Annotated in this window: 50 protein-coding genes, 4 tRNA genes and 1 pseudogene (2 of these 55 only partly in view); 27 read left to right on the plus strand and 28 right to left on the minus strand. The window is 66.5% G+C overall.

All coding sequences use genetic code 11. The features are described from left to right. Both Q1A87_RS11695 and queA read left to right on the plus strand, forming a co-directional pair. Positions 1–901: the 3' end of an AsmA-like C-terminal region-containing protein gene (locus Q1A87_RS11695; RefSeq protein WP_299651503.1), read on the plus strand. 2,411 nt of this gene lie to the left of the window's left edge; 901 of the gene's 3,312 nt are visible here — the last part of the coding sequence; the start codon falls outside the window, past its left edge; it ends in the stop codon at positions 899–901. A 12-nt stretch (positions 902–913) separates the two neighbouring features. Further along, entirely contained in the window at positions 914–1,966 is a 1,053-nt protein-coding gene (gene queA, locus Q1A87_RS11700) for a tRNA preQ1(34) S-adenosylmethionine ribosyltransferase-isomerase QueA (RefSeq protein ID WP_299651505.1), read from the plus strand. Positions 1,967–2,064: 98 nt separating this feature from the next. Here the strand turns inward: queA and Q1A87_RS11705 are convergent, their stop codons facing one another. Together Q1A87_RS11705 and Q1A87_RS11710 are read right to left on the minus strand one after the other, a co-directional pair. Further along, positions 2,065–2,688 (minus strand): glutathione S-transferase N-terminal domain-containing protein, encoded by a 624-nt coding sequence (locus Q1A87_RS11705; protein ID WP_299651507.1) that lies wholly within the window; start codon positions 2,686–2,688, stop codon positions 2,065–2,067. An 884-nt stretch (positions 2,689–3,572) separates the two neighbouring features. After that, complete coding sequence (locus tag Q1A87_RS11710; RefSeq protein WP_299651509.1) at positions 3,573–3,947, minus strand: hypothetical protein; 375 nt, start codon at positions 3,945–3,947, stop codon at positions 3,573–3,575. 743 nt (positions 3,948–4,690) lie between these two features. Here Q1A87_RS11710 and Q1A87_RS11715 point away from each other — a divergent pair. The 6 genes from Q1A87_RS11715 to uvrA all read left to right on the plus strand — a co-directional run bounded on the left by Q1A87_RS11715 (position 4,691) and on the right by uvrA (position 13,161). Beyond that, positions 4,691–5,968 carry an MFS transporter gene (locus Q1A87_RS11715; RefSeq protein WP_299651511.1) on the plus strand — a complete coding sequence of 426 codons (1,278 nt, stop codon included), beginning with the start codon at positions 4,691–4,693 and terminating at the stop codon, positions 5,966–5,968. Continuing rightward, positions 5,965–6,609: a DUF924 family protein gene (locus Q1A87_RS11720; RefSeq protein WP_299651514.1), complete on the plus strand. Its 645-nt coding sequence runs from the start codon at positions 5,965–5,967 to the stop codon at positions 6,607–6,609. The genes Q1A87_RS11715 and Q1A87_RS11720 overlap by 4 nt, the downstream gene beginning before the upstream one ends. 38 nt (positions 6,610–6,647) lie before the next feature. Then, a complete protein-coding gene (gene lpdA, locus Q1A87_RS11725; protein ID WP_299651516.1) occupies positions 6,648–8,042 on the plus strand; it encodes a dihydrolipoyl dehydrogenase in 1,395 nt (464 codons plus the stop codon). A gap of 188 nt (positions 8,043–8,230) precedes the next feature. Next, complete coding sequence (locus Q1A87_RS11730) at positions 8,231–9,235, plus strand: DUF4394 domain-containing protein (RefSeq protein ID WP_299651518.1); 1,005 nt, start codon at positions 8,231–8,233, stop codon at positions 9,233–9,235. Positions 9,236–9,394: 159 nt separating this feature from the next. Then, entirely contained in the window at positions 9,395–10,096 is a 702-nt protein-coding gene (locus tag Q1A87_RS11735; protein ID WP_299651520.1) for an outer membrane beta-barrel protein, read from the plus strand. Positions 10,097–10,302: 206 nt separating this feature from the next. Then, complete coding sequence (uvrA, locus tag Q1A87_RS11740) at positions 10,303–13,161, plus strand: excinuclease ABC subunit UvrA (protein ID WP_299651522.1); 2,859 nt, start codon at positions 10,303–10,305, stop codon at positions 13,159–13,161. Between the two features lie 1,765 nt (positions 13,162–14,926). Here the strand turns inward: uvrA and tpiA are convergent. The 6 genes from tpiA to Q1A87_RS11770 form a co-directional block, all read right to left on the minus strand. Next, complete coding sequence (tpiA, locus tag Q1A87_RS11745) at positions 14,927–15,634, minus strand: triose-phosphate isomerase (RefSeq protein WP_299651524.1); 708 nt, start codon at positions 15,632–15,634, stop codon at positions 14,927–14,929. 36 nt (positions 15,635–15,670) lie between these two features. Continuing rightward, positions 15,671–16,036: an iron-sulfur cluster assembly accessory protein gene (locus Q1A87_RS11750; RefSeq protein ID WP_299651526.1), complete on the minus strand. Its 366-nt coding sequence runs from the start codon at positions 16,034–16,036 to the stop codon at positions 15,671–15,673. Between the two features lie 188 nt (positions 16,037–16,224). Then, complete coding sequence (locus Q1A87_RS11755; RefSeq protein WP_299651614.1) at positions 16,225–17,427, minus strand: glycerophosphodiester phosphodiesterase family protein; 1,203 nt, start codon at positions 17,425–17,427, stop codon at positions 16,225–16,227. 148 nt (positions 17,428–17,575) lie between these two features. Continuing rightward, a complete protein-coding gene (locus tag Q1A87_RS11760; RefSeq protein WP_299651528.1) occupies positions 17,576–19,261 on the minus strand; it encodes a mechanosensitive ion channel domain-containing protein in 1,686 nt (561 codons plus the stop codon). A 10-nt stretch (positions 19,262–19,271) separates the two neighbouring features. Next, positions 19,272–19,637: an SUF system Fe-S cluster assembly protein gene (locus Q1A87_RS11765; RefSeq protein WP_299651530.1), complete on the minus strand. Its 366-nt coding sequence runs from the start codon at positions 19,635–19,637 to the stop codon at positions 19,272–19,274. Positions 19,638–19,755: 118 nt separating this feature from the next. After that, on the minus strand, positions 19,756–20,337 hold the full coding sequence (locus Q1A87_RS11770) for an outer membrane beta-barrel protein (protein WP_299651532.1): 582 nt from the start codon (positions 20,335–20,337) through the stop codon (positions 19,756–19,758). 217 nt (positions 20,338–20,554) lie between these two features. Between Q1A87_RS11770 and tgt the strand changes: the two genes are divergently transcribed. Both tgt and lon read left to right on the plus strand, forming a co-directional pair. After that, positions 20,555–21,685, plus strand: a complete 1,131-nt coding sequence (gene tgt, locus Q1A87_RS11775; RefSeq protein WP_299651534.1) for a tRNA guanosine(34) transglycosylase Tgt — start codon at positions 20,555–20,557, stop codon at positions 21,683–21,685. Between the two features lie 204 nt (positions 21,686–21,889). Beyond that, complete coding sequence (gene lon, locus Q1A87_RS11780; protein WP_299651536.1) at positions 21,890–24,289, plus strand: endopeptidase La; 2,400 nt, start codon at positions 21,890–21,892, stop codon at positions 24,287–24,289. Between the two features lie 69 nt (positions 24,290–24,358). Here the strand turns inward: lon and Q1A87_RS11785 are convergent, their stop codons facing one another. Continuing rightward, positions 24,359–25,237, minus strand: coding sequence for a 5'-methylthioadenosine/S-adenosylhomocysteine nucleosidase (locus Q1A87_RS11785; RefSeq protein ID WP_299651538.1), 879 nt, complete (start codon positions 25,235–25,237; stop codon positions 24,359–24,361). A gap of 115 nt (positions 25,238–25,352) precedes the next feature. Between Q1A87_RS11785 and Q1A87_RS11790 the strand changes: the two genes are divergently transcribed. The 4 genes from Q1A87_RS11790 to Q1A87_RS11805 all read left to right on the plus strand — a co-directional run bounded on the left by Q1A87_RS11790 (position 25,353) and on the right by Q1A87_RS11805 (position 26,302). Next, positions 25,353–25,427, plus strand: a tRNA-Val gene (locus Q1A87_RS11790). Positions 25,428–25,449: 22 nt separating this feature from the next. Then, a complete protein-coding gene (locus Q1A87_RS11795; protein ID WP_299651540.1) occupies positions 25,450–25,974 on the plus strand; it encodes a histidine phosphatase family protein in 525 nt (174 codons plus the stop codon). A gap of 39 nt (positions 25,975–26,013) precedes the next feature. Further along, positions 26,014–26,089, plus strand: a tRNA-Val gene (locus Q1A87_RS11800). A gap of 136 nt (positions 26,090–26,225) precedes the next feature. Next, positions 26,226–26,302 (plus strand) — tRNA-Asp (locus Q1A87_RS11805). Positions 26,303–26,690: 388 nt separating this feature from the next. On the opposite strand, the gene Q1A87_RS11810 is transcribed toward Q1A87_RS11805, so the two are convergent. The 3 genes from Q1A87_RS11810 to Q1A87_RS11820 form a co-directional block, all read right to left on the minus strand. Beyond that, complete coding sequence (locus Q1A87_RS11810; protein ID WP_299651542.1) at positions 26,691–27,140, minus strand: ferritin-like domain-containing protein; 450 nt, start codon at positions 27,138–27,140, stop codon at positions 26,691–26,693. Positions 27,141–27,343: 203 nt separating this feature from the next. Continuing rightward, positions 27,344–29,068 carry a catalase gene (locus Q1A87_RS11815; RefSeq protein ID WP_299651544.1) on the minus strand — a complete coding sequence of 575 codons (1,725 nt, stop codon included), beginning with the start codon at positions 29,066–29,068 and terminating at the stop codon, positions 27,344–27,346. Between the two features lie 160 nt (positions 29,069–29,228). Further along, positions 29,229–29,501 carry a metal-sensitive transcriptional regulator gene (locus Q1A87_RS11820; protein WP_299651616.1) on the minus strand — a complete coding sequence of 91 codons (273 nt, stop codon included), beginning with the start codon at positions 29,499–29,501 and terminating at the stop codon, positions 29,229–29,231. A gap of 116 nt (positions 29,502–29,617) precedes the next feature. Here Q1A87_RS11820 and Q1A87_RS11825 point away from each other — a divergent pair, with 116 nt between their 5' ends. The 3 genes from Q1A87_RS11825 to Q1A87_RS11835 all read left to right on the plus strand — a co-directional run bounded on the left by Q1A87_RS11825 (position 29,618) and on the right by Q1A87_RS11835 (position 31,670). Next, the gene (locus Q1A87_RS11825; protein ID WP_299651546.1) at positions 29,618–30,502 is read left to right on the plus strand and encodes a DUF305 domain-containing protein; all 885 of its coding nucleotides are present in this window, start codon (positions 29,618–29,620) and stop codon (positions 30,500–30,502) included. A 30-nt stretch (positions 30,503–30,532) separates the two neighbouring features. Further along, positions 30,533–31,294 carry a MauE/DoxX family redox-associated membrane protein gene (locus tag Q1A87_RS11830; RefSeq protein WP_299651548.1) on the plus strand — a complete coding sequence of 254 codons (762 nt, stop codon included), beginning with the start codon at positions 30,533–30,535 and terminating at the stop codon, positions 31,292–31,294. 299 nt (positions 31,295–31,593) lie between these two features. Further along, positions 31,594–31,670: transfer RNA gene (locus Q1A87_RS11835), tRNA-Asp, on the plus strand. 176 nt (positions 31,671–31,846) lie between these two features. Here Q1A87_RS11835 and Q1A87_RS11840 read toward each other — a convergent pair. The 3 genes and pseudogenes from Q1A87_RS11840 to infC all read right to left on the minus strand — a co-directional run bounded on the left by Q1A87_RS11840 (position 31,847) and on the right by infC (position 34,113). After that, entirely contained in the window at positions 31,847–32,284 is a 438-nt protein-coding gene (locus Q1A87_RS11840; protein ID WP_299651550.1) for a transposase, read from the minus strand. Between the two features lie 524 nt (positions 32,285–32,808). Beyond that, positions 32,809–32,925 (minus strand): annotated as a pseudogene (locus tag Q1A87_RS11845) (IS630 transposase-related protein); the annotation flags it as partial. Positions 32,926–33,567: 642 nt separating this feature from the next. Then, positions 33,568–34,113: a translation initiation factor IF-3 gene (gene infC, locus Q1A87_RS11850; RefSeq protein WP_299651618.1), complete on the minus strand. Its 546-nt coding sequence runs from the start codon at positions 34,111–34,113 to the stop codon at positions 33,568–33,570. 182 nt (positions 34,114–34,295) lie between these two features. Here infC and Q1A87_RS11855 point away from each other — a divergent pair, with 182 nt between their 5' ends. Next, positions 34,296–35,174: a hypothetical protein gene (locus Q1A87_RS11855; protein WP_299651552.1), complete on the plus strand. Its 879-nt coding sequence runs from the start codon at positions 34,296–34,298 to the stop codon at positions 35,172–35,174. Between the two features lie 75 nt (positions 35,175–35,249). Here Q1A87_RS11855 and Q1A87_RS11860 read toward each other — a convergent pair whose 3' ends face one another. Genes Q1A87_RS11860 through cysG form a run of 6 tightly spaced genes read right to left on the minus strand, consistent with a single transcriptional unit; the run spans position 35,250 to position 40,625 of the window. Further along, positions 35,250–36,077, minus strand: a complete 828-nt coding sequence (locus tag Q1A87_RS11860; RefSeq protein ID WP_299651554.1) for a ferredoxin--NADP reductase — start codon at positions 36,075–36,077, stop codon at positions 35,250–35,252. A gap of 51 nt (positions 36,078–36,128) precedes the next feature. Continuing rightward, entirely contained in the window at positions 36,129–36,560 is a 432-nt protein-coding gene (locus Q1A87_RS11865) for a DUF934 domain-containing protein (protein WP_299651620.1), read from the minus strand. 7 nt (positions 36,561–36,567) lie between these two features. After that, positions 36,568–37,299, minus strand: a complete 732-nt coding sequence (locus Q1A87_RS11870) for a phosphoadenylyl-sulfate reductase (protein WP_299651556.1) — start codon at positions 37,297–37,299, stop codon at positions 36,568–36,570. Further along, positions 37,289–38,941, minus strand: coding sequence for a nitrite/sulfite reductase (locus tag Q1A87_RS11875; protein ID WP_299651558.1), 1,653 nt, complete (start codon positions 38,939–38,941; stop codon positions 37,289–37,291). The genes Q1A87_RS11870 and Q1A87_RS11875 overlap by 11 nt, the downstream gene beginning before the upstream one ends. Positions 38,942–38,943: 2 nt before the next feature. After that, positions 38,944–39,246, minus strand: a complete 303-nt coding sequence (locus Q1A87_RS11880) for a DUF2849 domain-containing protein (protein WP_299651560.1) — start codon at positions 39,244–39,246, stop codon at positions 38,944–38,946. After that, positions 39,243–40,625, minus strand: coding sequence for a siroheme synthase CysG (gene cysG, locus Q1A87_RS11885; RefSeq protein ID WP_299651562.1), 1,383 nt, complete (start codon positions 40,623–40,625; stop codon positions 39,243–39,245). The genes Q1A87_RS11880 and cysG overlap by 4 nt, the downstream gene beginning before the upstream one ends. Positions 40,626–40,763: 138 nt before the next feature. Here cysG and Q1A87_RS11890 point away from each other — a divergent pair, with 138 nt between their 5' ends. Next, positions 40,764–41,225, plus strand: a complete 462-nt coding sequence (locus Q1A87_RS11890) for an Lrp/AsnC family transcriptional regulator (RefSeq protein ID WP_299651564.1) — start codon at positions 40,764–40,766, stop codon at positions 41,223–41,225. Here Q1A87_RS11890 and Q1A87_RS11895 read toward each other — a convergent pair. Next, positions 41,222–41,686 (minus strand): histidine phosphatase family protein, encoded by a 465-nt coding sequence (locus Q1A87_RS11895; protein WP_299651566.1) that lies wholly within the window; start codon positions 41,684–41,686, stop codon positions 41,222–41,224. The two genes, Q1A87_RS11890 and Q1A87_RS11895, sit on opposite strands and share 4 nt — an antisense overlap. A gap of 96 nt (positions 41,687–41,782) precedes the next feature. After that, a complete protein-coding gene (gene moaA / locus Q1A87_RS11900) occupies positions 41,783–42,784 on the minus strand; it encodes a GTP 3',8-cyclase MoaA (RefSeq protein ID WP_299651568.1) in 1,002 nt (333 codons plus the stop codon). Positions 42,785–42,887: 103 nt separating this feature from the next. On the opposite strand from moaA, the gene Q1A87_RS11905 reads away from it, so the two are divergent. After that, complete coding sequence (locus tag Q1A87_RS11905) at positions 42,888–43,355, plus strand: hypothetical protein (protein ID WP_299651570.1); 468 nt, start codon at positions 42,888–42,890, stop codon at positions 43,353–43,355. 138 nt (positions 43,356–43,493) lie between these two features. On the opposite strand, the gene Q1A87_RS11910 is transcribed toward Q1A87_RS11905, so the two are convergent. From Q1A87_RS11910 to argE, 4 genes are all read right to left on the minus strand, one after another. Next, the gene (locus Q1A87_RS11910) at positions 43,494–43,916 is read right to left on the minus strand and encodes a hypothetical protein (protein WP_299651572.1); all 423 of its coding nucleotides are present in this window, start codon (positions 43,914–43,916) and stop codon (positions 43,494–43,496) included. Positions 43,917–44,032: 116 nt separating this feature from the next. Beyond that, positions 44,033–45,193, minus strand: a complete 1,161-nt coding sequence (locus Q1A87_RS11915; RefSeq protein WP_299651574.1) for a M20 aminoacylase family protein — start codon at positions 45,191–45,193, stop codon at positions 44,033–44,035. A gap of 46 nt (positions 45,194–45,239) precedes the next feature. After that, positions 45,240–46,175 (minus strand): mechanosensitive ion channel family protein, encoded by a 936-nt coding sequence (locus Q1A87_RS11920; protein WP_299651576.1) that lies wholly within the window; start codon positions 46,173–46,175, stop codon positions 45,240–45,242. Positions 46,176–46,193: 18 nt separating this feature from the next. Further along, on the minus strand, positions 46,194–47,357 hold the full coding sequence (argE, locus tag Q1A87_RS11925; RefSeq protein WP_299651578.1) for an acetylornithine deacetylase: 1,164 nt from the start codon (positions 47,355–47,357) through the stop codon (positions 46,194–46,196). Positions 47,358–47,546: 189 nt separating this feature from the next. Here argE and Q1A87_RS11930 point away from each other — a divergent pair, with 189 nt between their 5' ends. The 5 genes from Q1A87_RS11930 (at position 47,547) to Q1A87_RS11950 (ending at position 53,460) form a co-directional block, all read left to right on the plus strand. Further along, positions 47,547–48,578, plus strand: a complete 1,032-nt coding sequence (locus Q1A87_RS11930; protein ID WP_299651580.1) for an ABC transporter ATP-binding protein — start codon at positions 47,547–47,549, stop codon at positions 48,576–48,578. Further along, positions 48,575–49,672: an oligopeptide/dipeptide ABC transporter ATP-binding protein gene (locus tag Q1A87_RS11935; RefSeq protein ID WP_299651583.1), complete on the plus strand. Its 1,098-nt coding sequence runs from the start codon at positions 48,575–48,577 to the stop codon at positions 49,670–49,672. The genes Q1A87_RS11930 and Q1A87_RS11935 overlap by 4 nt, the downstream gene beginning before the upstream one ends. Further along, the gene (locus tag Q1A87_RS11940; protein WP_299651584.1) at positions 49,669–51,387 is read left to right on the plus strand and encodes a peptide ABC transporter substrate-binding protein; all 1,719 of its coding nucleotides are present in this window, start codon (positions 49,669–49,671) and stop codon (positions 51,385–51,387) included. Before Q1A87_RS11935 ends, Q1A87_RS11940 begins: the two co-directional genes overlap by 4 nt. A gap of 95 nt (positions 51,388–51,482) precedes the next feature. Next, positions 51,483–52,490, plus strand: coding sequence for an ABC transporter permease (locus Q1A87_RS11945; protein WP_299651586.1), 1,008 nt, complete (start codon positions 51,483–51,485; stop codon positions 52,488–52,490). Next, the gene (locus tag Q1A87_RS11950) at positions 52,483–53,460 is read left to right on the plus strand and encodes an ABC transporter permease (protein ID WP_299651588.1); all 978 of its coding nucleotides are present in this window, start codon (positions 52,483–52,485) and stop codon (positions 53,458–53,460) included. Before Q1A87_RS11945 ends, Q1A87_RS11950 begins: the two co-directional genes overlap by 8 nt. 8 nt (positions 53,461–53,468) lie before the next feature. Here Q1A87_RS11950 and Q1A87_RS11955 read toward each other — a convergent pair whose 3' ends face one another. Further along, a complete protein-coding gene (locus Q1A87_RS11955) occupies positions 53,469–53,897 on the minus strand; it encodes a TIGR01244 family sulfur transferase (RefSeq protein ID WP_299651590.1) in 429 nt (142 codons plus the stop codon). A gap of 220 nt (positions 53,898–54,117) precedes the next feature. On the opposite strand from Q1A87_RS11955, the gene Q1A87_RS11960 reads away from it, so the two are divergent. Together Q1A87_RS11960 and Q1A87_RS11965 are read left to right on the plus strand one after the other, a co-directional pair. Continuing rightward, positions 54,118–56,007: an AMP-binding protein gene (locus tag Q1A87_RS11960; RefSeq protein WP_299651592.1), complete on the plus strand. Its 1,890-nt coding sequence runs from the start codon at positions 54,118–54,120 to the stop codon at positions 56,005–56,007. Continuing rightward, on the plus strand, positions 56,004–56,752 hold the 5' portion of the coding sequence (locus Q1A87_RS11965) for an ATP-binding protein (RefSeq protein WP_299651594.1). Its footprint extends 733 nt past the window's final position; the window shows 749 of its 1,482 coding nt (coding positions 1–749); it begins with the start codon at positions 56,004–56,006; the stop codon falls past the right edge of the window. Before Q1A87_RS11960 ends, Q1A87_RS11965 begins: the two co-directional genes overlap by 4 nt.

A 56,752-nucleotide genomic window follows, 5' to 3' on the forward strand; every position in this document is an offset into this window, starting at 1 on the left:
GCGGGCGGACGGAAGCCTCGACCGCGCCCGTTTCGACCGGGTGGATACCGGCTGGTTCCGGGGGCCGGTAACGCTGGCCGGGCGCGGCGCGCGTGCGGCGCCCGCCATCGCGATCACCGGCGGCACGGCGGATCTGCGGCAGGCGCTGCTCAGCGCCGATGGCGGGTCGGGCGAAGGCGGGCCGCTCGACATCGCGCTGTCGCGGCTGACGATCTCGGAGGGGATCGCGCTGACCGATCTGCGCGCCTCGCTCCAGGACGGGAACGGCAGTTTCACCGGCCGCATCAACGGCGGCGCGCCGGTCGCGGGCCGGATCGCGCCGGATGCGGGCGGGTCGGCCGTGCAGGTCTCGGGCAACGATGCCGGCGGCGTCCTGCGTTCCGCCGGCCTGTTCGAGGACGCGCGCGGCGGCACCATCACCATGACGCTCCGGCCGACGCCACGGACGGGCGAATATGCCGGGCGTGTGCGGATGGACCGTCTGCGTGTCCGCAACGCCCCGGCGCTCGCCTCGCTCCTGCAGACATTGTCGGTCGTGGGCATCCTCGAGCAGCTGACGGGCGAGGGACTTTATTTCGAGACGGTGGAGACCGACTTCACGCTCCGCCCCGACGACATCCTCGTGCGGCGGGCGAGCGCGGTGGGGCCCAGCATGTCGATCACGGCGGACGGCGCCTACGACCTCGGGACGAAGCGGATGGACATGCAGGGCGTCATCTCGCCAATCTATCTGGTGAACGGCCTGTTCGGCGCGCTGTTCGGGCAGCGTGACGAGGGGCTGTTCGGCTTCACCTACCGCCTGACCGGGCCGGCGGGAGACCCGGACGTCGCGGTCAACCCGCTCTCGATCCTCACGCCCGGGGCGTTCCGCGACATCTTCCGCAAGCCGCCGCCCTCCTGATAGGGGGCTGGCATGAAACTGAGCGACTTCGACTTCGACCTCCCCGAGGACCTGATCGCGACCCGTCCCGTCCGGCCGCGCTCGGCGGCGCGGATGCTGGTGGCCGAGGGCGAGCGGTTTACGGATGCGCATGTGCGGGACCTGACGCGCTGGTTGCGGCCCGGGGACCGCCTGATCCTCAACGATACCAAGGTGATCCCGGCCAGACTTCATGGCGAGCGGGTGCGGGAGACGTCGGACGGATCGGGGCGGGCGAAGGTGGAGTTCACGCTGACCGAGGCGCGTCCCGACGGACGCTGGCGGGCGCTCGGCAAGCCGCTGCGGAAGCTGCGCGAGGGCGACCGGATCGCGTTCGACGCCGGCCTCACGGCCCGCGTCGCGACGAAGCGCGAGACCGACGTGACGCTTGCGTTCGACAGCGGTGACAGGGCCTTGCAGGACGCGCTCGATGCGGCGGGGCAGATGCCGCTGCCACCCTACATCGCGGCGAAGCGGCCCCCGGACGCGGCGGACCGGGACGATTACCAGACGATCTGGGCGCGGCATGCGGGCGCGGTGGCGGCGCCGACAGCGAGCCTGCATTTCGATGCGGAGCTGCTCGAGAGCCTTCGCGAACACGGCGTCGCGTTCACGGAGGTGACGCTGCATGTGGGTGCGGGGACGTTCCTGCCGGTCAAGGTGGAGGATGTGCGGACCCACCGGATGCATGCGGAATGGGGGGAGGTCACGGCGCAAGCTGCTGACGAGATTAGGGAAACACGTGCGGGGGGCGGGCGGGTGATCCCGGTCGGGACGACCGCGCTGCGCCTGATAGAGAGCGCGGCGGCGGGGGGTGGGATCGCGCCGTTCCGGGGCGAGACCGACATCTTCATCTACCCGGGTTACGAGTTCCGTGTAACCAACGGATTGATAACGAACTTCCACCTGCCGCAAAGCACGCTTCTGATGCTGGTCTCGGCGCTGATGGGGCGGGAGCGGATGCGCCGCGCCTATGCCCATGCGGTCGAGGCGCGCTACCGGTTCTTCAGCTACGGGGACGCGTCGCTGCTGCTGCCGGGGGGCTGAGGCGGCGTGTTACGGCCGTGTTATGGCTGTGTTACGCCTGTGGCACAGCCGTGGGACGGCCGGAGCGCGGCCGTGCCGTCGCCGGACGGGAGGCGATGTCAGGTCTGCGGGTCCATCTTCTGGCGGGCGAGCGCCATCCGGACGTCCGCATCGGCCTCCATCCGGTCGCGATGCGCGCGGAGCGCCGGATAGTCGTCGAGCGAAAGCGGGACGAGATCCAGCCAGCGCACCGCGGTGTAGAGATAGGCGTCCGCGAAGCTGCGCTCGCCCAGATACCACTCCCCCGCACGGGCGAGGATCTCGTCCATCCGGGCGAAATGCGCGTCGAGCCGGGCGTAGGTCTTGGCGAGCACCTCCTTCTGCGCGGCCTCGCTGTCGGCATAGGCGTCCGGCGCGAAATGCGGACCGAAGGCGCCGTGCACCTCCGTCGTCATCCAGGAGAGCGCCTCCGCCTCCTGCCGGCCGAGCTTCGTGTCGCGCGCGTAGCCCTCGCCCCCGTAGGTCGCGCCGAGCCAGGCCATGATCGCCGCCGCCTCGGTCAGCACCTCGCCGTCGTCCATCTGCAGCGCGGGAACCTTCCCCTTGGGGTTGATCGACAGGTAGGCGTCCTTCTTGTGGTCGCCGCGGGCCAGCACCTTCACCTCGACGGGAGCGTCGATCCACGCCGCCGCGATGTTCGGCGCGAGCGCGCAGGTGCCCGGCATGGTGTAGAGCGTCGGCATCTCGGTTCTCCCTATGGTCGGCGGACCAATCCGCGAGGATGCCGGGCGGTTCCGGCCCTCAGGGCCGGGCCATTGCCGCCGAAGGTCGAGCGTCGGCTGGTGCAGGATCGGACAGGAGCGGGTCGATGTCCCGGGGTAGAACGGGCGATCCGACCGCAAGTAGGGAAAGCCCCCGCTGTCGTGCCTCGGGCACGCCTTGGGCCGGGAGGCGGTGCGGCGCGCCATTGAACAGCACCACAAAGTTCTGCCCTTTTGATCGGAAGCGTAACTTCTGACCAGGCTGTTTATGGCGAAACGGACTTTCGCTGCGGCTGGCGCGGGCGGCGGCAGAGCGGACGAAGCAGAAGTTCATCGCGTTCGCCGTGCACGCTACTCGTATCTGGCCAGAAGCATTCTTCCCTCGTCCGTCCAGTTTGCGAAGCGTACTCCACCGTCCAGCCACCTCACGAGTCCATGCTCGGCCAATACTTCCAAGGCGAGTTCACCGGAACTCATGGCAAGGTTGTCAAGTAACCCATCGCCGCTCCGCAGATACTGATCCGTCATCCAAGCCAAGGCCCTAAGTGCCTTCTGCTCCGGGCTCTCTCCCTCGAAGGCCTTCCGTTGGACAGCTTGCGGCGATTCCGACATTGGTGTCATGTCTATCTCTGTCAGGTATGGGGGCGACCATAGCACGCCTTCGCCCGACAGCTACTGGTTCGAAGCCGCCTGTTACCGCGGCCTGTATGAGTGGCCGAGCTGTAAGGTTCTCCGGGCTCCCGTAAAACGTTCACGAACGTTTGCTTTCGCTACAGGCATTCCAAAAAACCTTTTCTCTTACAAAAAGACGTATCGCCAATACGGCGGCGTCAATCTTGATCCGTATTGTGGGACGCCATAGAATCTTACTTTTCGCACTGAGGCTTTGACCTTACGACGGCAACTGGTTGAATCATTAGCACGCCATAAGCCGCCGCTTGTAAATCGTAGCGGTCAAAGCGACTGCAGAAGGCTTTTAGTAGTTTCCAGGCCACGTTTCTATCGCTGTCTAACTCTGTTAAATCTCGTTGATACATGCAGCTATCTGCAAGAACAATGTTAAAGGCAGTCCAGTAGCCTTCCGCCCATACAACACTTTGTTTCGCAACTTCATCGTCATAGGTTAAACCCATTAGTTCGGAACAATCTGCGTTTGCGGGTCCGGCTCGCGTCACTTCAGCTATTGCGGCATTGCAAAAAAGTACGACGAAAATGGCGGTAGTTACGTGTGCGCTGTTCAAGCCTGTGACCTCAATTAGTTACGGCGTCATTCAATTTGAAAAGAGACGCTAGCCTCGCCTAGACCAGGGAATATCAGAGCAGCTATGCATCCGCTTTTAGAATCCGGCAAGTGCTCCTTCCAGCCGTTCGCCGCGCGCTGCCTGAACGGCAGCTTCGGGTGCCGGTAGGCGCCACACGGCCCGCAAGAAGCAAACCTTTCTGACGAAGAAGGCAATTTCGGCTCCGCGCCGAGATTCATGCGCCCGTTATCCATAATATTCCTTCGCCCGAGAGGAGAACCATTTGGCTGCCGCCAGCCGGCGGGACCGGACCGGCTTTGCTCGGTCCGGTCGATCTCGCGGCGCGGCAGGTATCGGCGTTGCGCAGATCGTCGGCCCAATGCACGGGAACGTCGTCGCGCAATGCCTAGCCTGTGGCGAAGGTCCGGATGCGGAGGCCGGTGCCGGAAAACGCGGGCGCCGGGGTTCCCGTCGGAGGGATCCCGGCCGTCGCGTCATCGGGTGGCTATGCCCCGGCATCGTGAAGCGGAACGGGCGGCATCGGCCCTGCGGGGGCGGTCGACGGCGTCCCGGCCCCTCGGCCTGGCGAAACGATGGCGTCCTGCTGTCGCTCCGTATGAGCAGGCGAATCGTGCGCCGCATGCAGCGGCGTGTTTGCGACAATTCTACGCTGAATGTGAATGGACGCATCGACCGCGCGCGCGTAGGCGCCGGGGCATCCGAACACTCCCCGAGGCCGTCCCATGATCTCCGTCTTCCGCAATTCCTGGGCGCTGCTGCTCGGGATCGTGTTCCTCATGGTGGGCAACGGGATGCAGGGCACCCTGCTCGGCGTGCGGGCCGATATCGAGGGGTTCTCGACCACCGCGATCTCGGTCGTGATGTCGGCCTATTTCATGGGCTTCCTGCTCGGTTCGCACTTCGTGCCGGGCATGATCCGGCGGGTCGGCCATGTCCGCGTCTTCGCGGCGCTGGGCTCGCTGGCGAGCGCGGGGCTGATCCTCTACCCGGTGCTGACCAACCCGCCCGCCTGGACCGCGCTCCGGCTCCTGCTCGGGTTCTGCTTCTGCGGGGTCTACATCGTCGCGGAGAGCTGGCTCAACAACACGACCACGAACGAGACGCGGGGCCGGGCGCTGTCGCTCTACATCATCGCGCAGATGGTGGGGATCGTCGCGGCGCAGGCGATCTTCGTGCTGGGCGACCCGGCGGACTTCCACCTCTTCATCGTGGTCTCCGTGCTCGTCAGCCTCGCCTTCGCGCCGATCCTTCTGGCGGCGACGCCGATGCCGCCCTTCGAGAAGGCGAAGCCGATGTCGTTCCGCAAGCTCTTCCAGGTCTCGCCGCTGGGCTTCGTCGGCATCTTCCTGATGGGCGCGGTGTTCTCGGCGATGTTCGGCATGGCGGGCGTGTTCGGGGCGCAGGCCCGGCTCAGTTCGGCGCAGATCGCGCTGTTCGTATCGGCGATGTATACGGGCGGGCTGGTGCTGCAATATCCGATCGGCTGGGCCTCGGACCGCTACGACCGGCGGGTGATGGTGGTGGCCGGGGCGGTGATCGGCTGGCTCGCCTGCGGGCTGGGCGTGTCGGGCTATGGCGGCGTGTCGGGGCTGATGGTCGCGGCGTTCCTGATCGGCGGCATGGCGAACCCGCTCTACGCGCTGCTGCTGGCCTACACGAACGACCGGCTCGAGGCCGACGACATGGCCTCGGCCTCGGCGCGGCTGCTGTTCGTCAACGGCGTGGGCGCGATCGGGGGACCGATCCTGACCGGCTGGCTGATGTCGGTGGCGGGGCCGGGCGGGTTCTTCCTGTTCATCGGGGCGCTGATGGCGGCGCTGGCGGGCTACGCGATCTGGCGGATGCGCCGGCGGGGCCTCGAGGTCGTCGACGAGTCGGCCAATTACGTCGTACTCTCGCCGATGGCGGTCACGCCGGTCACGATCGGCACGGCGGTCGAGACCTGGGAGAGTGCCGGCGACGAGACCGGGACGCCGGAGGAAACGGAGAAGGCGGCATGATGCGAGACGGGAGCGACGGTGCGGAGATCGAGGCTGGGGACGTCCTGCGGTTCTGGCTCGAGGATCACGGGCCGGAGGACTGGTACAGGCAGGACGATGCGCTCGACGCGGCCATCCGGTCGCGGTTCGAGGCGGCCTGGACGGTCGCGCGCGGCGGCGGGCTGACGACGTGGTGGCGGGACGCGCGGGGCAGCCTCGCCTACATCGTGCTGACCGACCAGTTCCCGCGCAACATGTTCCGGGACGACGCGCGCGCCTTCGCGACCGACGCGCCGGCCCGCGACGCGGCCCGGCACGCGATCGACGCCGGCCACGACCTGGCCGTGGACGAGCCGGCGCGGCAGTTCTTCTACCTGCCGTTCATGCATTCCGAATGCCTCGCCCACCAGGACCGGTCCTGCCGGATGTTCGCGCGGCGGATGGACGCGCCGGACAACCTGCTCCACGCGCAGGCGCACCGGCAGGTGATCCGGGATTACGGGCGCTTCCCCTACCGCAACGCCGCGCTCGGCCGGCGCTCCACCCGGGCCGAGCAGGCGTTCCTCGACGGGGGCAGCTACGGCGAGGTCGTGCGCGCCATGCGCGCCGCGTCGGACGGGGCTGCGGGGCCGGGCCTTTCCACCGGGGCGGGCAAAGGCTAGTTCAACGTTGAACGATTGAGCATGCGAGAGGCGAGACCATGGCCAAATCCTTCGACCTGATCGTCATCGGCGCCGGTCCCGGCGGCTACGTCGCGGCGATCCGCGCCGCGCAGCTGGGCCTCAGTGTCGCCTGCATCGAGCGCGAGCATCTGGGCGGGATCTGCCTGAACTGGGGCTGCATCCCGACCAAGGCGATGCTGCGCTCCTCCGAGGTGTTCCACCTGATGCACCGGGCCAAGGAGTTCGGGCTGAAGGCGGAGGGGATCGACTACGACCTCGACGCGGTGGTCAAGCGCTCGCGCGGGGTGGCCAAGCAGCTTTCGGGCGGGATCGGGCACCTGTTCAAGAAGAACAAGATCACCACGATCATGGGCGAGGCCAGGCTCGCCGGGAAGGGCCGGGTCACGGTCACGACCGACAAGGGCGAGGAGACCTACGAGGCGGGCAACATCGTCGTCGCCACCGGTGCGCGGGCCCGCAACCTGCCGGGGCTGGAGGCGGACGGCAAGCGGGTCTGGAACTACAAGACCGCGCTGCAGCCGCCGCACATGCCCAAGAAGCTCCTGGTGATCGGCTCCGGCGCCATCGGGATCGAGTTCGCGAGCTTCTACAACACGCTCGGCGCCGACACGACGGTGGTGGAGGTGATGGACCGCATCCTTCCGGTGGAGGACGAGGAGATCTCCAAGTTCGCCAAGAAGCAGTTCGAGAAGCAGGGGATGCACATCCTGCAGAAGGCCATCGTGCAGGCGCTCGACCGGCAGGACGACAAGGTGGTGGCCAAGATCGAGTCGAACGGCAAGGCCGAGAGCTACGAGTTCGACACCGTGATCTCCGCCGTGGGCATCGTCGGCAACGTCGAGGGGCTGGGCCTCGAGGAGGCCGGCGTGAAGGTCGAGAAGTCGCATGTCGTGGTGGACGAATATTGCCGCACGGGGGTCGAGGGCGTCTACGCGATCGGCGACATCGCCGGCGCGCCGTGGCTTGCGCACAAGGCCAGCCACGAGGGCGTGATGGTGGCCGAGCTGATCGCCGGGAAGAACGACGTGCATCCCGTGCGTCCCGAGAGCATCGCCGGCTGCACCTATTGCTATCCGCAGGTGGCGAGCGTCGGCCTCACGGAGGCTCAGGCCCGCGACGCGGGGCACGACATCAAGGTCGGGCACTTCCCCTTCATCGGCAACGGCAAGGCCATCGCGCTGGGTGAGCCGGAGGGGATGGTGAAGACCATCTTCGACAAGGGCACCGGCGAGTTGCTGGGTGCGCATATGGTGGGTGCGGAGGTGACGGAGCTGATCCAGGGCTACGTCGTCGGGCGGCAACTCGAGACGACGGAGGAGGATCTGGCCCATACCGTCTTCCCGCATCCGACGCTGTCGGAGATGATGCACGAGAGCGTGCTCGACGCGGACGGCCGGGCGATCCACTATTGACGCCGCGTCCGGTCGGCCGCCCGCGCGCGGCCGACCGGGCTTTCCCCTAAGGCAAGACTTTATTGACGTTTCGTCAACTAGTTAAGAAAATCTTTCCGCTCGATTGAAACTCGCCGGACACCTCTACGTGGCTGGGTGTGAGCGCGCTTGGACGCGTTCACAGAATGCAATCACGGGGGATTTACCTGATGAAGAAGTTTCTTACGACGACCGTAATCGGCATCGGTGCGTTTGCGGCCAGTTCCGCGATGGCGGCCAGCGTCTCGCAGGGCACGGGCTACGCGATCGGCGCGAACGGCTACGATCTGTTCTCCTACACCGACCTGACCAACCCGGTCCCGCCGTCGGAGGCGACCTTCCTGCGGGAGAACGGCACGCTCACGGCGGTCGACGCGATCACCTACCGCCCGAACACCGGCGGGTTCTTCGCCTACAAGAACGAGGGCAACCGCGTCTTCAGCGTCGACGTGAACTCCGGTGCGCTGACCGAGGTGGCCGTCGCAATGGGCTCTGCCGCAGACGGGCAGAACAATGCCGGTGCCCCGGTCGAGACGACGACCCGCAACATCGGTTTCGACTTCAACAACGCGCTCGACGCTGCGCGGGTGGTTTCGAAGAACGACGAGAACCTTGTCTTCTTCCCGACGCCGACGCGCGATCCGGCCGAGGTGATCCGGGCCAACGACCTGTTCTACGTGTCCGACGACGCGAATGCAGGCAAGAATCCCAGCGTCTTCGCCAACGCCTACACCAACGCCGTGCCGCAGGATCAGGTGAACGCGGACACGCAGGTGCAGTACGTGCTCGACAGCGACCTCGACATCGTCGCGACGCTCGGCAACAACTCGGGCGAGTTGCGCACGCTCGGCCAGCTCCTGGTCGACGGATCGGCGCTCGATTTCTCTGACGTGGGCGGCTTCGACATCCTGTCCCCGGCGAGCGACGACAATCTCGGGCTCGCGCTCCTGAATGTCGACGGCATGTCGAACCTCTACAGCTTCGAGCTGCCGGGCATGGCGGGCGACATCGAGGCGACCTTCGTGAGCACCTTCGGCCGCGGCTTTGGCAGCTTCACCGTGGCGGCGAACGACACGATGCCCTCGCCGGCGCCCGTGCCGCTGCCGGCTTCGGCGCTCCTGCTGGCCGCCGGGCTCGGCGGTTTCGGGGCGCTGCGGAAATTTCGCAAGCACTAAGAGATTTCAATGACGCTTGGGGCGGGGCCTTCGGGTCCCGCCCTTTTTCGTGCCGGCAGGCCGCCGCGCCGGCTCGGGATCGTTAACCAAGCTGCACGAGAACCGTTGCGCGGCACGCGGTTTCGTCGCACGAGGCGCAGTCGGCCTCGCAGGTGTCCCGTGCTCCATCGTCTTGCGCTCCTCCTTTCGCTTCTGGCCGCGCCTGCCCAGGCCGCCGATCCCGCCATGCCCTTCGACGGACCCTATCTCGGGGGCGGCGTCGGAACCGGCCGCCTGAGCGCGGACGGCGTGCCGGAAGGGATGTTCGGGATCGGCTCCGTCGGTCCTGCCTTCCGCGGGAACGATGCCGTCTTCTCCCTCGACGACCGTGCGGCGGGATACGCGCTCCATGCGGGCTACGATTTCCGGCGCGGCGATTTCGTCTTCGGGCCCGAGCTTCGCGTCTTCGCCGGCGGGCCGCGTCTCGGCGGGGACGCGCTCGGCTACTACATCGCGTCGGGCAGGATCTTCACCGACGAGGCCGCCCTCGCCATCGAGGTCGACCACGGGGTGACGGCGACGCTGCGCGGCGGATCCGCGATCGGCCGCACGCTAGTCTACGGCGCGGCGGGGCTGGCCTATCTGGATATCGACGTCGCGACGGCGGGTAATCTGCTCGGCGACAATGCCGGCGGCTTCCGCGACACCGGATACGCGGTCGGCCTCGGCGTGGAGCGGATGCTGGGCGACCGTGTCTCCGTCGGGGCGCAATACATGGTCCACCGGTTCGGGGATTTCGACTTCGAGGGTTATCTCAGGGGAGACCGCGAGGTCGATTTCGAGATGCAGAGCCTGGAATTGCGCGCCTCGCTGCGGTTCTGAGCCGCGTCGGCTCCTTTCGCGTCGCGAGGTGATTGCGGGTCGCGAATCCGTGCGCCCAAGCGCGCCGGCGATGCCGCGGGCGTCTGGCGCCCCACCGGCGGGCGTGCTAGCCGTTCGCTGATTGTTCGCACGGGAATCGGCCGGCCCGGATTGCACGCGGGCCGCGCTCACCTATGTCGAGAACTCGAACGGGATGCGGGGGCAGAATGGCCGACCAGAAGTTCATCGAGGTGCGCGGCGCGCGCGAGCACAACCTGAAGGGCATCGATGTCGACATCCCCCGCGACAAGCTGGTGGTGATCACCGGGCTGTCGGGGTCGGGCAAGTCGTCGCTGGCCTTCGACACGATCTACGCGGAAGGCCAGCGCCGCTACGTCGAGAGCCTGTCGGCCTATGCGCGGCAGTTCCTCGACATGATGCAGAAGCCGGACGTGGACCATATCTCCGGTCTCTCGCCCGCGATCTCGATCGAGCAGAAGACGACCTCGAAGAACCCGCGCTCCACCGTCGGCACGGTGACCGAGATCTACGACTACATGCGCCTGCTCTTCGCGCGGGCCGGCACGCCCTATTCGCCCGTGACCGGCGAGCCGATCACAGCGCAACAGGTGCAGGACATGGTCGACCGGGTCATGGCGATGGAGGAGGGGACGCGCGGCTACCTGCTCGCGCCCATCGTGCGCGACCGCAAGGGCGAGTATCGAAAGGAGATGCTGGAGCTGCGCAAGCAGGGCTTCCAGCGCGTGAAGGTCGACGGGGAGTTCCACGACCTCGACACGCCGCCCACGCTGGACAAGAAGTTCCGCCACGACATCGACGTGGTGGTGGACCGGATCGTCGTGCGCGAGGGGCTGGAGACACGGCTCGCCGACAGCTTCCGCACCGCGCTCGACCTTGCCGACGGGATCGCCATCCTCGAGACCGCCCCGAAGGAGGGCGAGGCGGAGCGGACGACCTTCTCCGAGAAGTTCGCCTGCCCGGTTTCCGGCTTCACCATCCCCGAGATCGAGCCGCGCCTGTTCTCCTTCAACGCCCCGTTCGGGGCCTGCCCGGTCTGCGACGGGCTGGGGATGGAGCTGTTCTTCGACGAGCGCCTGATCGTCCCCGACGTCACGCTGTCGCTCGCCAAGGGCGCCATCGCGCCGTGGAGCAAGACCAAGTCGCCCTATTTCACGCAGACGATCAACAGCATCGCCAAGCATTACGGCTTCGACACGAAGGCCGCGTGGAAGGACCTGCCGGAGAAGGTGCAGCGCGTCTTCCTGCGCGGCTCGGGCAGCGAGAAGATCAAGTTTCGCTACGACGAGAACGGCCGCATCTACGAGGTCAGCCGCGTCTTCGAGGGGGTGATCCCCAACATGGAGCGCCGCTACCGCGAGACGGACTCGGCCTGGGTCCGCGAGGAGTTCGAGCGCTACCAGAACAACCGCCCCTGCGGCGCCTGCGAGGGCTACCGGCTGCGCCCCGAGGCGCTGGCCGTGAAGATTGGCGGGCTGCATGTGGGCCAGGTGGTCGAGATGTCGATCGCCGAGGCGCTGGCGTGGTGCGACGAGGTGCCCGCGAAACTGTCAAGGCAGAACAACGAGATCGCCCGCGCCATCCTGAAGGAGATCCGCGAGCGGCTGGGTTTCCTGAACAACGTCGGCCTGCAATACCTGACGCTGAGCCGGAACGCCGGCACGCTGTCGGGCGGCGAGAGCCAGCGCATCCGTCTGGCGAGCCAGATCGGCTCGGGCCTGACCGGCGTGCTCTACGTCCTCGACGAGCCCTCCATCGGCCTGCACCAGCGCGACAACGACCGGTTGCTGACGACGCTCAAGAACCTGCGCGATCAGGGCAACACCGTGATCGTGGTCGAGCACGACGAGGAGGCGATCCGCGAGGCGGATTACGTCTTCGACATCGGACCGGGCGCGGGCATCCACGGCGGCCGGGTGGTCGCCCACGGCGTGCCGCACGAGCTGGAGGCGAACCCCGCTTCGGTCACCGGCGACTACCTCGCCGGGCGGCGGGAGATCGGCGTGCCCGAGACGCGGCGGAAGGGGAACAAGAAGAAGCTGACCGTGGTGAAGGCCACCGGCAACAACCTCAAGGGCGTGACCGTCGACTATCCGCTCGGGCAGTTCGTGGCGGTGACCGGCGTGTCCGGCGGCGGCAAGTCCACGCTGACCATCGAGACGCTGTTCAAGACCGCCTCGATGAAGCTCAACGGCGCGCGGCAGACGCCGGCGCCCTGCGAAACGGTGAAGGGGCTCGACCATCTCGACAAGGTGATCGACATCGACCAGCGGCCGATCGGCCGCACGCCGCGTTCGAACCCGGCCACCTATGTCGGGGCGTTCACCCCGATCCGCGACTGGTTCGCGGGCCTGCCGGAGTCGAAGGCGCGCGGCTACAAGCCCGGCCGGTTCAGCTTCAACGTGAAGGGCGGGCGCTGCGAGGCCTGTCAGGGCGACGGGCTCATCAAGATCGAGATGCATTTCCTGCCCGACGTCTACGTCGAATGCGAGACCTGCCACGGCAAGCGCTACAACCGCGAGACGCTGGAGATCCACTTCAAGGGCAAGTCCATCGCCGACGTGCTCGACATGACGGTCGAGGATGCGCAGACCTTCTTCCAGGCCGTGCCGTCGATCCGCGAGAAGATGGACGCGCTGATACGGGTGGGCCTCGGCTACATCAAGGTAGGCCAGCAGGCAACGACGCTCTCGGGCGGGGAGGCGCAGCGGGTGAAGCTCTCGAAGGAGCTGTCGCGGCGGTCCACCGGGCGGACGCTCTACATCCTCGACGAGCCGACGACGGGCCTGCATTTCGAGGACGTGAAGAAGCTCCTAGAGGTGCTGCACGAGCTCGTGGACCAAGGGAACTCGGTGGTGGTGATCGAGCACAATCTCGACGTGGTGAAGACCGCCGACCACGTGATCGACATCGGCCCCGAAGGCGGCGACGGCGGCGGCGAGGTCGTGGCGACCGGTAGCCCGGAGGAGATCGCCGGGATCGAGGCGAGCCATACCGGCCGCTACCTGAAGCCGATGCTGGAGGCGCGCCGGGTCGCGGCGGAGTGACCCCGTTCGGTGCCGCGTCCGGACCGCACCGAAGCATCGTTCTGATTCCGTCCCGTTCTTCTTGGCGACAATACTCTCGCCGAAGGCTCCGACCTGCGCCGCCGGCGCGGCAGCCCTGGCATGCGCCGCCGTCAGATCGTGACCATCGGCCGCGCCAGCGGCGCGCCGAGGCCGACATGCAGTCCCGCTCCGAAGCTCGCAGATGCGGGCGCGTCGGGGAAGCGCGCAGGGTCAAGGCGCCCCGGATCCAAACAGGCGGACGGGTCGCGGTTCGCCGTGCCGGAAGCGGTGGCCGAAGACCTCGACCTCCTGAGTGGCATAGCGGGTAAACAGGTGCAGCGGCGGATCGTGGCGTAGCGCCCTATGATCGGCGCGTGCCAGACAGGCGTGGCCCAACGCCGGTGGAGACATGCCCCGCGACCCCGTTACCAAGTGTATGGACCGTCGTCTTTTGCCGCCTTTGAGCGATAGGATGCAGGTCGCGAACGCAGCTTCTGTAGCGGACGGCTCCTGAATTGCGCGCTCCGGGCTTGGTAGCATGCCAACCATCGCCATCGACCGACCGAGGAACAGCGGCACGCCGAGCAGGCGGAAGATCACACAGGCGGACAGGGGACGAGCGAACGCGTCAAGCAAGTCGAACGGCCCCGCCGGAAAGCCGTTGATCCGAACATCCGCAAGCACCGGGATCTTTGGGGCCCAGCGCTGCGATCCGACGCGAGGTGAAGGCGCGCAGGACCTGGCCGCGCAGCCGCGTGTGCCGCGGTGGTTCCAGCTTCAGCATGAAACGATTTTCGACTGCCCGGAACCCGGTCTGATATGCGGGTCGGACGGGCAGGTCCGCGCCCTTTCGTCCGAAGCGCCGGTCACGCAGCAGGGCGGAGACGACAGCGTACGACGCGGCGGCGAGCACTGGATCCAACGCCCTGCTTGAGGCGCTGGAGCCGGAGCGGACGGCGGCGCTGATCCGGGCGAGCGTCCTGCTCTCCCGGTCTCGCACAACGGGTGCGCGCGGCGGAGCCATTTCGTCAATACGCGGATACGATCGTGATGGTCGGCGATCTCATAGGGTTCGTCTGTTGTCGTCACGGACCGGCATCGGAGGGGTATCGCCGCCGTACTAGTTCGCGTGCAGGTCATCGAGAAGTTGAACGCATGGTCGGGGAAAATGGATCGGATCTGGAGGTGATGCTGTGTGGCGACGTGGAGACGGCCCATTCGCTGTCGAAGCTCAGGCCCTTCAACAAGGTCTTCCGGAACTGACACTATCCGTTTGCGTCCGTCGATGTCATAGGGCGCGGCTACAGTCGCTGGTCGAAGCGTTCTTTAAAACCGCGCAAACTGCTCTTGGACGCGGCCGAGCCCACAATCACGCTGTCGCCATCATTTCCAAGGCGCTCACGGCGAACTCGGTCCTGTCCAAGAAGCTAGAACCGTTCGCCTTTTTCCCAAACGCAAACGTGATCCTGCTGACTGGCCTGTGCAATTAGGGCTTCTCGACATCGTGGCATCCATTGGCTTGCCGGTTGCCACCATGCTCCGGATCGGCCCGATCATCATTAAGGTCATGACGACTATGATCGGATAATCACATTGCCGATGAGGCTAAAACGCTTCGTCACGTCGATGTCGCCGGCATGATGAACTGGTATTGGTCAGCGCTGTGCTTCCGCTGCGCGCCGTCCTTATTGAGTACGATAACCTACTTCCCGTAACTCTCGACTTGGCTCTCGATGCAGATAATCGGGTCGGAGCCAGTGGCGCGCTAGCTGGCCGCAAGCGCCTCGGCGATCGGGAGGAAGTCGGCTGCCGTCAGGCTCGCACCTCCCACGAGCGCGCCGTCGACGTTATCGAGCGCAAAGAGCTCGGCGGCGTTCGTGGCCTTGACCGAGCCGCCGTAGAGGAGCGGGATGTCGGGGCCGACCTTCGCCCGCAGGGCGTCGTGGACCTCGGCCACCTGCGCGGGGGATGCGACCTTGCCCGTGCCGATGGCCCAGACCGGCTCGTAGGCGACGATCGTGTTCTCCGCCGTCGCGCCTTCGGGGAGCGAACCCGCGAGTTGTGCCGACAGGACGTCGAGCGTGCGCCCAGCCTCGCGGTCCTGCAGCGTCTCGCCGATGCACAGGATCGCCGTGAGCCCGGCGCGCCAGGCGGCTTCGGTCTGCGCGCGGACGTCTGCGTCGCGCTCGCCGTGATCGGCGCGGCGCTCGGAATGGCCGGTGATGCAGTAGGTGGCCCCGGCATCGGCCAGCATCTCGGCAGAGAGGTCACCGGTATGCGCGCCGGTTTCTTGCGAATGGCACGCTTGGCCGCCGGTCGCGAGGCCTTCGGGCATCGACGCCAAGAGCGTCGCGGGGGGGCAGAGCAGCGTGACGATCCCGTCGGGCGCCCCCACCGCGATGGCCTCTGCCTCGCGCAACGCGGCGCGCAGGCCATTCATCTTCCAGTTTCCGGCGGCGGTCTTCTTCGGCATGTGTCCCTCCCGACATGTCGCGGGAGGCATATCACGTCAGCCGGTCTTGCCCAGAGTCTCGTCGAACTTGATCGACTCGCCGCAGCCGCAGGCGTCGACGACGTTCGGATTGCGGAACCGGAACCCGGATTCAAGAAGCGACGTCTCGTAGTCGATCTCGGTGCCGAAGAGGAACATCTGCGCCATCGGCGCGATCAGCACGCGGGCGTCGCCGACATCCACGACCTCGTCGTTCGGCTCGACCGCGGCGACGTAGTCCATGGTGTATTCCATCCCCGCGCAGCCACCCTTCTTGACGCCGATGCGCAAGCCGGCCGAATCCTGTCGCGCCATCAGCTTGGCGATCTGCGCGGCGGCGGCCGAAGTGACGGTGACGGGCGGCTGACCGGGTATGGCGAACATGGGCATTTCTCCTTGATCCCACAGGTAAGCCCCCCGTCCCGGACGCTCAAGGGGCAAGCGCTCCCGCAAGAAGGCCATCACACTCCACGGGCAGGTCCGCTTGAAGTGAGACGGGACCGTTGCACGGCCCCGTCTTTGCTTCCGAAATATCCCGGGGGCCCGAAGGGCGGGGCAGCGCCCCTCCCGACTCAGAGACCCATGCAGTTCGCGTAGTACGTCACCGTGGCCGGCCAGTCGGAGAACACGCCCGCGACACCGACATCCTGCGCCAGCACGTCGAGCAGTTCGAAGTTCGTCCCGCCGCCATCGGTCAGGTCCTCGATCGACTGGAAGTAAAATCCGCCCCCGTCGGTCAGCGTACCCGCGCGCTCGAGCGACCAGGCGATCAGGTTCAGGCCCGCCGCCTTTGCCTCCTCGGCGTAGACGGACGGGACGATCTCGCCGTCCTCGCTGGTGACCAGCATGTAAAGCGGCGGGGCGAGGTAGTTCACGCCCATGTCGGCGAGTTCCTGCATCGTCGGCTCGAAGGTCGAGGCGTCCATCGGGTCGATCTCGCCCTCGTCCTCGTCGAAGGCCTCGTAGCGGTCGTCGAGATAGACCGCCTGCTTGCCGAATTCGGGTTCGTTCTCGATCCAGTAGCGGATGTCGGAGAGGTCGAAGCTTTGCAGCCAGACATCGGAGGGCGGGACGTCCGCGGCCTTGTACTCGTCGACGAGCTTCTGCGCGTAATCCTCCTGCGTGAAGCCCTCATGCGGCATCTCGACGGAAGCGGATTTCAGTTCCGGCGTGAACTTCGCGCCGAGATCGCGGAACAGCTCGATCGATTCACCGTGGGTCAGCAGGTTCGCTCCCTCGACGTAGAGATCGGTGCGGAAGTCGGCCGTGCCGCCCTGATACTCCTCGGCGGTCGTCGCGGAGGCGAGGCTCGAATCCATCTTCGGGGTGAGCGTCCTGAATTCCTCGAGGGTGATCTCCGACGTTCGGCATTCGGCCGTGGCGTCTTCCCCATCGGTGGCGGGGGTGAAGGGCGTGATGCAGGTGTCGGCAAGGTCGGTGACGAGGATGTTTGTCGTCGTATGCAGGTCGTTCTGCGCGTGGCGGCAGACAAGCTCGTGATCCGCAGTGAAGGTCACGTCGCATTCGAGGATGCCCGCCCCCATCCGTGCCGCGGCCCGGTTCGACACGTCGGTATGCTCGGGGAACATCAGCGGCGCGCCGCGATGGCCGATGGAGAAATCGGTGCGTTCGGGCGTCTGGCCGAGGCATGCCTGCAGCGTCGATTTGAGCTCGCCGTCTTCCATCCGGTCGATCAGATAGGCCGGACGCGGCCCATAGGTCAGCATCTCGGTGCCGTCCTGCGCTACGGCCGGTGCGCCGGCGAGGATCACCATGCCGAGGCAGGGAAGGGTCAGGGGGCGATGGGGCACGGTGGTTCTCTCCTTTGGCATTCGTCGGGACGGGCTTGAACGGACGAGGTGACGCAAATGTTGCGGTCTCGTGACGGACGTATGACAGCGTGGTTCGAACCAGGCGATCCCGTCAAGCGGCCTCTGCCGGCACCGCGGCCGGGAAGATGACGGCATCGCTCTCGCGCTCGATCTCGGCCGCACGCGCCACGAGCCGTTCGCGCACGGTGCAGGCGACCTCCCACGACGTGTTGGGATCCTTGCAGGGCGTGCTGAACCAGACGTCGATACCGAACACGTCCTGCCCGGCGACGTTGACGACGGCCTCGCTCACGTCTCCGAGTTCGGCCCCGAGTTCACCGTCGGACAGTTCGCGAAGGATGTCGTGGAAAGTCTCCCGGAGACGATCCACATCGGCCCGGGGGTCGAGCTTGAACCGCAGGATGCGGAGCATCGCCGGGTCCTGCAGCGACCAGTTCGAGAACGTCTCGGAGATGAACTCGGTGACCGGCACGATGAGGCGGGTCCCGTCCCAGTCCCGAAGCTGGACATAGGTCAGGTGAATGCGCTCCACGTGGCAGAGCTCGTCCTTGTAGACGACCCTGTCGCCGACGCGGGCCGACTGGTTCAGCGCGATCTGTAACGAGGCCAGGATATTGGCAAGGATGTCGCGGGCGGCAAAGCCGAAGAGCAGGGTCAGCAGGCCCGCGGACGCCAGCAAGGACGGCCCCATGCCGCGGAAGACCTGTGCCGTCGACAGCACGATCCACGCCCCGACGAGGAAGACCACGACGACCATGATGCGCTTGCCGGCATTGATCCGCGTGGCGATCGTCCGCTTCTCGGCCTGCTCCTCCCGCGTCAGGTCCACGTCCTCGCCCGGGGTGATCAACGCGTCGAGAATGGCCTCGACCACGTTCACGATCAGCATGAGGAGCGCGGTGACGAAGCCGACCGCGACGAGCGGCGAGACGACGACATCAATGTTGCCGGAGAAGACGAAGACGTGGTGCGTGACGTACCACACGAGGGTCGTCACGCTCGCGAGGACGATGGGCGTCCGCGTGGCCCGAAGGATCGCGGTCGTGAGGGGGTTCCTCAGGCGATGACCGATCCATTGCAGGGTTCGGTGGACGAAACTCGCCAGTGCGATGGCCGCGACCGCCAGGAGGGGCAGGCCGAGAAGCTCCCACCACATCAACCCCCAGAACGCGTCGTCGCGCAGGGGCGCCGGGAGCAGGCGCTCGAACCGGGATGGACCGTACCGTTCGTGAAGGGCCGGTATGTTCGCCACCGTCTCGGGGGGGAAGATCCAGAGCGGATCGGCCTCGCCCGCCTTGACGCGATTCAGGCGGATGGCGGCCGGGGCGATCCCGAGCGGCAGGTCGCGCAGCAGCAGGGAGCGACGGGGTTCGCCCGCCTGGGACGCGTTGCGGTCGCCCGAGACCTGCAACGCGTCCGGCCGGTCGATCAGCAGGGACCAGTCCAGCAGCGCCTTGCGCTCGATCACCGCGTGCAATTGTTCGGCGAGTGCCGGACCGCGCTCGGACTGTTCCGCGTCGGGAATGTCGGAGAGGTCGAGATTGTGGGCGGCCGCGACCCAATCGCCGGCCTCGCCGGCCTGCAGGAAGGAAACCATGGCCGTACGGGGGGTACGACGATCAATTGTGGCGGGCACTTCGCCCAGACCCGGGTTGAGCGTCTCGATTTCGTAGTAGGGCCCCTCGGATTGCGCCAAGATTGGCATGGCCGCCAAGACCATGACGATCGCACAAAACAGGAATTGGGCGATGACGCGCCCCGCTGCCGCCGCCGTCAAGGACGACGCCCTACATGAAGCCGAGTTCGAGGCGCGCCTCGTCGGACATCATCTCCATGCCCCAGGGCGGCTCCCAGGTCAGGTCGACATCGACCGTCCTGACGCCGGGCACGGCGGAGACGGCGTCGGCGACCCAGCCCGGCATCTCGCCCGCGACGGGACAGCCCGGGGCGGTCAGGGTCATGATGACGCGCACGTCATTCTCGCCGCCGATGTCGATCGTGTAGACCAGTCCGAGATCATAGATGTTCACCGGGATCTCAGGATCGAACACCGTCCGGCAGGCATCGACGATCGGCTCGTGAAGCGGATGCCCGGTCGTCGATGGAGAGATGAGGGGTGCGCCCTCGAGGCGATCGGTCGGCTCGACTGTCATGGAAACTGCCCCTGATTTGACGACCAAAACAATAAGGATTGCGTCCGGAAACGTAAAGGGGCGCCGATCAGGCGCCCCCCTTTTGTCCATGTTCCCCGGTGTCACACCGGGGCCCGGATCAGAAGCGGAAGTTCAGCGAGACCTCGGCGGTCGTTCCTTCGGCGTCGGCGCCGTCGCTGAAGCTGTCGAACTTGTGATAGATGACCTCGGTGCCGACGGTCAGCTTCTCGGTCGCGAAGACCTCGTAGCCCACACCGGCGAAATAGCCGTCGGAATCGCCCACGCTGTCGGTGACGCCCAGGGCGTAGCCCGCGGTCCCGTAGACGAGGTTCCGGCCGGCGCCGTAACCGGCACGGGCGCCAAGGCGCGCGATCTCGTCGACTTCCACGTCGCCGAGCTCGAGGTCGGGGCGGATATAGTCGAAAGCGACGCCGAGGACGTAATTGCCGAGATCGTAGTCGTAGCCGAAGCCGAGTCCGTAGAGGAAACCGTCATCGTCGAAATCGTCGCCGACGCCGTTGTTGCCTTCGGCATCCGCGTATCCGATCTGCGCACCGACATGGTAGCCGGTCCAGTCGTAGCCGACGGGGGCCGGCTCGGAGAAGACGGGGGCGGGCTCGATCGGGGCGGGGGCGATGTTTCCGGCGAAGGCGGGGGCCGCGAGGGTCATGGCGGCGAGGGAAGCGAGAACGCGCTGCATCGAATTATCTCCTGTTCATGCCTGATAGGGCCCTTGGACGGGCCTCGGTTCACAAGGTTACCATACGTCGCATGACCAATCCCGTTCCAATATGCCAGACACATTCTGTTACATCGCCACCGCCGCCGCCGGAGATTTCGTGACCTCACCCGGCGCTGGCCGCGCCCTGACGACGGTGATAGGAGCGTTCGCCCGGGCAGGATGACGCGGAGAAACGATGAGCCAGGCGTTCCAATTCGACATCGCCGCGACCGACGGCGCGGCCCGGACGGGCGTGATCTCGACCCCGCGGGGAGCTATCCGAACGCCGGCCTTCATGCCGGTGGGCACGGCGGGGACGGTGAAGGCGATGCTTCCGGGCTCGGTTCGCGAGACCGGCGCGGATATCCTGCTGGGCAATACCTATCACCTGATGCTGCGTCCGACGGCGGAGCGGGTCGATCGCATGGGCGGGCTGCACTGCTTTATGAACTGGGATGGACCGATCCTGACCGACTCGGGCGGGTTCCAGGTCATGTCGCTGGGCGAGTTGCGCAAGCTCGATGCCGATGGCGTGACGTTCCGGAGCCATATCGACGGGTCTCGCCATCGCCTGACGCCGGAGCGCAGCATGGAGATCCAACGGCTTCTGGGGTCGGATATCGTGATGTGCTTCGACGAATGTCCGGCGCTGCCTGCTTCGCGTGACCGGATCGCCGCGTCGATGCGGCTCTCGATGGATTGGGCCGCACGGTCGCGCGATGCGTTCGGGGACCGGCCGGGTCACGCGCTCTTCGGCATCCAGCAGGGCGGGCTCGAGCCGGATCTGCGCGCCGAGAGCGCCGAGCGGCTGCAGGCCATCGGTTTCGAGGGCTACGCGATCGGCGGACTGGCGGTGGGGGAGGGGCAGGACGCGATGTTTGGCGTGCTGGACTATGCCCCGCAGCAATTGCCGGTGGACCGGCCGCGTTACCTGATGGGCGTGGGCAAGCCCGACGACATCGTCGGCGCGGTCGCGCGGGGTGTCGACATGATGGATTGCGTCCTGCCGACCCGGTCGGGGCGGACCGGCCAGGCCTTCACGCGCCGCGGTGTCGTCAACATCCGCAACGCGCGTCATGCCGAGGATCCGCGACCGCTCGACGACGAATGCCGGTGTCCCGCCTGTCGCGACTATTCGCGGGCCTACCTGCATCATGTCAGCCGCGCCAAGGAGATGATCGCCTCGATGCTGATGACGTGGCACAACCTGCATTACTACCAAGAGCTGATGGCCGGGATGCGGGCGGCCATCGCGGCCGGGACGTTCGCCGCGTGGCAGGCCGACTTCCATGCCCGGCGGGCCGAAGGCGATGTCGAGCCGCTCTGACCGGGTTTGCCGGTACGCGGTGCGATCGTCGCGTCTTGGGCCCGCCCTTGCGAACCTTCTCGCATGACGCCAGTGTCAGACACTGGTCGGGAACGACCCGCGCATTGAACAGGCCACGTCGCGGCCCCACATCCTGGGTCGATGACGGAAGACCTCACACGCCGCCGCTCCGGGGCCGAGGTCTTTGCGAAAGGACAGTGAGACATGACCACATCCACCCATCCCGTGCTGCCGCTGCGTGACATCGTGGTGTTCCCGCACATGATCGTGCCGCTCTTCGTGGGGCGCGACAAGTCGGTCCGCGCCCTCGAGGAGGTGATGGCGGACGACAAGCAGATCCTGCTCTCGAGCCAGATCGACCCGGCCGTTGACGAGCCCGATGCCGACGGCATCTACCGCGTCGGCGTGCTGGCGAACGTGCTGCAGCTCCTCAAGCTGCCCGACGGGACCGTGAAAGTTCTCGTCGAAGGCCGCTCGCGCGTGAAGATCGTCCGATTCCTTGACACCGAAGCCTTCTTCGAGGCCGAAGCGGAAGCGCTGGAGGAGACGCGCGGTGACGATGCGACGGTCGACGCGCTCGTGAAATCCGTTGGCGAGGAGTTCGGACGCTACGCCAAGGTCAAGAAGAACATCCCCGAGGAGGCGCTCGGCTCCGTGGCCGAGGCGCGCGATCCTGCGAAGCTGGTCGATCTCGTTTCCGGGCATCTCGGCGTCGAGGTCGCGCAGAAGCAGGAGCTTCTGGAGATCCTCACCGTGTCCGAGCGGCTGGAGAAGGTCTACGGCCTGATGCAGGGCGAGATGTCGGTCCTGCAGGTCGAGAAGCGCATCAAGTCCCGCGTGAAGTCCCAGATGGAGCGGACGCAGCGCGAGTACTATCTCAACGAACAGATGAAGGCGATCCAGAAGGAGCTGGGCGACGGCGAGGACGGGCAATCCGAAGTGGCCGATCTCGAGCGCCGGATCGAGGAGACGAAGCTTTCCAAGGAGGCGCGCGACAAGGCCGAGGGCGAGCTCAAGAAGCTCAAGAACATGAGCCCGATGTCGGCCGAGGCGACGGTGGTGCGCAACTACCTCGACTGGATGCTGTCGATCCCGTGGGGCACGAAGTCCCGCACCAAGAAGGACATCCTGAAGGCACAGGACGTCCTCGACCAGGACCATTACGGTCTCGAGAAGGTCAAAGAGCGGATCGTCGAGTATCTCGCCGTGCAGGCGCGGTCGGCCAAGCTCAAGGGTCCGATCCTCTGCCTCGTCGGACCTCCGGGTGTCGGCAAGACCTCGCTCGGCAAGTCGGTCGCCAAGGCCACGGGACGCGAGTTCATCCGCATCTCGTTGGGCGGCGTGCGCGACGAATCCGAGATCCGCGGTCACCGGCGGACCTATATCGGCTCCATGCCCGGCAAGATCATCCAGGCGTTGAAGAAGGCCAAGACGACGAACCCGCTCATCCTGCTCGACGAGATCGACAAGATGGGTCAGGATTTCCGCGGCGACCCGGCCTCGGCGATGCTGGAGGTGCTCGATCCCGAGCAGAACTCGACCTTTGTGGACCACTATCTCGAGGTGGAATACGATCTGTCGAACGTGATGTTCCTGACGACGGCGAACTCCTACAACATGCCGTCGCCGCTTCTCGACCGGATGGAGATCATCTCGCTCGCGGGCTACACCGAAGAGGAGAAGGTCGAGATCGCCAAGCAGCATCTGCTGTCGAAGCAGGTCAAGAACCATGGGCTCCGCAAGAGCGAGTTCGAGGTCACCGATGCAGCGCTCACCGAGATGGTGCGGACGTATACGCGTGAGGCGGGCGTGCGGAACCTTGAGCGCGAGATCGCGAAGCTGGCGCGGAAGGCGGTCACGCGGATCGTCGGCAAGAAGGAGACGTCGATCAAGGTCGACGCCGACAACCTCGACGATTTCCTCGGCGTGAAGAAGTACCGCTACGGCCTGGCCGAACAGGAGGACCAGATCGGCGTCGTGACCGGGCTGGCCTATACCTCGGTGGGCGGCGATCTCTTGCAGATCGAGGCGCTGCGCCTGCCGGGCAAGGGCCGGATGAAGACGACCGGCAAGCTCGGCGACGTGATGAAGGAGTCGATCGACGCGGCCTCGAGCTACGTGCGCTCCATCGCGCCGCAGATCGGGGTGAAGCCGCCGCGTTTCGACACGATGGACATCCACGTCCACGTGCCGGACGGAGCGACACCGAAGGACGGCCCGTCCGCAGGTCTGGCGATGGTGACGTCCATCGTCTCCACGCTGACGCAGATCCCGGTTCGGCGCGACATTGCGATGACGGGCGAGGTCTCGCTCCGCGGCAACGCGATGCCGATCGGTGGGCTGAAGGAGAAACTGCTGGCGGCCCTTCGGGGCGGCATCAAGACGGTGCTGATCCCGGAGGAAAACGAGAAGGACCTCGCCGAATTGCCCGACAGCGTGAAGGACGGGCTGGAGATCGTGCCGGTCAAGCACGTCTCCGAAGTGCTCAAGCGGGCGCTGGTCCGTGAGCCGGAGCCCATCGAGTGGGACGAGGCTGCCGAAGAGGCCGCGGCGCTGGCCGCCCGCGCCAACCAGGCGCGCGAGCAAGGCGCGGTCGCGCACTGATCCGACCCGATGTCGCAGCAAGGGGCGCCCCCCGGGGCGCTCTTTTCCGTTCGGCCTGAAGGATCTCGCTCAGTCCAGTGCGTCGAGGAACGCGAGGACGACGCTGGCAGAGTTTCCAGCCGCGATCGACAGGAAGGTTCCCATCTCGTTGGCGCCCTCGCCGCCACCGGCTAGGTCGGAGAGTGAGCGAAAGGCGATGAACGGCACCTCGTTGGCATAGGCGACCTGCGCGACGGCGGCGCTTTCCATGTCGAGCACCTGTGCGTCGAACGTGTCGAAGGCCCATTCGCGAACCTCCGCGTTGTCGACGAACGCCGCGCCGGAAACCCCGTTGCCGCCGGTCACGATCCGCGGCGATCGGCTGAGGCAGGTCCCCTCGGCGTCGCATGCCGGCAGCTCCGCCTCGATCGCCTCCGCCGTAGCGAGCAGATCGGGGTCGACTGCGTACCAGAACTTATCCTCCGGCGTTTCCGCCCGGGCCGACTGGACGGCCTCGGTCCGCGTGTAGATCATGCCGAGTGGCGCGAAGTTCGACGTCATCCAGGGCGGGATCGCATAGCCCTCCGCCGTTTCCCGCGCGAGGATGGCGTTGAGGTAGCCGCCCCATTGCGCCGGGACCACGACGTCGCCGATCGAGAGTGATGGGTCGACCCCGCCGGCAATGCCCGAGAAGACGATGGCCTCGATGTCGAAATGGTCGAGCGCGAGTTGCGTGGTCATCGTGGCGTTGACCATGCTGATGCCCGAGAGAAACAGGACGACCTCCTGACCCTCCAGAGTTCCCGTGACGAAGCGGTTCCCGTTGATCGTCCGCGTCTCCGGATTCGCGACCGCGTCCCGCAGGGCGATCCATTCGGGTTCGAACGCCGACATGACGGCGATGCGGTCGGCCGCGGCCGTCGTGGTCGAAGCGAGAAGAAGGGCGAGGGCTGTCGGTCGGACGTTCATGCGGGCCTCCGTGGGACGCGGTGCTGCATGTTCGCGTGCCGGTCGGGGAGCCGCAAGCGGGACAAGATCGGTCTTGAACCCCGATCGCGGCTTGTCTAGATGCCGGGCGAAGGTCGGGTGATTAGCTCAGTGGTAGAGCGCTTCGTTCACATCGAAGATGTCGGGGGTTCAAATCCCTCATCACCCACCATTTTCTCATCTACGAGATTCTGATGCCGCCGCTGCTGATCCTTCGGCACGGGCAGACGGTGTGGAACCGCGAGGGCCGTCTCCAGGGCGGTCGCGACAGCGACCTTACCGCGTTCGGCCGGGTGCAAGCCGCGCGGCAGGGCGCGATCTTGCGGGCGCTCGGGGTTGCAAGACGTCCCGTTCGTGTCAGTCCGGCGCGCCGGGCGCAGGTTTCCGCGGCGCTTGCGGGGCTCTTTGCCCAAGTAGAGAACCGGATCGCCGAGATCGGATTGGGCGACTGGGAGGGACGGTCCCTCGCCGAGATCGCACCGCCGCCGGGCGTCGCATGGAAGTTCGCCGCGCCCGGCGGAGAGACGCGCGGCGCTCTCACCGCCCGCCTCGCGGCCTTTCTCGCCACGCTCGACGGTCCTGCAATCGTCGTCACCCATGGGGTCGTCTCGATCGGCCTGCGGGCAATGCTGATGGGGGTGAGCGATTGGGACATGCTCGCCGACCCCCAAGGCGTAGTCCATCACGTCGTGGACGGCCGCGAGACAGTTTACACCTGACTTGATGCGAGGGGCGCGTCGCGCTAGTCCCGAACGGGCGGGTGGTTAGCTCAGTTGGTAGAGCGTCTCGTTTACACCGAGGATGTCGGGGGTTCGAGCCCCTCACCACCCACCATTTCCCCGCCCCCGGTCGTCGATTTGGTGGGTCCGGATGGAACGCGATGTTCTGTGGAAATGCAGCCGCGATCGCTTGACGCCCCTCTCGCCCTCTCCTACACCGCACCCGTGCCGGGCGACCGGGACGCAAATGCGCGGTTGTAGCTCAGTTGGTTAGAGTACCGGCCTGTCACGCCGGGGGTCGCGGGTTCGAGCCCCGTCAACCGCGCCATTGCGATCCTGTCCGTCAGATCGACTTGGACTTCCAGGTCCGGCCGAATACGGTAACCGCCGTCTAGACGTCTCCGTACTCGGACACGGGTTGGCTAGGGAAACTTCCGGACGCAAGATTTGTGCAGTTGCCTCCGAGTCGGTGAACGAGTTCTAACTCGACCATGCCGAGGAATAGCACGTGACTTCATACATTGGCTGAAGGCTATGCCACTGATCTTCGTTCGCGTTTGGTAGCGTGGTAGCGACCACATGCTAGATTTGCGTATGCATGACGCAAGAAAGTGCTGGGAAAGATCGCTGCTCGCAAGATGCGCGGTGAATTGGCACGCCGCACGGCGCGGGCAGGGAATGGACGACGCAATCCGGTGATTGCGTCGTCCAAGGTGTCACACCTGTTGCGACATCCGGTCCATCCATTCGCGGTGGCGTGTCTCGTCGGCCAAGGCCTTCTCGAAGAACGCCTTGGATTTCGGCAGGGCGTTCTCGTGCTGGCTGGCGCGCTCATAGGCCATGACGGTGTCGTCCTCGTTGGTCTTCATCGCCTTGAGGATGGCGCCGTCGCCCATCAGGTCGGCCATCGCGATCTTGCCGGTCGTCAGCATCTGCTTCGCGTCGCCCTCGGTCGGAGCCTCCGCGCCCGCTTCCGCTGCCATCTCTGTCAGCACGTCGAGATGCTGCATGTGGTCCTGCCGGAACTGGGCGACCTGATCGCTCAGGGCCGTGTCCGACAACCGTTCGATCGAGGAATCGTAGGCCGCGATCGCGTCCCGCTCGAGATAGATGAGATCGGTGACAAGCTTGTCGAAGGTGGTTTCGTTTCCAACTGTCGTGACCATGGGTCTGTCTCCTGTCTGGACCCGATGTACGCGGCCTTGGTCGGGCATGCGAGATCGGGCGGTTTCATACGGATCGACGTTTCGTGGCTTCGCATGTTACGTCACGGAACGGTCATTGAACAATTATCAAGCGGGGCAACGGAAGCGGATCGAGGTCACCCCGGCGCCGTGCGTTCCAAGGGTGACCTCGCATTCGGGCACGTCTACTCGGCGGCTTGGCTGCGCGCGACCGAAGCGCTCGACGGGAAGCCCGCGAGCACCTCGTCGGCGGTAGCCTTTCGGTTCTCGACGGAGCTCGTCCACTGGCCCCAGACCGACGGGTCGATCTCGTCGCCGTTGCCCCCGAGCGACGACAGGCGGCTCTGATCCTCGTCGGTCAGAACCTGCTTCGGCAGGGGCGCGAGATGCTTCACATCGTCGGCCCCGATCCCGATCGTCTCACCGACACGACGACCGTAATCGTCGTGGACGAGGAACAGATGCCAGACCATGCGCTCCTGCACGTCGCGCTCGCAATCGCCCAGCATCGTTCCCAAGGTCTTGATCAGGTCGTCGCGCTCCCAGTTCAGCATGGTGCAGAAGCGAGCACGGGCCTGGACGTAGTCGTTGCGCCGGTCGAGGACGCTTCGCGTCAGGCGCCCCTGGATCTCGGGCGTGTTGTTGGGCTCCTCCCGCGGTGCCTCGTTCAGGCCGTCATGGAGCGACGGCTCGTAGTTCACGTGCGGGTTCTGACCCTCGGCCGTGTCGCGGTAATACGACATCTGCCCGTCCGCCTGGTTGGTCGCGACCCTGGCCTGCTTCGGCTGATTCACCGGCAGTTGCAGGTAGTTCGGCCCGACCCGGTAGCGTTGCGTGTCCGAGTAGGAGAACGTGCGGCCGACCAGCATCTTGTCGTCGGAGAAGTCGAGCCCGTCGACGAGGACACCGGTGCCCATCGCGATCTGCTCGTTCTCGTTGAAGAAGTTCTCGACGTTCCGGTTCAGGGTCATCGTGCCGACATGTCGCAGCGGGAAGTCGCGCTCGGACCAGACCTTGGTGTCGTCGAGCGGATCCCAGTCGAGTTCGGGATGTTCGTGATCCTCCATGACCTGCACGTAGAGGTCCCACTGGGGATAGTTGCCCGTCTCGATCGCCGTGTAGAGATCCTTGGAGGCGGAGCCGAGATCCTGACCCTGCACCTTGGCGGCTTCCTCCTCGGTCAGGCTCGCCACGCCCTGCTTGGGATGCCAGTGATACTTCACAAGACAGGTCCCGCCCTCGGCATTGACCATCTTGTAGGTGTTGACCCCGAAGCCCTCCATGTGCCGGTAGTTCGCCGGGATGCCGCGCGGGCTGAACAGGTGGGTCAGCATGTGCATCGACTCGGGCGTCTGGCTCATGAAGTCGAAGATCCGGTTCGGCTCCTGCCGGAAGGTCACCGGATCGGGCTTCAGCGAGTGGATCACGTCGGGAAACTTGATCGCGTCGCGGATGAAGAACACCGCGAGGTTGTTGCCGACGAGATCCCAATTGCCATCCTCGGTGTAGAACTTGATGGCGAAACCGCGCGGGTCGCGGGCGACTTCCGAACTGTCACGGCCGCCGATCACGGTCGAGAAGCGGATCGCCAGCGGGGTCTTCTTGCCCGCCTCCTGGAACAGCTTGGCACGGGTATAGGTCGCGGCCGGCTCGTCACCGATCTTGCCGGTTGCCTCGAACTCGCCGTAGGCCACGAAACCGCGAGCGTGAACCACGCGCTCGGGGATGCGCTCGCGGTCGAAATGGCTGATCTTCTCGAGGAACTGGTAGTTCTCGAGCGTCGCGGGGCCGCGCGCGCCGACAGTGCGCTGCGACTGGTTGTTGGTGACGGGATGGCCCTGGCGGTTGGTGAGGATGCGTTCGTCCGAGCTCCGAGGGCCAGCCTGGGTGTTCGTGTCATGAGATGACATGGGATTCCTCGTGTTCCGCTGTTACAAGATTCAACGCATGGCCCGGCAATTTGTGCCCCGCGAAATCGAGAAACTCGCCGAGGCGCAAAGGTGACGCCGTGGTCATACGCCCTGTCTGCGGGAAACTGCTCAGCGAAGGTGACCCAAAGGAAGCCGTCGCCTAATCGCGTGCCCTGTCCAGCAGGTGTATCAGTTCCAGAAACTTCGCGCGCTGCTCGGACTCGTCACCCGACGACACGGCATCCTCAATGCAGTGTGCGGCATGATCCTCGATGACCAGACGTTCCACGCCTTTCAGTGCCGCGCGGACGGCCGCAATCTGCGTGAGGATGTCGATGCAGTAGCGGTCATCCTCGACCATCCGGGAGATCCCCCGGACCTGACCTTCGAGTCGCTTGAGCCGCGCAAGGGCGGCGTCCCTGTTTTCATGCATGTTCTCGATAAAGGTATTCCAGCGGCAAAAGTCGAGCCTCTGCACGGGATGTCGGGGGAACCTCCACCTTGTATCGGGGTTGAATATACCCTGCGGGGGTATAATTCAGAGTAGTGATGAAGCACGAAGACAGCGGAGACGGAGGCGGCAAGGCCTATGGACGGTTCGCCGCGATGATCGTCACCTCGACGGTGGTGATGTACGGGCTGATGTATCTAAACACGTGGTCGCTTGAGCACGTGTATTTCTCGCAGACCCGGATGTGGATGGCGTTCTACATGGGCGCGGTCATGGCGTTCATCATGCTAGCCTTCATGCTGGGGATGTATCGCAACCGGCGGCTCAATGCTGCGATCTTCGGAGGCGCCGCGATTGCCTTCGCGCTGTCGCTCTTCCTCGTCCGTTCACAGGAAACGGTAGGCGACGTGGCCTGGATGAAAGCGATGATCCCGCATCATTCCATCGCGATCATGACGTCGGAGCGCGCGCAGATCTCCGATCCCCGGGTCCGAAAGCTTGCCGACGAGATCATCGCGGCGCAGAACCGGGAAATCTCGGAAATGCGCTGGCTGATCGACGAGATCGCCGAGAATGGAACGGCCGCGGGTTCCGGCGAGGAGCACGTGCCGGCCGAGATCGCGCCGCTGGCGGATGCCTTGGCCACACCGGTCATCGCGACGTTGGACCTTGCGCCGATGAGCGGCACGGAACTCGACCGCGCAGTGCCGGGCGACGGGATCTGCGAGTTCCGCCGGCAGCGCGACGCGGACCCGATCTTCGCGATGGCCCCCGACGGCAGCGCGGCGACGAAGCTTTCGGGGCAACTCATCGCCCTCAACGCTGCCGCGCCCCCGGGCGCCGAGGGGGCCACGGCCGGAACCGACGGAATGCAGCTCTCGGTCGAGGCCGGCGAGGGCGAGGACGCGACGCTGCGCTTCGAACTCAGGACCGACCCGGCGCTGAGCGTCGGCTACAAGGGATACTGGACCTGCGACGCCTGACACGGCGCGCATTCGCAACGGAGAGAACCGATGCCGAAGGATACCACGCAAGACGACAGGACCGCCGTGCTCTACCGGATGGTCATGCCCGGGCATACCTGCCCCTTCGGCCTGAAGTCGAAGGACCTGCTGGAGCGCGAAGGGTTCCGTGTGGAGGATCACCCACTTCGCACCCGCGAGGAGACCGACGCCTTCAAGCGGGAGCATGACGTCAAGACCACGCCGCAGACCTTCATCGACGGCGAGCGCGTCGGCGGCTACGACGCGCTGCAGGTGCATTTCGGCAAGAAGGACGCGAACGACAACGGCCTGTCCTACACGCCTGTCATCGCGCTCTTCTCGGTTGCCGCGCTGACCGCGATCGCCTTCACGTGGTACGCGTTCGCCACGCTCTTCACCTGGCAGACGCTCGGGTGGTTCGTCTCGATCTCGATGATTTTGCTCGGCCTGCAGAAGCTCAAGGACATCGAGAGCTTCTCGACGATGTTCCTGAACTACGACCTGCTGGCGAAGCGCTGGATACGCTACGGCTACGTCTATCCGTTCGTCGAGGCCGGCGCGGGTATTCTGATGACGGCGATGGTCGCGACGTGGCTCTCCGCGCCGGCGGCGTTGTTCATCGGAACGGTCGGGGCCGTCAGCGTGTTCAAGGCGGTCTACGTCGACAAGCGGGAGCTCAAATGCGCCTGCGTGGGCGGCAATTCGAATGTGCCGCTGGGCTTCGTCTCCCTAACCGAGAATCTCGGCATGATGGGGATGTCCCTCGTGATGCTGGGTCTGCTCTTTACTTGAGAAGCCGTCGGCCGCGTCCCAGCCAGAGCGAAGGCGGGCGGCCAATGTTGCGGCGCGTAGTTGGCCTGTTCGTCTAGCCGATCCTTATGGAGCGTCCCATTCATCTAGATGTTCGCCACAATGGCGGCGATCCTGAACCACGGCGGGCCGCGGCTTGCCAAGGCCCATATGATCGCCGCCGATCACATTTTTGGCGTGGTTGCTATCGAGTATTTAGCAAAGAAGAAGCAAGGTTCCCCGTCTCGGTGCAGGATGCGTATTGACCCCGGCAAACGCCCCCGCTATCCGGGCCCCCACGCGCGGTTGTAGCTCAGTTGGTTAGAGTACCGGCCTGTCACGCCGGGGGTCGCGGGTTCGAGCCCCGTCAACCGCGCCATTTAATCCCGACGTCATCGATCGGCGACAGCAATCTGCTGGATGCAGGCATTGTCGGACATCGCCACTCGCTCGCGATGCGATCACGCCATCGATCGCAGACTGCTATGCTTCCGATATTGCCGTCTCCGGCATCCGCATTTCCGGGCGCAACGCGGGCTTTAAAGCGCTTTGCTTTTAATGAGGCGCGTATCCTGTCGCTTCGAAGAAGTTCCAGCACTCCTCGGGATCGAAGAGATCGCAGATGTCGCCGAGCGCCCGGATGAGCGTATCGTAGGCCCACGCGCCGATGCGGCGGAGGTGGGCTTTCACTTTGGAGAAAACCATCTCGATCGGGTTCAGGTCGGGCGAGTAGGTCGGCAGGTTCGAGGAATCAGAAAGTCGTCCAGTGGACGGCTTTCCCCGAGAACGGAACCAGCAGCCGTGGGCGTTCAGGATTTCGGCGGTCTTCGGGCTCCTGTGGATCGACAGGTTGTCGAGGAGTGAGGAGGAGAAGGATTCGATCCAGTGGATCGGATTCCGAAGAACACGGTGGCTAGCGACAGGGCCGGGGCGAACTGGGTCTCGACGTAGATATCGAAAGCGGCCCGGTCCATCGCGCCCTCGATCACCCAAGGCGCAATCAGCGCGTCGCAGGTGAGCCCGGCGATGAATGTCTGCGTCTTCCAGCGGCCGAACGGGGTCGTGTCTAAAAGACGTTCGCTGACGGACTCCGGCCCCGCAGGCGGGTCATGTTCGCCTTAACCGACGTTTCATCCATGAAGACCAGCCGATGGGCCCTGTCGCGCATGAAGGGCTGGCGCCGAACGGTCCAGTCATGCCGGGCCAGCCTGATATCAGCCCGCATACGCTCCCGCGCGACCAGGCCTTTTTTATATAAGAACCCCGCCCTGATCAGGGCCCGGTGGATCGACGAGAGTTAAACCGACACGCCATGCGTCTCCGCCGCGGTCGCCCTTCGCGGCGCCATCGGTTCAAGCCCGATGGGCGTCGCCAATTCCTTCACAGTGATGTCCGGCTCCGCACGGACGATCCCGGTCGAGAACGCCATGTGGGGCGCAAGCTCGCCGGCGGGCCCCTCTGCGCGACCCTGCCGCTTCGGCGTTATCAACTCCCCGGTCGCGATAAGCGGCCGCCAACCGGACCGCCGTGCTCGCACTCACACCGAAAACTTGCGCGGCTGCCCGTCGTGAATGACCCGCGGCAATGTAGCGCCAGATCCGTTCGCGAAGGTCCATCGAGTAGGGTTTGCCCATCCGTCCACCTCCTTCCGGAAGTGGATCAAACCGATGATCCCAAGGAAATCCCCAACGATTCTGACCAGAGGCAAACCGCTTTAAGATCCGCCATATTGTCTGTGGCCATGGGCGGGTGAGCAAAGGCCGGGAACTCTAGGCGAACGCCAGCCGCTGGCCGTTGTTACGAGCAAGCTGATTTACGACTTTCCGTGTGGTCTCTAGCCGCCCAAGGCGCTTGGGCCGTTAGACGAAGATCGTGCAACGGTCCGCTCGCCCAGACAAAGATGTCCGGCCTATGCGGCGGGATTAAAAAGGCATGATCTTGCTGTCCGAACAGTCTCGCATCTCGCATCTCGCATTAGCGCCATCGCGTACCGTTCCTCGACCTTGCCCGACACGCGCACCGGATCGGTCGCCGTCATCGTATTGTATGCGCAAATCGCCGAGTCGCCGACAGGTCTTCGGGATGCAGTTGATCGTATCGCTCGTCAGCGTGAGCTCTACCTAATAGCAGCTCGATGCTTTCACGCGACCCTGCAGAGGTTAGCATTTGGGGAACCGCAGCGGCTCGGCCAACGACTTCGGCGCCAACTGCGATGCGCCGGTACGGCGAAGCCCCGGCCGCAAGCCGAAGCCTCCGCAAGGCGGGCAAGCCCCCTGTCAGCGCTGGGTCGGACCGATCATCATCACCATCTGCCGGCCTTCCATCTTGGGGAAGTTCTCGACCTTGCCGACCTCCTCGGTATCCTTCGCGACCCGCTCGAGCAGTTCGCGACCGAGATTCTGGTGCGCCATCTCCCGGCCGCGGAACCGCAGCGTGACCTTCACCTTGTCGCCGGATTCGAGGAAGCGGAAGACGTTGCGCATCTTGACGTCGTAATCGTGGGTGTCGGTGTTCGGGCGGAACTTGACCTCCTTCACCTCGATCGTCTTCTGCTTCTTGCGCGCCTCGGATTCCTTCTTCTGGGTCTCGTACTTGAACTTTCCGAAATCCATGATCTTGCAGACGGGCGGGGTCGCGTTCGGGCTGATCTCCACAAGATCGAGCCCGGCATCCTCCGCCATCTGGCGGGCGCGGGCGGGGCTGACGACCCCGACGTTCTCGCCTTCGGCGCCGATCAGGCGGATCTCGACGGCGCGGATGCGGTCATTGATGCGGGGGCCGGTGTCGCGCTGCGGTGGCGCGTTATGTGGTCTGCGGGCGATGGTCGTGGTCCTTTCAGGGACGTTGTCGATAGGGATTCGACATAGCTTCCGCCGCGCTTTCCTTCAAGATGGCAGCGCGGGGGCTGTCCGCCGGTCGAGGGAACAAGGTTGCCGGTGGGGGATTGATCCCGTGCCAGGCCGTCCGATGGCACGGGCGGTCCACATCGCATGGGAGAAATCATATGTCGCGCAACGTAATCGTCGGACTGGCCGTCCTGGTCGTCGCGGTTCTAGCCTGGATCTTGTTTGCCGGAACCGATGACGTGGCCGAAGCGCCGGATGCCGTCGTAACCGAGGAAGGCATCCCGGCCGCAGAAACCGACACCGCCGAGGACTCGGACGCGGAAATCGTCGTCGAAGGTGATGCCGTGGTCGTCGAGGATGACACCGCCGAACCCTCCGTCGAGGAATCCATCGCCGACGCACCCGAAGCCGTCGAAAACGAGTTGCCGGACACCACCGAGGAAGCCGAGGCTGCCGCCGAGGCCAATGGTGGCGAGGCGGTCGTCGAGGAAGACGCCACGGACGCCGCGTCCACCGATGAGCCTGCAACGGATGCAACCGAGCCGGCGGCCGACGCAACCGATGAAGCCGCGACCGACACGGAGACCGACGCTGTCGAGGTCGAACCCGAGGCGGTCGAGATCGAAACCGATACCACCGTGACGGACGGTGCGACGGATACCGATGCTGCGACCGCTCCGGCGGCGGATGCGCCGGCGACCGAAGCTGAGGACGACTCGACCGGCACGCAGGACAGCAGCGCCGCCGGAACGGAAGAGGAAGCCGGTGTCGGCGGATCGGTCGAGGCGGTCGATGCGGAGACAGCCGACGCGACCGAGGAGGCAATCGATGATGCCGCTGCCGCCGAGACCGATCTGGACGCCCTCCTGACGCCCGAGGGTTTCAATGCCGAAGACCTGATCGTGGTCGTCGACCAGTCCGACCTGAGCGATGCCGACAAGGCGACGCTGCGGACCCGGATCGAGGAAGCCGAGGGCGACCGGGACCTTGTTCCCGACGTCATCGAGGAGCTGCGCACCAGCCTCGACATCGAGTAAGCTTCCGATATTCGGAAGAAAGGGCCGCGCGGTTTCGACTGCGCGGCCCTTTTTTCGTTGCCTTGGCGGCGTGTGTCAGTCGACGAAGGCCTTTTCGATGACGTAATGCTTCGGGTCGGAATTCGCGCCTTCCTCAAGACCGAACCCCTCCAAAACTTCCTTCATCTCGAGGTTGAAGGCGAGCGAGCCGCAGACCATCGCGCGATCGGTCTCGGACGCGATGTGCTCGACGCCCAGATCGGCGAAGGCCGACCCGTCGCGGAGCCGATCCGTGATCCGCCCGACGGTGGGCGAGTCTTCGCGGGTGGTTGTCGGATAGTACTTGAGCTTGTCGCCGATCAGCTCGCCGATCAGCTCGTCGGCCCGTAGTGCTTCCACAATACGCCGCCCGTATTCGAGATCGGACAGGTTGCGGCAGGTATGGGTGACGATCACCTCGTCGTAGTTCTCCCAGGTCTCGGGCTCGCGGAGAAGCGACGCGAAGGGCGCGAAACCGGTGCCGGTGGAGAAGAACCACAGCCGCTTGCCGGGCAGGAGCGCGTCGTGGACCAGCGTACCGACAGGCTTCGGCCGCAGGATGATCTGGTCGCCGGGCTTCACGTGCTGCAACCGGGAGGTCAGGGGGCCATCCTGAACCTTGATCGAATAGAACTCAAGCTCGTCGTCCCAAGCCGGGGAGGCGATGGAATAGGCCCGCAGGATGGGCTTCGCCCGACCGGTCTTCGGGTCGGGATCGCCCATCAGGCCGATCATCACGAACTCGCCCGACCGGAAGCGCAGCGATGCGGGCCGCGTCACGCGGAAGGAGAAGAGCTCGTCCGTCCAGTGCGTGACCTGCGTGACGGTCTGCGCGTCGGGCAGGACGGGAGTGGCGTGGCCGGGATTCGGGTTCATGTCGTTCATGGCGTCACAAGCGGCGGAAGCCGCACCTCTAGTTCTGGATCGTTCGGGGTTCTAGGCCGTCTGCAGGTCCGGTCGACGGCCAAGACGACGCTGATAGTCATGCGCGCGCCAGTCGGCCCGGGCACGCCACTCGGCCTCGGGCTGACGCGCCGCAAGGTCTTCGTCGATCTCGACCTCGTCGAAACCGCTGCGCCGGGCCATCGCGTACTGGTCCGCGATCAGGTGCCCTGCGGCACGCAATCGGCCGGTAAAGCCGGCCCGACGCAGAATGCGCGCGATGGAAAAGCCGCGCCCGTCCGCGAAGCTCGGAAAGGCGACACGGATGACGGCGATCTCGGGCAGGCGCAGGAGTACCGGGTCGAGATCGGCATCGGGCGCCAGATCGACGGCCAGCGGCCCGTTCGCGGGCAAGGCATCGATAGCGGCGAACCGCATATCCAGATCATCCGACGCGAAGCCGGTATCGGTCACGATGGGCATGATCGTCTCCTCAGCGGGTGGCGGGCCAGAATCGGCCCCCGGCGAAGTGGATGCCGCATTCGGTCTTCTCCTGACCGCGCCAGCGTCCGGCCCGCGGGTCCTCGCCCGGCGCGACCTTGGTCGTGCAAGGCGCGCAGCCGAGCGAGGCATAGCCCTGCGCAACCAGAGGATGCCGGGGCAGGTCATGCAAGTCCATGTAGGCCGACACATCCTCCCGGCTCCATCGTGCGAGCGGGTTCATCTTCAGCTTGCCGGCATCGACTTCGAAGACATCGAGCGCGGCACGGTCCGGATTCTGATGCCGCTTGCGGCCGGTGATCCAACCCTCGAAGGGCTGTAGCGCCAGTTCCAGCGGCTTCACCTTGCGAAGCGCGCAGCAGGTTTCGGGATCGCGGTCGTGAAGATCCCCCTCCGGATCGTGGAGGAACAGGTCCGCGCTGTCCGGCCGGATCAACCGGATGTCGGTCAGGCCAAGCGTCTCGGCCACCTGCTGCTGATAGCGCAGGGTCTCGGGGAACAGCATCCCCGTCTCGAGGAACAGGACCGGAATGGTCGCATCGACTTGCGCCACGAGGTGCAGCAACACGACCGATTCCGCACCGAAAGACGATACGAGCGCGAGGTCGCCGACCCCGTCATCGCGAAGGACTCGGTCGAGGATCGCCTCGGCCGAGGCATCCGACAGGTCGGCATTCAGCTTCGCGGCACGCGCGGCGAGCAGGGCTTGGGCGTCAAGCGGCATCGCGCTTCTCCTCGGGATACAGGGCGGCCTTGAAGGGGGCGGGTCCCAGGCGGCGGTAGGCGTCGAGGAAGGTTTCCCCGGCATCCTCCCTCACGTCAAGGTAGGCAAGGATCAGTCGTTCGACGGCCGGCACGATCTCGTCGTAGGCGAAGCCCGGCCCGGCACGCTCGCCGATTGCGGCGCGCTCCGTGCCGTCGCCGCCCAGCGTGACCTGGTAATTCTCGACACCCGCCCGGTCGAGACCGAGGATGCCGATATGTCCGACATGGTGGTGTCCGCAGGCATTGATGCAACCGGAGATCTTGATCTTCAGCGCGCCGATGTCGTGCTCGATCCCCATCTCATCGATCCGTGTCGCGATCTGCTGCGCGACCGGGATCGAGCGTGCCGTCGCCAATGCGCAGTAATCCATGCCGGGGCAGGCGATGATGTCGCTGGCGAGCCCGACATTCGCGGTCCCGAGACCGGCCGCACGGAGCGCTGCGTGGAGCACGGGCAGATCGCTGCGGCGAACATGCGGCAGGATGACGTTCTGCTCGTGGCTGATCCGAAGCTCACCGTAGGCGTAGCGTTCAGCGATGTCCGCCATCACGCGCATCTGCTCGGCGCTTGCATCGCCCGGCGTCTTTCCATGCGCCTTGAGGGAGATCGTGACGATGGCGTGGTCGTCGCGTTTGTGCGGCGTCACATTGGTATCGACGAAGCTGCGCAGGACGGGATCCGACAAGTCGATCTCGCTCGGCCCGTTTAGGAAGGACGGCAACGCGAACTGAGCCTTGATCCGGTCAAGCGCCTCCAGATCACCACCGTCGAAGAGTGGCCGCAGCTCGGCGAAGCGCGCCTCGATCTGGCGACGCATCTCGTCGATCCCGGTCTCGTGCACGGTGATCTTGATGCGCGCCTTGTACTTGTTGTCGCGCCGGCCGAGCCGGTTGTAGACCGACACGATCGCCTCGCAATAGGGCAGGAGATCGGCCTCGGGCAGGAAATCGCGGACGGTCTTGCCGATCATCGGCGTCCGGCCGAGCCCGCCGCCGATCAGCACCTCGAAACCCAGTTCGCCGTCACGCTCCTTCAGCACCAGCCCGATGTCGTGGGCACGGGTAACGGCGCGGTCGTTCGGCGCGCCGGTGACGGCGATCTTGAACTTGCGCGGCAGGAACTGGAACTCCGGATGATCGGTCGACCACTGGCGCAGCAATTCCGCGTAGGGGCGCGGATCGGCGATCTCGTCGCGCGCGGCGCCGGCAAAATGGTCGGCGGTCACGTTGCGGATCGTGTTGCCGCTGGTCTGGATGGCATGCATGCCGACATCGCCAAGCCGGTCGAGCATGTCGGGAATGTCGACGAGCTTCGGCCAGTTGTACTGGATGTTCTGTCGCGTTGTGAAATGGCCGTAGCCCTTGTCCCAGCGCTCCGCGAGCTCCGCCAGCACACGCATCTGCGGCGCGGAGATCGTCCCGTAGGGGATCGCCACGCGCAGCATGTAGGCATGCAGTTGCAGATAGACGCCGTTCATCAGGCGCAGCGGCTTGAACTCGTCCTCGGTCAGCGAGCCGTCGAGGCGCCGCTCTACCTGGGCTCGGAACTGCGTGTTGCGCTCCGCCACGAAGGCGCGGTCGAAATCGTCGTAATGATACATGGTCAGGCCTCCGCCTGCTTGCCGTGCGGGTAGTTCGACGGGCCGGTCGCCCGGAACCCCTCGCGGAAATGGACGGGCTCGGGGCCGTTCCGCCCGGCCTTCATGTCGGTCAGATAGGCGCCGACGACGCGGCCGGGCTGACCTTCCGCGAGGGCCAGCCGCTCCGCCGCGCGGGTCTCGTCCTCGATCAGCTCGGCATCGTGCAGGTCTCCGACCCATTCGCCCTGCGCGTTCAGGTAGACGACGTCGCCCTCGCGCAGGAGGTTCGCGGTGACGACCTTCGGTGTGAAGGGGCGGCGGCTCATAGCGCGATCTCCCGGTTGGCGATGGCTTCCACGGCGGCACGGGGCGCCAGCCCCAGCAGCAGGACCGCGGGGCCTTCGATGTCGGTCAACGCGTCGGGCAGCGTGGCGAGCGTCGCAGCGCGGACCTGCTGATCGGGGCGGCTCGCATTCTCGACGATCGTGACCGGGGTTGCAGGCCTCCCGCCATGCATCAGCAGACGGCCCTGCATCCACCGTGCAGCGCGCTTGCCCATGTAGATGGCCGCGACCGCGCCGGGTTCGGCGAGCGCGCGCCAGTCCTGGTCGGCGAAACCCTTCACGTCGTGCCCCGTCAGCAGATGCACCGAGCCGTTCCGCCCGCGCTTCGTCAGGCTTTGCCCGATCCCGGCCACGGCGGCGGAGGCGGCGGTAATGCCCGGCACGATGGACCAGGACAGGCCTGCGTCCTCCAGCGCCTCGATCTCCTCGTCGAGCCGGCCGAAGACGGTCGGATCGCCTGCCTTCAGCCGCACGACATGACTGCCCTTCAGCCCGTGCTCCACCATCATCGCGTTAATATCGTCTTGCGCGGTCGACGGCCCGAAGCCTTCCTTGCCGGCTTCGACCAGGATCGCCTCGCGCCGCGCCAGTTCGAGGATCGCGGGCGCGACCAGCCGGTCGTGGATCACCACGTCGGCCCGGTCCAGCGCGTTGCGTGCCTTCAGCGTCAGAAGCTCCGGGTCGCCCGGGCCAGCACCTACGAGGTCGACATGACCGGGGCGGGCCTCGGCGGCGATATGTTCGGCCAGAAGCGTGTCTAGTGCCGCGCGCACGGCGGTCTCGCCTGCTTCCGCGGCGCGGGGACCGGCTTCGGCGTAGTATTCGGCCCAGAACCTGCGACGCGGCGCACCGAAGGGCAGGGCGTCGGCGGCCTTGCGGAACGTCTTGCCGATCCGCGCCAGCAGGCCGAGCCGTGCCGGCAGGGCCGCCTCGAGGTCGGCCTTGATGCTGCGCGCGAGGACGGGCGCCGCCCCCTCGGTGCCGATGGCGACGACGACCGGATCGCGATCGACGATGGCCGGGGTGATGAATTGCGAGAGTTCGAGGTTGTCGACGATGTTGACCAGCGCCCCGTCCGCACGGGCCAGTTCCAACGTCCGCGCGTCGAGCGCCGCGTCCTCATGCGCCCCGTAGGCGACGACGCAGCAGGTTGCGTCGCCCGGCTCGAGTCCGCGACGGATCAGCGACAGCTTCCCCTCCGCCGCCCAGGCCTCGATCTCGGGCGCGGGAGCTTCGGCGACGACGGTGATGCGTGCCGTCGTCTTCAGAAGCAGGCGCAACTTCGCCACGGCCGCATCGCCGCCGCCGGCGACCAGCACGCGCCGCCCTTCGAGGGCGAGGAAAACGGGGAAGTGATTCATGCGTCGGCTCCCTGCGGATGACCCGATATATAGAACATCGTTCTGGATTCGACACAGGGGGTCGGGCAGAAGAGGAACGATCGGCGCGTCCTGTGCCGCTATCTGAAAACAGCGTTCTTACGTGCAGAAGGAAACGGAATGATGGCCCGGTTGGACGAACTCGACAGGAAGATCCTCCGTGCGCTTCAGACGGATGCCGGACAATCGCTGGATGAGATCGCCCGGCAGGTCGGGTCCTCCAAGACGCCGGTCTGGAATCGCATCCGGAAGATGCGGGAGGCCGGAGTGATGGGTCCGTCCACGGTGCTCGTCGATCCGGAGGCGCTCGGGCTCGGCACCTGCTTCTTCGTCCTGATCCGCACCTCCGAGCACGAGGCCGGGTGGCAGCAGCGCTTCCTCGCCGCGCTCCGCGCCCGGCCGGAAGTGCAGGAGGCGCATCGGCTGGCGGGTGAGATCGACTACATCCTGAAGGTCCGCGTCGCCAATGCCCGCGCCTACGATGTCTTCTACCAGGCGCTGATCTCCGAGGTCCGGGTATTCAACGTCACCGCGCTCCTCTCGATGGAGGAGATCAAGTCGGAGACGGCGCTGCCGATCTAGGGCGCGCGTGGTGTCGTGAAGTCGAGGCACCGCCCCGGCAGGCCATCGGGCACGTCGATCACCGTGCAGGCCCCGGTCGGGTAGCGGGCGAAGTCCGGATCGGCGGGCGGCGTCGCGCAGGCCTCTGCCGCGGCCGCGCCGATCCCCGGATTGTGCGCCACGATCAGGACGCAACCCGCGTTCCGCTCGTGCGCGATATCGAGGATCGTGCCGGCTTCCGCTTGGTAGAGGTCGGGGCGGAACTCGGTTTCGGCCTCCGGCAGATCGAGCCCGGCCAGCGTCTCCCGCGTCCGCACGGCGTCCGAACAGAGCGTCAGGTCCGGGAGATGATGCCGTGATTTCAGCCAGTCGCCGATCTTGCGCGCGGCTTTGCGCCCGCGCTCGTTCAATGGCCGGTCACGGTCGTCCTTTGCAGGATCGGACCAGTCCGACTTGGCGTGCCGGAGGAGAATGAGTTTCATGGGAGCGACTCCGCCACGGGACTGGGCCTTCGGCAGCCTAGACCGGCCAGGGGGCCGCGGTCGAGCCGTTCGATGTCGTCCGGCCGCGTCCGGCCGTCACCCGCCCGTATGGCTCATGTGCCGGGTGACCTGCCCTTCGACCGCCTGACGCGAATAGTCGAAATCGTGCCCTTTCGGTTTCCGCGCGATGGCCCGCCGGATCGCGTCCTCGAGCGGGGCGTCGGCCTCGGATGCGCGCAGCGGGGCGCGGAGATCGGCCATGTCCTCCTGGCCCAGACACATGTAGAGTTCGCCCGTGCAGGTCACCCGCACGCGGTTGCAGCTTTCGCAGAAATTGTGCGTCAGCGGGGTGATGAAACCGATCTGCTGGCCCGTCTCCTCGATCCGCACATAGCGCGCCGGTCCGCCGGTGCGGTGCGCGAGTTCGGTCAGGGTGAAGCGCTCCGCCAGGCGGGCGCGCAGGTCCTTGAGCGGCCAGTACTGGTCGAGCCGCTGCACCTCGCCCATATCGCCCATCGGCATGACCTCGATGAAGGTCAGGTCCATGTCCTCCACCGCGCACCAGGCGAGGAGATCGAAAAGTTCACCCTCGTTGAAGCCCTTCAGCGCGACCGTGTTGATCTTGATCCGCAGGCCTGCATCCTGTGCCGCCGCGATGCCGCGTCGTACCTTGTCGAGCGAGCCCCAGCGCGTGATGGCGCGGAATTTCTCCGGGTCGAGCGTATCCAGCGACACGTTGATCCGCCGCACGCCCGCGTCCCGCAGCGGCTGCGCGAAGCGTTCGAGCTGACTGCCGTTGGTGGTCAGCGTGAGTTCGTCGAGCGGGCCGCCGAGATGCCGCGACATGCCCTCGAAGAAGGTCATGATCCCCTTGCGCACCAGCGGCTCGCCGCCGGTGATCCGCAGCTTGCGCACCCCCATCCGCACGAACGTGGAGCAAAGCCGGTCGAGCTCTTCCAGCGTCAGAAGCTCCTTCTTCGGCAGGAACGTCATGTGCTCCGCCATGCAATAGGTGCAGCGAAAGTCGCAGCGATCCGTGACCGACACGCGAAGGTAGTCGATCTTGCGGGCGAAGGGGTCGATGAGGGGTGCGTTCATGCTGCGCAACCTAGGCCGCAGGGCGCATGGCAACAAGTGGGGCTGACAGGGGCAGGGGCGGCGCTAGGATGCATCCCGACGCCGCCAACCGGAATCTCCTGTCATGCGCCTCCTGCTTCTCGTCCTGCCCATCGCCCTGACCGCGTGCAGCCAACTGCCTGGTCCGGGACCGCGTAACGCGGAGGCGTCGCGGACCGGTGGCGAAGCGGTCCCCCAACCACGGCCTGCCCCGACCCTGCGGGGCCCGGCGACGTCCGCCGCCGCGCTCGACACAGTGTCCGACCGCGAAAAGGCGGAGGCGCGCGCCGCGGCGCAGGCCGCGCCTGTCGGCGGCGAGCTCGGACAGGTCACGGTGGCGCTCGGCGATCCGACGGATGGCGGCCTGTGGGTGAAGTCCGATCTGGTGCAGGCGGAGACGCCCGGCACCGTGCGGACGGGCGCCGGCGACGCGATCGCGGTGACGCTACGACCTCTGGGATCGGAGGGAGGCCCGCAGATCTCGCTCTCGGCGCTGCAGGCGCTCGGTCTGCCGCTCGCGGGCCTGCATCCGGTGGTATTGGCACGGCGGTGAACGCCGCAGCAGAGGCCGCTTCTTCCGGCCACTCTGCCGGAGAAGCCGTGGAGGCCGCGATCTGACGCGGCAGACCGACGCGAGCGCCGGCCCCGCCTGGGTGCGGCAGACCGACGCGAGCGCCGGCCCCGCCTGGGTTCAGTTCCGGAAGGTGCCGTTGCCGAAGGCGATTTCGACCTCCTCCCACGGTCCGCGCGCTTCGGTCGGGACGCATGCGGGCTCCGTGCTTCCAAGGCTCTTGACGGTGACGGCCCGCGCCAGCCCGGTCAGGCTCCGACGGACGGCCCGCCCGTCGACCATGACGGTCGCGCCTCGAAGGATCTGCTGCGCGCCCTGTTGCAAACGCATGTTGTCCAGGGTCCAGAGGCCGCAGATCAGGACGGTGCCATCCGCCGCCAGGGCCGGCCGCCAGACGACGTGGAACGATCCCCGGCCGCCACCCGACCAGCCCGTCGAGTATATGCCCGTCCCGTCGGGACCGGGTCGGGAAACGTCCGCCGAGGCAGAGATCGGAAGAAAGGCGAGGGCCGTAGCAGCCAGGGAAAGACGAAGGAGCTTCACGAGAGCACCCATGGAACATTTGAAAAACGAGAGCGCTTATAGGCGTCTCTCAACAGACGTGAAGCCATGCACGGCGAAACAATTGGTTTCGCATGTTCCGCCTCTCGCCCGCCCGTTCAAGCGGCTGGCAGACGGCGCTCCACGATCTCCGCCCACCAGGAACATCCGGCGGGGATCGCTTCGTCGGTGAAGTCGTATTCGGGATGGTGGACCGGCGCGGTGTTGCCGTTGCCGACGAGGATGTAGGCGCCGGGCCGTTCCTCGAGCATGAAGGCGAAATCCTCGCCTCCCATGACCAGCGGCGCCTCGCCGCAATCGCCGGAGACGGTGCGGGCCGCCTCGGCGGCGAAGGCCGTCTGATCCTCGTGGTTCACCATCACCGGGTAGTTCCGCTGGTAGTCCACCTCCGCCGCGCCGCCGAAGGTCGCGGCCACGCCGGCGCTGATCGCCTTGATCCGCGTCTCCGCCAGGTCGCGCATTCCGGGGGACATCGTGCGGACGGTGCCCTTCAGTTCGACGCGCTGCGGGATGACGTTGAACGCCTTGGAGGAGGATTCCATCGACGTGACCGAGACGACGATCTGGTCCACCGGGTCGGCGTTGCGCGAGACGATGGATTGCAAAGCGGTGATGAGATGCGCAGCCATGAGGCCGGTATCGACGACCTCCTGCGGCTTGGCGGCGTGGCCGCCCCGGCCCTCGAGATGAATGTTGAACACGTCGGTCGCAGCGAAGAACGCACCCGGCCGGATCGCGAATGCGCCGACCGGCAGTCCGGGCCAGTTATGCATCCCGTAGACCTCCCGGACGTTCCAGCGGTCCATGATCCCGTCCTCGCACATCTCGCGACCGCCGCCGCCACCTTCCTCCGCGGGCTGGAAGATCAGGATGACCGTGCCGTCGAAGTTCCGAGTCTCGGCGAGGTATTGCGCGGCGCCGAGCAGCATCGCGGTATGGCCGTCATGGCCGCAGGCATGCATCGCGTTCGGCACCTTCGACGCGTGCGGCGCGCCGGTCTGCTCGTGGATCGGAAGGGCGTCCATGTCGGCGCGCAGGCCGATCGCCTTGCCGGAATCGGTCCTGCCGCGGATCACGCCGACGACGCCGGTGCGACCGATCCCCTCGACCACCTCGTCGCAGCCGAAGGCACGCAGCCGCTCGGCGACGAGGCCCGAGGTGCGATGCGTGTCGAACAGGATCTCCGGGTTCTCGTGCAGGTCGCGGCGCCAGGCGGTGATCTCGGGCAGCATTTCGGCGAAGCGGTTCTTGACGGGCATGCGGGTCTCCTTTTGGCGCGGACCCTGCGCCCGGCTCCCGGGGAGTTCAAGCGCCCCCGTCGTCCGTTTCCCCGGGTGACCGGGGCAGGGCGGTCGCCCGGTCCCCCGCATCGCCGCCCGTCTGGTCGTGGAGGTAGAGCGTGCGCGTCGGGAACGGGATCTCGACACCGTTCTCCCGGAACGTGTCCTCGACGGCGAGCATCACGTCGGAGGCGACATGGACAACGTCGGTCCGGGTGGATTTCGTCCACCAGCGCAGACGGACCACCTTGGCGAAATCGCCCAGATCGACCGACAGGGCCTCGGGGCCGGGATCGTTCATCACCCGCTCGATGCCCGATGCGGCCTCCACCGCGACCTTCATGGCGAGCTTTGTGTCGCTGCCATAGGTGATGCCGAAATCGTATTGCGACCGGCGGATCGGAAAGGCCGTGTTGACGGTGACGGCGTCGGTATAGACGTCGGCGTTCGGGATCACGACGCGGCGGCCATCGTAGGTCTTGATGAGCGTCGCGCGCGTCTGGATGTGCTCGACCGTGCCCTCGTAATCCCCGACGACGATCTGGTCGCCCACCGCGAAGGGCTGGCGGATCAGGAGCAGGATGCCGGAGAGCAGGTTCTGCAGGATGTCCTTGAAGGCGAAGCCGATCGCGACCGTCCCGATACCGAGCCCCGCGATCAGGTCGCCGGGCCGGATCGACGGCGTGAGGATCATCAGGGCGAGCATCGCGCCGGAAATCCAGATCGCCCAGCGCGCCACGCTGCCGATCACGGCACCCAGATCGGCGCGCCTGCGGTTGTGCGCCATGCGCCGGATGCCGAGACCGACGAGGAGGCCGGCCACGACGAAGAGCACCATCACCACGAAGGCGACCGCAATATTCGGGATCAGGCGGAACAGGCCATCGAGCCAGCTGTCGATCTTGTCGACGATCAGTCCGGGATCGGCATGGATCTGCTCCGGCGTCGTCTCCTCTTCCATGTCGCGCTCCCCGTCGCCTCAGACCAGCGTCCGGACCACCCGGCGCAGGAGCGCCTCGCCGGCCTCGAACTGCTCGACGGCGATCCATTCGTCGGGCTGGTGCGCTTGCGCGATATCGCCGGGGCCGCAGACGACGGCGGAGTAGCCGCGCTCCTGGAACTGGCCGGCCTCGGTGCCGTAAGTGACCACATGCGTGCCGTTGTCGCCGGTCAGACGCCGGACCAGAGCCTCGGCCGCGCCGTCCGGTTCCGGCACGAGGGCGGGGACGCCGTGCGTCGTCTCCCAGGTCACCCCCGCTTGCGGATGGCGGGCGCGGAGATCGGCGTCGAGCTCGGCCAGGTAGGCGTCCATCGCCTGCCGATGGCGCTCGACGTCGTCGCCCGCCGGGACGCGGAAGCCCAGCTTGAAGGTGCAGTCCTTCGCCGTGATGTTGTGCGCCGTTCCGCCCTGGATCAAGCCGACATGCGCCGTGGCGTGGGGCGGGTCGAAGGCGGCGGAGACCGGGTCGGGCGCCTCCGCCCAGATCGCGGCGTTGCGCTCGTTGACCCAGTTCAGGATGCGCCCGGCCTCGTGCACGGCGCTCACCCCTTGCGGCAGTTTCGAGGAATGGACCTCGTAGCCGTGGACGTGGATGTCGGCGATGGTGGAGGCGTTGTGCCCGGTGACGGGGCGCAGCATCGACGGCTCCCCGATGATCGCGGCGGCGGCACGGGGCAGGTGGGCCACCATGTCGTCGATCATCGGCGGCGCGCCGATGCAGCCGACCTCCTCGTCGTAGGAGAGCGCGATCTGAAGCGGTCGCGTCACGCCGAGCTCGATCGCGTGCGGCACCATCGCAAGGGCGAGCGCGTCGAAGCCCTTCATGTCGGCGCAGCCGCGGCCGTAGAACCGGCCCTCTGCCTCGGTCACGGCGAAAGGCTCGTAGTGCCAGTCCTGCCCGTCCACGGGCACGACGTCGGTATGGCCCGAGAGCACGACGCCGCCTTCGACCTCCGGCCCGACATTCGCATAGAGCGCGGCCTTCGTGCCGGTCGCGTCGTAGACCCGGCGCGCGGAGACGCCGTGAGAGGCGAGATACGCCTCCACCCAGTCGATCAGGTCGAGGTTCGAGTCACGGCTCACGGTCGGGAAGGCGACGAGCCGCTCCATGATCTCCCGTGCGGTCAGCAGCATCTTGGACATCCGGTCACCTCCGGTGCCATCCGTGCTGTGCACCCGGGCGAAGGTCAAGGATGGTGCCCGGAAAACGGGCGGTCGCATGCAGGTGCTCGAAAACCGGGCAAACGCCTTGCGGGCCGCCGGCCATCTGCTAGCGTTGAAGGCGGAACGGGAGGCGCCAACGACCCCCCGGCGCAGAACGGGGAGTGGTGGATGCCGCAGGGCGACACCGGGGGTCAGGCTCAGGACGTGCTCGACGTGCGCGATCTGCATACCGTGTTCCGGACCCGCTCGGGCGAGGTTCACGCGGTCAATTCCGTGAGTTTCAACGTGCGGCGCGGCGAATTGCTGGGCGTCGTCGGCGAGAGCGGCTCCGGCAAGTCGGTCACGATGATGTCGCTGATCGGCCTGTTGCCGAGCCCGCCGGCCGAGGTGCGCTCGGGCGAGGTGCTGCTCGACGGAGAGGATCTGCTGAAGGCGTCGCCCAAGCGGCTGCGCGAGGTGCGGGGCGGCGAGGTCGGGTTCATCTTCCAGGACCCGATGACCTCGCTCAACCCGGTCTTCAACGTCGGCTTCCAGATCATGGAGCCGATCCGCCGGCACATGGGGCTGAACAAGCGTCAGGCGCGGGACCGGGCGGTCGAGCTGCTGGATCTCGTCGGCATCCCCGGTGCGGCGGGGCGGCTCGGGGATTATCCGCACCAGTTCTCCGGCGGGATGCGCCAGCGCGTGATGATCGCCATCGCGCTGGCCTGCGACCCGAAGCTCCTGATCGCGGACGAGCCGACAACCGCGCTCGACGTGACGATCCAGGCGCAGATCCTCGAGATCATCGAGGACCTTCGCCAGAAGCTCGGCATGGCCATCGTCTGGATCACGCACGATCTGGGCGTGGTCGCGGGTATCGCCGACCGCGTCCTCGTCATGTATGGCGGTCAGGTTGTGGAGCAGGCGCCGGTGCATCCGCTCTTCAACGATCCGCGCCACCCCTATACCCGTGCGCTCCTGAAGACGGTGCCGTCGGTCTCCGGCGAACGGGCCGCAAAGCTCCAGGTCATCGCCGGACAGCCGCCGATCCTCGGCGCGGCGCCTTCGGCCTGTCCGTTCCGGGACCGTTGCCCGCTGGTCTTCGACCGTTGCCATCAGCAGAACCCGCCCCGGGAGCTCGTCGCCCCGGGTCACGACGCGGCCTGCTTCCATCCCTCCGCCCGGACCGAGCGCGAGATGGCAGAGGCTTCCGCATGACGCGTCCGCTGGTCGAGGTGCGCGACCTGAAGATGCATTTTCCGATCTATTCCGGGCTGTTCCGGCGTCAGGTCGGCGCCGTGAAGGCGGTGGACGGGGTGAGCTTCGACATCCTTGAGGGCGAGACGCTGGGCCTCGTGGGCGAGTCGGGCTGCGGGAAGTCCACCTGCGGACGCGCGGTGCTGCGGCTTTACGACATCACCGGGGGCGAGATCGTCATCGACGGCCGGGCCATCGGGTCCGACCCGTGGGAGCGGCTGCGCAGCATGCGCCCGACGATGCAGATGGTGTTCCAGGACCCGCAGGCCTCCCTCAATCCCCGCATGACGCTTGGCGCGATCATCGGCGAGCCGTTGGTGGAGCACACCAAGATGTCCCGCGCCGAACGCCGCGCGCGGGTCGAGGAACTGATAAATCAGGTCGGGCTCAACCGCGCCTTCGTGAACCGTTATCCGCATGAATTCTCCGGCGGGCAGCGGCAGCGGATCGGCATCGCCCGGGCGCTGGCGCTGAACCCGAAGTTCATCGTCTGCGACGAGCCGATCGCCGCGCTCGACGTCTCGATCCAGGCGCAGGTGGTGAACCTGCTGGAGGAGCTGCAGGACAGGCTCGGGCTGACCTATCTCTTCATCAGCCACGACCTCTCGATGGTCCGCCACATCGCCGATCGGGTGGCGGTCATGTATCTCGGCAAGGTCGTCGAACTGGCCCCGCGCGACGCGCTCTACTCCGACCCGTTGCACCCCTACACGAAGGCGCTTCTGTCCGCCGTCCCCGAGCCGGACCCCGCGCTCGCCGGGCAGAAGAGGGACCGGATCGTGCTGCAGGGCGACGTGCCGAGCCCGGCCAACCCGCCCGCCGGTTGCAACTTCTGCACCCGCTGCCCGAACGTGATGGAGGTCTGTCACCGCATCGACCCCGCCTTCCTCGAGGTCGCGCCGGGGCACTGGACCGCCTGCCACCTGCACGATCCCGACCACCGCGGAACGCTGGAGGCGGGACCGGACGACACCGACAACGAGAACGCGGGCCGACCCGCGCGACGAAAGACCCCCGTGACCGGGGCGAACAGCCAACAAGGAGACCTTACATGAACACGAAGTCAGCCCTGCTCTGCGCGGTCGCGAGCTTCGCCGTGGCCCCCCTGGCGCATGCCCAGGACGAGGGCGGCGAGCGCGGGCGCGACGGCCAGCTCAACATCATCTACTGGCAGGCCCCCTCGATCCTGAACCCTTACCTTTCGAGCGGCACGAAGGACGTCGAGAGCTCCTCGCTCGTCGTCGAACCGTTGGTTCGGTTCGACGAGAACGGCGAGATGGTGCCCTGGCTCGCTGCCGAGATTCCGACCGTCGAGAATGGCGGCATCAGCGAGGATCTGACCTCGATCACCTGGAAGCTGAAGCCCGGTATCCTGTGGTCGGACGGCACGCCGCTCACCGCCGAGGACGTCGTGTTCACCTGGGAATACTGCACCGATCCGGAGGGCGGCTGCGCGCAGGCGCAGTATTTCGACAACGTCACCAACGTCGAGGCGGTCGACGACGAGACGGTAAAGATCACCTTCAACGTGCCGAAGCCGTTCCCCTACACCGCCTTTGTCGGCTCCGAGTCGCCGATCATCCAGAAGGCGCAGTTCGAGGAATGCCGGGGCGCGGCCGCGCCGACCTGCACCGACGCCAATTTCGGCCCGATCGGCACCGGCCCGTTCGTGGTCGACGACTTCCGGCCTAACGACGTCGTCACGCTGTCGGCCAATCCGAACTTCCGCGAGGAGGGCAAGCCCGCCTTCGAGACCGTCAACTTCAAGGGCGGCGGCGACGCAGCCGGGGCCGCGCGGGCGGTCCTGTCGACGGGTGAATACGACTACGCGTGGAACCTGCAGCTCGCGCCCGAGGTGCTGGACCAGCTCAGCGCCGCCGGCCTCGGCACGGTCGTCGCGGCCTACGGCACGTCGGTCGAACGGATCGAGATCAACCAGACCGACCCCTCGGCGAGCCTCGGCGACGAGCGCTCGACGGTCGCCCACCCGCACCCGTTCCTGACCGATCCGGCTGTTCCCGCCGCCATGTCCAAGGCGATCGACCGCCAGCTTCTCGTCGATATCGGCTACGGGCCGGGCGGGCAGCCGACCTGTAACATCCTGCCGGCGCCGGAGGCCTATGCCTCGACGGCGAACGAAGATTGCCTCGAATACGACCCCGAGGCCGCCATGGCCATGCTCGAGGAGGCCGGATGGGTCGACGAGGACGGCGACGGCATCCGCGAGAAGGACGGCGTGCGCCTCTCGGTCCTGTTCCAGACCTCGGTCAACGCGGTGCGCCAGGACGTGCAGGCGCTCGTCAAGGAGGACTGGGAGAAGATCGGGATCGAGACGGAGCTCCGCTCGGTCGACGCCTCGGTCTTCTTCGGCGGCGACCCGTCCTCGCCGGACACGTTCCAGAAGTTCTTCGCCGACGTGGAGATGTACACCAACAACTTCGCCGGCGTGGACCCGCAGGCCTACATGGCCGGCTGGCGGTGCAGCGATATCCCGTCCCCCGAATCCCAGTGGCAGGGCCAGAACGTGCCGCGTTTCTGCTCGGAGGAATACGACGCGCTGGTCGACAAGCTGGGCGACACGGCCGACATCGAGGAGCGGGGCGAGATCGCCAAGCAGCTGAACGACATGCTGGTCCAGAACTACGCCATGCTCCCGCTGATCCATCGCGGCAACCCGGCGGCGCATGCAAACTCGCTCGGCGGAATTAGGATGAACGACTGGGACAGCGAGCTGTGGAACATCGCGGACTGGTATCGCATCTCCGAATGACGGCTTGCGGGACGCCCGGGGCGTCCTGACCGAAACGGGGGCCGGCATCCGTGCCGGCCCCGACACAGACGGCCCGACCAAGCGAAAGTCGCCGCATGCTGACCTTCACCTTCCGGCGATTGCTGACCGCGATCCCGACCCTGCTGTTCATCAGCCTCGTGATCTTCCTGCTCCTCGACCTCGCCCCGGGCGACCCGATGGCGCAGATGCCGCTGACCGTCCCCGACGAGGTCAAGGCGCGGATGCGGGAGGCACTGGGCCTGGGCGAGCCGATCCACATCCGCTACTGGAAGTGGCTCGTGCAGTTCTTCTGGGTCGAGCCGCTGCACCTGCTCGATGCCATGTTCGGCACCGGCTTCGCCGAGGGCAGCCAGCGCATCCTGTCGTGGCAGACGCGCTCGCCGGTCGTCGATATCGTGATGCAGCGCATGCCGCAGACGCTCTGGGTCGTGGGCACCGCCTATGTCGTCGCCATCCTGATCGCGATCCCGGTCGGCATCTACTCGGCCTACCGCCAGTATTCCGTCTTCGACCAGGCCGGGACGTTCATCACGATGGTTGGCTTCTCGGTGCCGCCCTTCTTCTCCGGTGTCCTCGTCATCATCATCTTCGCCGCGCAGCTCGGCTGGTTCCCGTCGATCTACGACACCCGGCACGTAGTGGATTCCTGGCACGATTTCGGTCTGCAGGTCCGGCAGATGTTCCTGCCGGTGATGGTTCTGGCGCTGCAGATCACGTCGCAGCTCAGCCGCTTCATGCGCGCCTCGATGCTCGACAACCTCAACCAGGACTACGTCCGCACCGCCCGCGCCAAGGGCCTGCGCGAGAAGACGGTGGTGCTGGTGCATGTGCTGCGGAACTCGATGATCCCGGTCGTGACCGTGATCGCGCTCGGGGTGCCGTCGATCTTCGGCGGCGCGATCATCACCGAGCAGGTCTTCAAGGTGAACGGGATCGGTCAGCTTCTGATCACCGCGATCCAGGGCAACGACCTGCCGATGGTACAGACGCTCACCTTCATCTTCGCCGTGCTGATCGTCCTCTTCAACCTGATCGCCGACGTCCTTTACGGCATGCTCGACCCGCGGATCCGCTATGACTGATGCCCACGCTCCCGAGACCCCCGTCGGCGTCGACCGGGGCACCGTCGCCGCCTCCGCGCCCGTCGCCGGCGCCGAACCGCTCCTGCTCACGCAGGCGCGCAGCCAATGGTGGGACGTCTGGGACCAGTTCCGAAGCCACAAGGGCGCGATGGCCGGCGCGGTCCTGTTCCTGCTGATCCTCGCGGTCGTCGTCTTCGGGCCCTATATCTGGCCCCTCGACCCGACCGAGACGGCCATCCGCAGCCGCAACCAGTCTTTGAGCTGGGCGCATCCACTCGGCACCGATCAGCTCGGACGCGACGTCTTCGCACGGATGATCCAGGGCGGCCGCGTCTCGCTCGCGGTCGGGTTGACGGCGATGGGTCTGTCCCTCGTCCTCGGCACGCTGATCGGGGTGCTGGCGGGTTATTTCCGCCGGCTCGACGGGCCGCTGATGCGGTTGACGGACCTGTTCCTCGCGCTGCCGCTCCTGCCGCTGCTCCTCGTCATGGTGCTGCTGTTCCGGGAACCGCTGACGGCCGCCTTCGGGATCGAGACCGGTATCTTCATCCTGATCGTTTCGGCCATCGGCATCACGTCGTGGATGCAGACGGCGCGGATCGTGCGGGGCGACGTGCTCGCCCTGAAGGAGCATGAGTTCGTGCTCGCCGCCCGCTCGATCGGCACGCCGGCACGTCGGATCGTGACGCGCCACGTCCTGCCCAACGTGCTCTCGCCGATCATGGTCTCGGCTACGCTCGGCATCGCCACGGCGATCATCACCGAAAGCGCGCTGAGCTTCCTCGGCCTCGGCTTTCCGCCGGACTTCCCCACCTGGGGCCGGCTCCTGAACGACGGCGTGCCGTACCTCGAGCTTTACCCGGGGCGGGCCTTCTGGCCCGGCCTGGCGATCTCGCTGGTCGTTCTGTCGATCAATTATGTGGGCGACGGTCTGCGCGACGCGCTCGACCCCCGCATTCGCGGCCGCTGAAACGAGGGCTATCGCTGCGCTTCGAGGGCGGCGATCTGCGGGCGTAGCCCCTCGAGGTCGTAGCCCGCGACGCGGGTCGCCTCGAGGATGTCGTCGACCGGCATCCGTCCCGCCATCGCCAGCGCCCAGAGGATCGCGGACCGCGTGCCCGAGGCACAGTAGGCGACCGTGCCGCCCTCGGTCGCGTCGATCGCATCCGCCTGCTCCTCGATGGATTGCATCGATAGGGCCTGCCCGGCGACGGGGTTGTAGACGAAGGCCATCCCCGCCGCCTCGACTGCGGCCTGCATGGCGGCGGCGCGGTGCGAGGGCGGGACCTCGGCATCGGGCCGGTTGCAGATGATCGTCGTCACCCCGGTCGCGGCCAGCGTCCCCATGTCGGTCGGATCGAGCTGCGGGGCGACGGAGGTGGTCTCGTCGAGCGGTCTGAGGTCCATGCCGGTGCCCTTTCACGGCTCCTGTCGGAGCGACAGCATGCCCGCCGGGCCGCCGGAGGTAAAGTCGGGCCCGTATGTCGGTGCCGGTCGGGCGCAGGGCCGGCACGAAGGACCGGATCGTGGTAGGGACACGGTCGATATTCGCCATCGCCGCGCCGTACTTGCGCAGGCGGCCAGCGCAACCCTAGAAGTTTCACGGGGGATCGGAGGCTGACGACGCATGGGCTGGAAGTCTGAATGGGAGCGCGCACGCTCGGATCCGGAGGGGTTCTGGATGGAGCAGGCGACGGCGATCGACTGGGTCCGGATGCCCACGAAGGCGTTGCATGACCTCGGTGGGCCGGTGCCGGAATGGTTCGCCGACGGCGCGGTCAACACCTGCTGGAACGCCGTCGACCGCCACGTGGCGGCCGGGCACGGCGACCGTCTTGCCCTGATCCACGACAGCCCGGCCACGGAATCGGTCGCCCGGATCACCTATGCCGAGTTGCAGGACCGCGTCGCCCGGCTCGCCGGCGCGCTGCGTGCGCGGGGGGTCACGACGGGCGACCGCGTGATCATCTACATGCCGATGGTGCCGGAGGCGGTCGAGGGGATGCTCGCCTGCGCGCGGATCGGGGCGATCCATTCGGTCGTCTTCGGAGGGTTCGCCGCCTCCGAGCTGGCGGTGCGCATCGACGACGCGAAGCCGGTGGCCGTGCTCGCCGGGTCCTGCGGGATCGAGCCGACGCGGGTCGTCGCCTACAAGCCGCTTCTGGACGACGCGCTCGCGAAGGCCGCGCACAAGCCCGACTTCTGCCTGATCCTGCAACGCGACGAGTTGCGCTCGGAGACCGGGCCGCGGGATTTCGACTGGCATGAGGCGATCGCGCAGGCCGAGCCGGCGGATTGCGTGCCGGTCGCGGGCAACCACCCGGCCTACATCCTCTACACGTCGGGCACGACCGGGGCACCGAAAGGCGTCGTCCGGCCGACGGGCGGACATCTCGTCGCGCTCGAATGGTCGATGACCAACGTCTACGACGTCGCGCCGGGCGAGGTGTTCTGGGCTGCGTCCGACGTGGGCTGGGTCGTGGGGCACAGCTACATCTGCTACGCACCGCTGATCCACGGCTGTACCTCGGTCGTCTTCGAGGGCAAGCCGGTCGGCATGCCGGATGCCGGGACCTTCTGGCGGGTGATCGCCGATCACGGGGTCGCGGCGTTCTTCACCGCGCCGACCGCCTTCCGCGCGATCCGGCGCGAGGATCCGGAGGCCGGGATGCTGGAAGGCCACGACCTGTCGGCGCTGCGGACGATCTTCCTCGCCGGGGAGCGGGCCGATCCCGACACGATCGAGTGGCTGGCCCGCGTGACCGGCAAGCCGGTGATCGACCATTGGTGGCAGACCGAGACCGGCTGGACCATCGCCGGCAATCCGGTCGGGCTGGAGGCGCTGCCGGTGAAGATCGGCTCGCCCTCCGTGCCGATGCCCGGCTACGACATCCGCATCCTCGACGAGGGGGGCCACGAAGTCGCGCCGGGGACGCTCGGCGCGATCGCCATCCGCCTGCCGCTGCCACCGGGTTGCCTGCCGGGGCTCTGGAACGCCGAGGCGCGCTTCGTGAAGAGCTACCTCGCGACCTTTCCCGGCTTCTACGAGACCGGCGATGCCGGGATGATCGACGCGGACGGCTATGTCTGGATCATGGCGCGGACGGACGACGTCATCAACGTCGCGGGACACCGCCTGTCCACCGGCGCGATCGAGGAGGCGCTCGCCGCCCACCCGGACGTCGCCGAATGCGCGGTCGTCGGCATGGCGGATGCCGTGAAGGGGCAGGTGCCGCTCGGGCTCCTGTGCCTGACCCGCGGCGTGGACCGGCCGCAGGAGGAGATCGCCGCGGAATGCGTGGCGCTCGTGCGCGAGAGGATCGGACCGGTCGCGTCCTTCAGGCACGTCTGCGTCGTCGAGCGGCTGCCCAAGACGCGATCCGGCAAGACGCTGCGCGCGACGATGGCCAGGGTCGCGGAGGGTGCGGAGGTCAGGGTTCCGGCGACGATCGACGATCCGGCGATCCTCGACGAGATACGTCAGGCGCTGGCCCGCATCGGGCTGCCCCGGTCGTGAACGACGCCGAGGATCCCGACCCGCCGGTCCGGCCGGACGCCATGCAGCTCTTGGCGCACGACATCCGCTCGGCTGTCTCCGACGTGATCGGTGGCCTGCGCCTGATGAACAAGGAGACGCTGCCCCAGTCGGCACTGGTGCAGCACGAGCGCGTGCAGGCGGCCTCCGAGTTGCTGGCGCGTCTCGTCGAACAGCTCCTGGCCGGCACGCCGCGGCTCACCAAGGACCAGGTCGGCAATCTCGATCTGCATCGTTTCCTGACCGACGAGTTCCGCCGCTGGCACGGGGCGACCCACGGGTCCGGAACCTGGGTCACGCTCGAACTCGCGCCGAACCTGCCGCGTGTGGTGCGGCTCGACCTGCTCTCGCTGCGCCGCGTGCTCGCCAATCTGATGGGCAACGCGTTGCGCCACGCGGAGGGAGGCCAGATCCGACTTGCCGCCGACCTGACGGACGAAGGGCACCTGCGCATCTGCGTGAGCGACGACGGGCCGGGATTCCCCGCCGAACTCATGCCGACGCTCTTCGAGCCGGCGACACGCGGCTCGCGGGGCGCGGTCGGAACGGGGATGGGCCTGCACATTGCCGCCGCACAGGTGAGCGAGATGAGCGGGACGATCGAGGCGGAGAACCGGTCGATCCGGGGCGCGCGGCTGACCATCATCTTCCCGCGCGGGATCTGGGAGCGGCACGGCGAGGGGATCGACGGCCTCCCCGATCTGCAGGGGGTCCGCGTCCTCGTGGC

It is taken from the genome of uncultured Jannaschia sp., from assembly GCF_947494055.1.
Lineage (GTDB): Bacteria > Pseudomonadota > Alphaproteobacteria > Rhodobacterales > Rhodobacteraceae > Jannaschia.

Coding starts and splice junctions, on each gene's coding strand:
- queA (WP_299651505.1), top strand. CDS start 914: ATGAAACTGAGCGACTTCGACTTCGACCTCCCCGAGGACCTGATCGCG.
- Q1A87_RS11705 (WP_299651507.1), bottom strand. CDS start 2,688: ATGCCGACGCTCTACACCATGCCGGGCACCTGCGCGCTCGCGCCGAAC.
- Q1A87_RS11715 (WP_299651511.1), top strand. CDS start 4,691: ATGATCTCCGTCTTCCGCAATTCCTGGGCGCTGCTGCTCGGGATCGTG.
- Q1A87_RS11720 (WP_299651514.1), top strand. CDS start 5,965: ATGATGCGAGACGGGAGCGACGGTGCGGAGATCGAGGCTGGGGACGTC.
- lpdA (WP_299651516.1), top strand. CDS start 6,648: ATGGCCAAATCCTTCGACCTGATCGTCATCGGCGCCGGTCCCGGCGGC.
- Q1A87_RS11730 (WP_299651518.1), top strand. CDS start 8,231: ATGAAGAAGTTTCTTACGACGACCGTAATCGGCATCGGTGCGTTTGCG.
- uvrA (WP_299651522.1), top strand. CDS start 10,303: ATGGCCGACCAGAAGTTCATCGAGGTGCGCGGCGCGCGCGAGCACAAC.
- tpiA (WP_299651524.1), bottom strand. CDS start 15,634: ATGCCGAAGAAGACCGCCGCCGGAAACTGGAAGATGAATGGCCTGCGC.
- Q1A87_RS11750 (WP_299651526.1), bottom strand. CDS start 16,036: ATGTTCGCCATACCCGGTCAGCCGCCCGTCACCGTCACTTCGGCCGCC.
- Q1A87_RS11755 (WP_299651614.1), bottom strand. CDS start 17,427: ATGGTGATCCTCGCCGGCGCACCGGCCGTAGCGCAGGACGGCACCGAG.
- Q1A87_RS11765 (WP_299651530.1), bottom strand. CDS start 19,637: ATGACAGTCGAGCCGACCGATCGCCTCGAGGGCGCACCCCTCATCTCT.
- Q1A87_RS11770 (WP_299651532.1), bottom strand. CDS start 20,337: ATGCAGCGCGTTCTCGCTTCCCTCGCCGCCATGACCCTCGCGGCCCCC.
- tgt (WP_299651534.1), top strand. CDS start 20,555: ATGAGCCAGGCGTTCCAATTCGACATCGCCGCGACCGACGGCGCGGCC.
- lon (WP_299651536.1), top strand. CDS start 21,890: ATGACCACATCCACCCATCCCGTGCTGCCGCTGCGTGACATCGTGGTG.
- Q1A87_RS11785 (WP_299651538.1), bottom strand. CDS start 25,237: ATGAACGTCCGACCGACAGCCCTCGCCCTTCTTCTCGCTTCGACCACG.
- Q1A87_RS11795 (WP_299651540.1), top strand. CDS start 25,450: ATGCCGCCGCTGCTGATCCTTCGGCACGGGCAGACGGTGTGGAACCGC.
- Q1A87_RS11810 (WP_299651542.1), bottom strand. CDS start 27,140: ATGGTCACGACAGTTGGAAACGAAACCACCTTCGACAAGCTTGTCACC.
- Q1A87_RS11815 (WP_299651544.1), bottom strand. CDS start 29,068: ATGTCATCTCATGACACGAACACCCAGGCTGGCCCTCGGAGCTCGGAC.
- Q1A87_RS11820 (WP_299651616.1), bottom strand. CDS start 29,501: ATGCATGAAAACAGGGACGCCGCCCTTGCGCGGCTCAAGCGACTCGAA.
- Q1A87_RS11825 (WP_299651546.1), top strand. CDS start 29,618: ATGAAGCACGAAGACAGCGGAGACGGAGGCGGCAAGGCCTATGGACGG.
- Q1A87_RS11830 (WP_299651548.1), top strand. CDS start 30,533: ATGCCGAAGGATACCACGCAAGACGACAGGACCGCCGTGCTCTACCGG.
- Q1A87_RS11855 (WP_299651552.1), top strand. CDS start 34,296: ATGTCGCGCAACGTAATCGTCGGACTGGCCGTCCTGGTCGTCGCGGTT.
- Q1A87_RS11860 (WP_299651554.1), bottom strand. CDS start 36,077: ATGAACGACATGAACCCGAATCCCGGCCACGCCACTCCCGTCCTGCCC.
- Q1A87_RS11870 (WP_299651556.1), bottom strand. CDS start 37,299: ATGCCGCTTGACGCCCAAGCCCTGCTCGCCGCGCGTGCCGCGAAGCTG.
- Q1A87_RS11875 (WP_299651558.1), bottom strand. CDS start 38,941: ATGTATCATTACGACGATTTCGACCGCGCCTTCGTGGCGGAGCGCAAC.
- Q1A87_RS11880 (WP_299651560.1), bottom strand. CDS start 39,246: ATGAGCCGCCGCCCCTTCACACCGAAGGTCGTCACCGCGAACCTCCTG.
- cysG (WP_299651562.1), bottom strand. CDS start 40,625: ATGAATCACTTCCCCGTTTTCCTCGCCCTCGAAGGGCGGCGCGTGCTG.
- Q1A87_RS11890 (WP_299651564.1), top strand. CDS start 40,764: ATGATGGCCCGGTTGGACGAACTCGACAGGAAGATCCTCCGTGCGCTT.
- Q1A87_RS11895 (WP_299651566.1), bottom strand. CDS start 41,686: ATGAAACTCATTCTCCTCCGGCACGCCAAGTCGGACTGGTCCGATCCT.
- moaA (WP_299651568.1), bottom strand. CDS start 42,784: ATGAACGCACCCCTCATCGACCCCTTCGCCCGCAAGATCGACTACCTT.
- Q1A87_RS11905 (WP_299651570.1), top strand. CDS start 42,888: ATGCGCCTCCTGCTTCTCGTCCTGCCCATCGCCCTGACCGCGTGCAGC.
- Q1A87_RS11915 (WP_299651574.1), bottom strand. CDS start 45,193: ATGCCCGTCAAGAACCGCTTCGCCGAAATGCTGCCCGAGATCACCGCC.
- Q1A87_RS11920 (WP_299651576.1), bottom strand. CDS start 46,175: ATGGAAGAGGAGACGACGCCGGAGCAGATCCATGCCGATCCCGGACTG.
- argE (WP_299651578.1), bottom strand. CDS start 47,357: ATGTCCAAGATGCTGCTGACCGCACGGGAGATCATGGAGCGGCTCGTC.
- Q1A87_RS11930 (WP_299651580.1), top strand. CDS start 47,547: ATGCCGCAGGGCGACACCGGGGGTCAGGCTCAGGACGTGCTCGACGTG.
- Q1A87_RS11935 (WP_299651583.1), top strand. CDS start 48,575: ATGACGCGTCCGCTGGTCGAGGTGCGCGACCTGAAGATGCATTTTCCG.
- Q1A87_RS11940 (WP_299651584.1), top strand. CDS start 49,669: ATGAACACGAAGTCAGCCCTGCTCTGCGCGGTCGCGAGCTTCGCCGTG.
- Q1A87_RS11945 (WP_299651586.1), top strand. CDS start 51,483: ATGCTGACCTTCACCTTCCGGCGATTGCTGACCGCGATCCCGACCCTG.
- Q1A87_RS11950 (WP_299651588.1), top strand. CDS start 52,483: ATGACTGATGCCCACGCTCCCGAGACCCCCGTCGGCGTCGACCGGGGC.
- Q1A87_RS11955 (WP_299651590.1), bottom strand. CDS start 53,897: ATGGACCTCAGACCGCTCGACGAGACCACCTCCGTCGCCCCGCAGCTC.
- Q1A87_RS11960 (WP_299651592.1), top strand. CDS start 54,118: ATGGGCTGGAAGTCTGAATGGGAGCGCGCACGCTCGGATCCGGAGGGG.